The 57,671-nt window shown below is 50.5% G+C and carries 45 protein-coding genes and 1 pseudogene (2 of these 46 running past the window's edge); 24 read left to right on the top strand and 22 right to left on the bottom strand.

Annotated features, from left to right (window positions below; all coding sequences use genetic code 11):
* The 3 genes from BTA51_RS16605 to glgA all read right to left on the bottom strand — a co-directional run.
* Positions 1–5,018: the 5' portion of an FG-GAP-like repeat-containing protein gene (locus tag BTA51_RS16605; RefSeq protein ID WP_094709215.1), read on the bottom strand. It extends 2,029 nt beyond the left edge of the window; only the first 5,018 of its 7,047 coding nucleotides appear in the window; it begins with the start codon at positions 5,016–5,018; the stop codon falls past the left edge of the window.
* An 87-nt stretch (positions 5,019–5,105) separates the two neighbouring features.
* Positions 5,106–5,543 carry a hypothetical protein gene (locus BTA51_RS16600; protein WP_094709213.1) on the bottom strand — a complete coding sequence of 146 codons (438 nt, stop codon included), beginning with the start codon at positions 5,541–5,543 and terminating at the stop codon, positions 5,106–5,108.
* A gap of 231 nt (positions 5,544–5,774) precedes the next feature.
* On the bottom strand, positions 5,775–7,211 hold the full coding sequence (glgA, locus tag BTA51_RS16595) for a glycogen synthase GlgA (protein ID WP_094709211.1): 1,437 nt from the start codon (positions 7,209–7,211) through the stop codon (positions 5,775–5,777).
* Between the two features lie 312 nt (positions 7,212–7,523).
* On the opposite strand from glgA, the gene glgC reads away from it, so the two are divergent.
* Positions 7,524–8,798 carry a glucose-1-phosphate adenylyltransferase gene (glgC, locus tag BTA51_RS16590; RefSeq protein WP_094709209.1) on the top strand — a complete coding sequence of 425 codons (1,275 nt, stop codon included), beginning with the start codon at positions 7,524–7,526 and terminating at the stop codon, positions 8,796–8,798.
* A gap of 135 nt (positions 8,799–8,933) precedes the next feature.
* Here glgC and BTA51_RS16585 read toward each other — a convergent pair whose 3' ends face one another.
* From BTA51_RS16585 to narL, 5 genes are all read right to left on the bottom strand, one after another.
* A complete protein-coding gene (locus BTA51_RS16585) occupies positions 8,934–10,592 on the bottom strand; it encodes an alpha-D-glucose phosphate-specific phosphoglucomutase (protein WP_094709207.1) in 1,659 nt (552 codons plus the stop codon).
* 104 nt (positions 10,593–10,696) lie between these two features.
* On the bottom strand, positions 10,697–12,904 hold the full coding sequence (gene glgX, locus BTA51_RS16580) for a glycogen debranching protein GlgX (protein ID WP_094709205.1): 2,208 nt from the start codon (positions 12,902–12,904) through the stop codon (positions 10,697–10,699).
* A 37-nt stretch (positions 12,905–12,941) separates the two neighbouring features.
* Positions 12,942–15,155, bottom strand: coding sequence for a 1,4-alpha-glucan branching protein GlgB (gene glgB / locus BTA51_RS16575; protein WP_094709203.1), 2,214 nt, complete (start codon positions 15,153–15,155; stop codon positions 12,942–12,944).
* A gap of 79 nt (positions 15,156–15,234) precedes the next feature.
* The gene (locus tag BTA51_RS16570; protein ID WP_094709201.1) at positions 15,235–18,396 is read right to left on the bottom strand and encodes a glycoside hydrolase family 15 protein; all 3,162 of its coding nucleotides are present in this window, start codon (positions 18,394–18,396) and stop codon (positions 15,235–15,237) included.
* A gap of 116 nt (positions 18,397–18,512) precedes the next feature.
* A complete protein-coding gene (gene narL, locus BTA51_RS16565; protein WP_094709305.1) occupies positions 18,513–19,157 on the bottom strand; it encodes a two-component system response regulator NarL in 645 nt (214 codons plus the stop codon).
* 650 nt (positions 19,158–19,807) lie between these two features.
* On the opposite strand from narL, the gene BTA51_RS16555 reads away from it, so the two are divergent.
* On the top strand, positions 19,808–21,424 hold the full coding sequence (locus tag BTA51_RS16555) for an MFS transporter (protein ID WP_094709197.1): 1,617 nt from the start codon (positions 19,808–19,810) through the stop codon (positions 21,422–21,424).
* Between the two features lie 104 nt (positions 21,425–21,528).
* Here BTA51_RS16555 and BTA51_RS16550 read toward each other — a convergent pair whose 3' ends face one another.
* Positions 21,529–21,762 (bottom strand): hypothetical protein, encoded by a 234-nt coding sequence (locus BTA51_RS16550; protein WP_094709195.1) that lies wholly within the window; start codon positions 21,760–21,762, stop codon positions 21,529–21,531.
* A complete protein-coding gene (locus BTA51_RS16545; protein WP_094709193.1) occupies positions 21,759–22,136 on the bottom strand; it encodes a hypothetical protein in 378 nt (125 codons plus the stop codon). The genes BTA51_RS16550 and BTA51_RS16545 overlap by 4 nt, the downstream gene beginning before the upstream one ends.
* Positions 22,137–22,334: 198 nt before the next feature.
* On the opposite strand from BTA51_RS16545, the pseudogene BTA51_RS30905 reads away from it, so the two are divergent.
* Positions 22,335–22,499: pseudogene (locus tag BTA51_RS30905) on the top strand (SRPBCC domain-containing protein); the annotation flags it as partial.
* 20 nt (positions 22,500–22,519) lie between these two features.
* The gene (locus BTA51_RS30670) at positions 22,520–22,804 is read left to right on the top strand and encodes an SRPBCC domain-containing protein (RefSeq protein ID WP_246841068.1); all 285 of its coding nucleotides are present in this window, start codon (positions 22,520–22,522) and stop codon (positions 22,802–22,804) included.
* A gap of 34 nt (positions 22,805–22,838) precedes the next feature.
* Here the strand turns inward: BTA51_RS30670 and BTA51_RS16535 are convergent, their stop codons facing one another.
* From BTA51_RS16535 to BTA51_RS16525, 3 genes are all read right to left on the bottom strand, one after another.
* Positions 22,839–23,921, bottom strand: a complete 1,083-nt coding sequence (locus BTA51_RS16535) for an AraC family transcriptional regulator (RefSeq protein ID WP_094709191.1) — start codon at positions 23,919–23,921, stop codon at positions 22,839–22,841.
* 319 nt (positions 23,922–24,240) lie between these two features.
* Complete coding sequence (locus BTA51_RS16530) at positions 24,241–25,524, bottom strand: hypothetical protein (RefSeq protein ID WP_094709189.1); 1,284 nt, start codon at positions 25,522–25,524, stop codon at positions 24,241–24,243.
* 139 nt (positions 25,525–25,663) lie between these two features.
* Positions 25,664–26,884, bottom strand: coding sequence for an ETX/MTX2 family pore-forming toxin (locus BTA51_RS16525; RefSeq protein ID WP_094709188.1), 1,221 nt, complete (start codon positions 26,882–26,884; stop codon positions 25,664–25,666).
* 357 nt (positions 26,885–27,241) lie between these two features.
* On the opposite strand from BTA51_RS16525, the gene BTA51_RS16520 reads away from it, so the two are divergent.
* The gene (locus BTA51_RS16520; protein WP_094709303.1) at positions 27,242–27,769 is read left to right on the top strand and encodes a GNAT family N-acetyltransferase; all 528 of its coding nucleotides are present in this window, start codon (positions 27,242–27,244) and stop codon (positions 27,767–27,769) included.
* Here the strand turns inward: BTA51_RS16520 and BTA51_RS16515 are convergent.
* Together BTA51_RS16515 and pyrB are read right to left on the bottom strand one after the other, a co-directional pair.
* Complete coding sequence (locus BTA51_RS16515) at positions 27,745–28,275, bottom strand: VOC family protein (protein ID WP_094709186.1); 531 nt, start codon at positions 28,273–28,275, stop codon at positions 27,745–27,747. The two genes, BTA51_RS16520 and BTA51_RS16515, sit on opposite strands and share 25 nt — an antisense overlap.
* 58 nt (positions 28,276–28,333) lie before the next feature.
* Complete coding sequence (gene pyrB / locus BTA51_RS16510; protein WP_210404851.1) at positions 28,334–29,380, bottom strand: aspartate carbamoyltransferase; 1,047 nt, start codon at positions 29,378–29,380, stop codon at positions 28,334–28,336.
* Between the two features lie 188 nt (positions 29,381–29,568).
* On the opposite strand from pyrB, the gene BTA51_RS16505 reads away from it, so the two are divergent.
* On the top strand, positions 29,569–29,832 hold the full coding sequence (locus BTA51_RS16505; protein ID WP_210404850.1) for a TfoX/Sxy family DNA transformation protein: 264 nt from the start codon (positions 29,569–29,571) through the stop codon (positions 29,830–29,832).
* A gap of 46 nt (positions 29,833–29,878) precedes the next feature.
* On the top strand, positions 29,879–30,274 hold the full coding sequence (locus BTA51_RS16500) for a tautomerase family protein (protein ID WP_094709182.1): 396 nt from the start codon (positions 29,879–29,881) through the stop codon (positions 30,272–30,274).
* A 6-nt stretch (positions 30,275–30,280) separates the two neighbouring features.
* Here BTA51_RS16500 and BTA51_RS16495 read toward each other — a convergent pair whose 3' ends face one another.
* The gene (locus tag BTA51_RS16495; protein ID WP_246841067.1) at positions 30,281–32,185 is read right to left on the bottom strand and encodes an ATP-binding protein; all 1,905 of its coding nucleotides are present in this window, start codon (positions 32,183–32,185) and stop codon (positions 30,281–30,283) included.
* Positions 32,186–32,488: 303 nt separating this feature from the next.
* Between BTA51_RS16495 and BTA51_RS16490 the strand changes: the two genes are divergently transcribed.
* The 5 genes from BTA51_RS16490 (at position 32,489) to BTA51_RS16470 (ending at position 40,060) form a co-directional block, all read left to right on the top strand.
* Positions 32,489–36,238, top strand: coding sequence for a nitrate reductase subunit alpha (locus BTA51_RS16490; protein WP_094709178.1), 3,750 nt, complete (start codon positions 32,489–32,491; stop codon positions 36,236–36,238).
* Positions 36,239–36,251: 13 nt separating this feature from the next.
* Entirely contained in the window at positions 36,252–37,793 is a 1,542-nt protein-coding gene (narH, locus tag BTA51_RS16485; protein ID WP_094709176.1) for a nitrate reductase subunit beta, read from the top strand.
* Positions 37,793–38,524 (top strand): nitrate reductase molybdenum cofactor assembly chaperone, encoded by a 732-nt coding sequence (gene narJ / locus BTA51_RS16480; protein ID WP_094709174.1) that lies wholly within the window; start codon positions 37,793–37,795, stop codon positions 38,522–38,524. Before narH ends, narJ begins: the two co-directional genes overlap by 1 nt.
* Before the next feature lie 9 nt (positions 38,525–38,533).
* Positions 38,534–39,223, top strand: a complete 690-nt coding sequence (narI, locus tag BTA51_RS16475; RefSeq protein WP_094709172.1) for a respiratory nitrate reductase subunit gamma — start codon at positions 38,534–38,536, stop codon at positions 39,221–39,223.
* A gap of 84 nt (positions 39,224–39,307) precedes the next feature.
* On the top strand, positions 39,308–40,060 hold the full coding sequence (locus BTA51_RS16470; RefSeq protein ID WP_094709170.1) for a peptidylprolyl isomerase: 753 nt from the start codon (positions 39,308–39,310) through the stop codon (positions 40,058–40,060).
* A 43-nt stretch (positions 40,061–40,103) separates the two neighbouring features.
* Here BTA51_RS16470 and BTA51_RS16465 read toward each other — a convergent pair whose 3' ends face one another.
* A complete protein-coding gene (locus BTA51_RS16465; protein ID WP_210404849.1) occupies positions 40,104–40,712 on the bottom strand; it encodes an SCP2 domain-containing protein in 609 nt (202 codons plus the stop codon).
* 158 nt (positions 40,713–40,870) lie between these two features.
* On the opposite strand from BTA51_RS16465, the gene BTA51_RS16460 reads away from it, so the two are divergent.
* The 9 genes from BTA51_RS16460 to BTA51_RS16420 all read left to right on the top strand — a co-directional run bounded on the left by BTA51_RS16460 (position 40,871) and on the right by BTA51_RS16420 (position 49,311).
* Positions 40,871–41,866 carry a peptidase U32 family protein gene (locus BTA51_RS16460; protein WP_094709168.1) on the top strand — a complete coding sequence of 332 codons (996 nt, stop codon included), beginning with the start codon at positions 40,871–40,873 and terminating at the stop codon, positions 41,864–41,866.
* Between the two features lie 89 nt (positions 41,867–41,955).
* The gene (locus tag BTA51_RS16455) at positions 41,956–42,834 is read left to right on the top strand and encodes a U32 family peptidase (protein ID WP_094709166.1); all 879 of its coding nucleotides are present in this window, start codon (positions 41,956–41,958) and stop codon (positions 42,832–42,834) included.
* Between the two features lie 150 nt (positions 42,835–42,984).
* Entirely contained in the window at positions 42,985–43,746 is a 762-nt protein-coding gene (locus BTA51_RS16450; protein WP_094709164.1) for an ABC transporter substrate-binding protein, read from the top strand.
* 197 nt (positions 43,747–43,943) lie between these two features.
* Positions 43,944–44,297, top strand: a complete 354-nt coding sequence (locus tag BTA51_RS16445; protein ID WP_094709161.1) for a YciI family protein — start codon at positions 43,944–43,946, stop codon at positions 44,295–44,297.
* 85 nt (positions 44,298–44,382) lie between these two features.
* Positions 44,383–45,630, top strand: a complete 1,248-nt coding sequence (locus BTA51_RS16440; protein ID WP_094709159.1) for an RNA polymerase sigma factor — start codon at positions 44,383–44,385, stop codon at positions 45,628–45,630.
* Between the two features lie 87 nt (positions 45,631–45,717).
* Complete coding sequence (locus BTA51_RS16435) at positions 45,718–46,371, top strand: glutathione S-transferase family protein (protein WP_094709157.1); 654 nt, start codon at positions 45,718–45,720, stop codon at positions 46,369–46,371.
* Positions 46,372–46,519: 148 nt separating this feature from the next.
* On the top strand, positions 46,520–46,738 hold the full coding sequence (locus tag BTA51_RS16430; protein ID WP_141215620.1) for a hypothetical protein: 219 nt from the start codon (positions 46,520–46,522) through the stop codon (positions 46,736–46,738).
* A gap of 152 nt (positions 46,739–46,890) precedes the next feature.
* The gene (locus BTA51_RS16425) at positions 46,891–48,096 is read left to right on the top strand and encodes a hypothetical protein (RefSeq protein WP_094709153.1); all 1,206 of its coding nucleotides are present in this window, start codon (positions 46,891–46,893) and stop codon (positions 48,094–48,096) included.
* Between the two features lie 123 nt (positions 48,097–48,219).
* Complete coding sequence (locus BTA51_RS16420) at positions 48,220–49,311, top strand: hypothetical protein (RefSeq protein ID WP_094709297.1); 1,092 nt, start codon at positions 48,220–48,222, stop codon at positions 49,309–49,311.
* Between the two features lie 29 nt (positions 49,312–49,340).
* Here the strand turns inward: BTA51_RS16420 and BTA51_RS16415 are convergent, their stop codons facing one another.
* From BTA51_RS16415 to BTA51_RS16400, 4 genes are all read right to left on the bottom strand, one after another.
* The gene (locus BTA51_RS16415) at positions 49,341–49,763 is read right to left on the bottom strand and encodes a putative zinc-binding protein (RefSeq protein WP_094709151.1); all 423 of its coding nucleotides are present in this window, start codon (positions 49,761–49,763) and stop codon (positions 49,341–49,343) included.
* Positions 49,764–49,814: 51 nt separating this feature from the next.
* On the bottom strand, positions 49,815–50,984 hold the full coding sequence (locus BTA51_RS16410; RefSeq protein ID WP_094709149.1) for an NnrS family protein: 1,170 nt from the start codon (positions 50,982–50,984) through the stop codon (positions 49,815–49,817).
* The gene (locus BTA51_RS16405) at positions 50,981–52,726 is read right to left on the bottom strand and encodes a bifunctional protein-serine/threonine kinase/phosphatase (RefSeq protein ID WP_094709147.1); all 1,746 of its coding nucleotides are present in this window, start codon (positions 52,724–52,726) and stop codon (positions 50,981–50,983) included. The genes BTA51_RS16410 and BTA51_RS16405 overlap by 4 nt, the downstream gene beginning before the upstream one ends.
* 75 nt (positions 52,727–52,801) lie before the next feature.
* Positions 52,802–54,274 carry a NarK family nitrate/nitrite MFS transporter gene (locus BTA51_RS16400; RefSeq protein WP_094709145.1) on the bottom strand — a complete coding sequence of 491 codons (1,473 nt, stop codon included), beginning with the start codon at positions 54,272–54,274 and terminating at the stop codon, positions 52,802–52,804.
* Between the two features lie 299 nt (positions 54,275–54,573).
* On the opposite strand from BTA51_RS16400, the gene BTA51_RS16395 reads away from it, so the two are divergent.
* The gene (locus tag BTA51_RS16395) at positions 54,574–55,872 is read left to right on the top strand and encodes a nitrate/nitrite transporter (RefSeq protein ID WP_094709143.1); all 1,299 of its coding nucleotides are present in this window, start codon (positions 54,574–54,576) and stop codon (positions 55,870–55,872) included.
* 13 nt (positions 55,873–55,885) lie between these two features.
* On the opposite strand, the gene BTA51_RS16390 is transcribed toward BTA51_RS16395, so the two are convergent.
* Complete coding sequence (locus BTA51_RS16390) at positions 55,886–56,779, bottom strand: LysR family transcriptional regulator (protein WP_094709141.1); 894 nt, start codon at positions 56,777–56,779, stop codon at positions 55,886–55,888.
* A gap of 111 nt (positions 56,780–56,890) precedes the next feature.
* On the opposite strand from BTA51_RS16390, the gene BTA51_RS16385 reads away from it, so the two are divergent.
* Positions 56,891–57,568, top strand: coding sequence for a pirin family protein (locus BTA51_RS16385; protein WP_094709139.1), 678 nt, complete (start codon positions 56,891–56,893; stop codon positions 57,566–57,568).
* A gap of 18 nt (positions 57,569–57,586) precedes the next feature.
* Positions 57,587–57,671: the beginning of an isochorismatase family protein gene (locus BTA51_RS16380; protein ID WP_094709137.1), read on the top strand. Its footprint extends 545 nt past the window's final position; the window shows 85 of its 630 coding nt (coding positions 1–85); its start codon is at positions 57,587–57,589; its stop codon lies off the right edge, out of view.

Raw genomic sequence — 57,671 nt, 5'->3', positions numbered from 1 at the left:
ACTTCTGCGCGAATGCGTCCGGAGGCATCGACGTCCACCGCCCGCCAATAGGTAATAAACTCATTGTCTGCCACCATATCGCTGTAGGCATCAGCCACATTGTTCAGGGTACTGGATACCCGGAAACTGTGATCTGCTGCTGCCAGCGTTTGTTCTGCTAACACTGTCAGCTGTGCAGCGGTGCTGGAATAGCTTTCCGCCTGACGATTGATCAGGCTCTGGACGGTTTCCAGTTCCGCCATAGTATTATTCAGGTGATTCAGAAACTCCGGCGACAAGGACTCACCGTTAGACACCGTTTCGGCTAACAGGCTTTGATGCGACTGTAAGTTTGAGAGATATTCCACATGTTCCACTGATTCACAGGCGCAAGTGATAGTGTTGCTGTTGAGCACATAGATCTGGTCTTCGCTGTCGATCAGAGACGGCTCGACTGACTCAAACTCGCTGACTGAGATTTGGGATATTGTTTGGGTATTTCCAGAGTACGTAACGCGGTAATGGTACTCAGCAGGTACAACAATCGGAATAAATACATCGCTGGCAATTGGAATAACCTTGTCGTGAACCCGAATATAGAATGTCACCCCATCGCCGGCACTCAAAAAATCATATGGAACATTCTGTTCCAGACCATCAGTAGTTCCCTGTTCGAACTGGATAGTCTGCTTCGCCAGAAGTTCTGCATAGTTATCGATACGGGATTGATAGTATTGACCAATCTCTTTTAGTTGATTCGCCTTGCTAAGATAGTCTTCAGCCAACGTTACTGCTTCTTGAATCAACGGTTGCAAACGCGACAGGTCATGCTCCTCCGCATCCACCCGCAGTCCGCGTACCGACTCAAGATAGCCGTTACTGTCGTAGATATTTTCTGTATAGAAGCCGTTACTGCCAGGATAGATTGTCTTTGCGATCCGTCCCAACGCATCATAGCGGGTGCCGGCAGTAAAGGAACCATGGCCATCTACTTCCGTGGTTGTATTGTAGGCACGCCCCAGACTGTCATAGGTATAGAGCTTTGTGAGGCCATTGCCGGTTTCCGAGAGCAATTTTCCGATGCTGCCCTGCGGAGCTGTGGCATCTCCATAGACCCAGGTGCTGATACCCTCAGGCTCAGTCCGTTTGACCATCCGCCCCAGCAAATCATACTCCATAGAGACGGTCTGATTTTTAGCATCAGTTTGAGACGTTAGCTGTCCGAAGGCGTTATAGGAATATTCCCAATGCCCCATGTCCGGGTCATCCATGGCGATCTTACGACCGAATTCGTCATATTGCAGCGCGATCGTGGTTGAAGGATCATCAGAGACCGTTGTGGTCAGCAGATTACCTACACCATCGTAGGTATAACGAATGAATGAACCTTCTTCTTCCTCGATGTAGACCTGCTGACCCAAGGCGTTGGCCTTGACTGTCTTCGAGCGGTATTCATTACCGGAAACCGTAGTGGAAGTTAACCCATTATATTGAGTTGTCACTTGACGGACACTACCATGGGGACCTGGCTCAGTGGCTCTTATAATTCGGTCAAGAGCATCATATTCTGAGGTCGCCCAATAAATATGGTCTCCTGCGTAGTAGTTCCGGCTAACTTTCTCCACCAGACCAAACGGGTTATAGACCGTATCGCTGTATACCAGTTTTCCATCAAAGCCCTGGGTGATTTTACGAACCTCTCGGCCTAGGGAGTCTTGTTGCACACGCACGGACGGAGCCCCTGTGCTTTGGGTCAGGACACAAGTCGTTGCATAATCTGCCGAATCTCCACAATTTGAGTTGGAAGCAAAATAACGGCTAATCGTGGTGGCTGTACCGTCCGGTCGATCTTCACGGACTTTGCGTCCAAACCCGTCATAAGTCCATGAAGTTGTCAGACCATTCGGTCCGGTAGTACTTTTCAACCAGCGTTCAGGGGTGTAGGTATAGGTTTCACAAAGGTTATAGACATTACAGGTTTGAGTTGCTTTGCCCAAACTATCGTATGCGGAAGTGGTAACCCGATCTTGTTCTCCATCTGCAGACACCACCACTTGAGTTTTCTGGCCGTAGTCATCATAAGTATTTTTAGTTGTAGTGAGCGGCAATCCAGTGTCAGTGCTGACTACCTGCTCAGTGGCCAGCAATCCTTTACTATTGTATGAAAAAGCAGATTTTCGAGTTTGGGTGCCGGAAGGGCCTGAATGTGTCACCAGACTGTCGCTCAATCGGCCCAAAAACCAGTTAGAAGTATCGTTGTAGTAATGCGAGGTTGTGGTTTTGGTAAATGTCTCACCACCGCCTGAAGTGGTGACTTTTATTGTGCCGATATTTCCATATTCGTCGCTGTTGCTGTGCTCTGTGGTTACAGTTGAAACAAGCGATCCATCCAACTCATAACTTTGCTGTACTGCCTGCGCTAAATTTACGCTATATACTCCTCCAAGATACTTGCCTAAGGAGTATGAATTCGTTGCCTTATTCAGCAACGAGCCGTTATAAAGCTCAGTCACCGAAATAACATTTCCAGTCCGGGGAAACCCTGATTGGTCAAATGTGGTGACTTTTGATTTGCCGGTTTCCGGATAACTCTCCGTTATCTGGGCATAGCCATAAGACCCCCTCCCCCGAAGATTCGCCTTATAACCTGCATAGTGATAATTGACAGTATTGGTTCCACCCACTCCATTGCTGGTTTCAAGTTTCGACACTACCTGGCTTGCCCCCTGAACATCCACCACCGGGTATGAGGCACCGCTCCCCTTGGTATAGATAGACTCGTCCGTCAAGGGTCGATAGGTCAAATTAGATTCGTTGCCATAGGCATCCACAACAGAGGCTAATTTTCTTGGCGACACACTGTTCGAATAGATGGTGTCCTTGAATGTCCCACCCCATCCATTAATATAATAAATATCTATCGCTCCATCGCCGGTAAACTCACCAAACTGAATTCGCGAAATATCAATCTGGCCTGTTTCAAAAGAGCTGCCGTTAATCGAAGTGTTCAGACCATCCGTGACACTAAACGTACCATCGCCTTTGGATAAATGAATCTTATCTATAGAAGCATTATCCCAGCCTCTGATTTGGTAAATATCGGTCTTTCCGTCTCCATTGAAGTCAATAAACTTCAGTCTTGAGATATCAATCTGAGCCCCAGCATGCTCGTCATTTACAAAGCTCCCAATACCATTAACTACCTGGTAATTACCATCGCCTTTTGAGAAGTAAATTGTATCGACAGCAGATTCGCCGTAACCGTTGACATGATATACGTCCAGATTGCCATCGCCGTTAAAGTCACCAAAGTTGACCCGGGCAATATCCACCCCCGCACCGCCATCCAAGGAATCCGCCACGCTGCTATTAATGCCATTAATAACCTGGTAGCTTCCATCACCATTCGATAAGTGCACCTTATCCAGAGCATTTCCGCCCCAACCGTTCACTAAGTAAATATCGGTCTTTCCATCGCCATTAAAGTCAATGAACTTCAACCGGGCAATGTCAATGCGTGCTCCTTCCAGAATATCGTTAATAGAGGTATTCAGACCGTCAACTCGGGAGAATGTGCCATCTCCATTGGATAAAAATACATCATCTCGTGAAGATCCACCCCAGCCATTAATATAATAAATATCCGTCCTGCCATCGCCATTAAAGTCGCCCATATTTATCCGGGAAATATCTACTGGCGCCCCTTCCATGCTGTCCTTTACATAGGTATTCAATCCGTTCACTGTGGTGTAGGAGCCATCGCCATGGGACAGGTAAATCTTATCTCTCGAGGCCCCCCCCCAACCGTTCACATAATAGATATCGGTCTTACCATCTCCATTGAAATCGCCATATTTAATGCGGGCCAAGTCAATATGCGCCCCTTCAATAGTGTCTGGAACGGAGGAGTTGATCCCGTTAATGACATTGTAAGTTCCGTTGCCATTCGACAAATAAATCTTATCTACCGAGGAGCTATCCCAACCTTCGACAACGTATACATCCGACCGACCGTCGCCGTTAAAATCACCATAGCGGATTCGGAAAATATCCACTGGAGCAGCCTCAATTTTTCCATTGACGTAAGTATTTACTCCCGTCAAGGTAGAGAAACTTATTGACTGGTTCCCGGACCAGGAAAAATTGAGAGGCGTCATACAGTTGCCGGCAGCATCACAAGCCGTAATCTTTTCAAGCTCGACATAACGCGATGTCGTGTCACCTGAATAATCCAAATTATAAGTCCGAATCAATGTCGAGTCGGAAGATACCTTGATTGAAGATATCACGTCATTGGATTGAGTGTCGGTACCTTTAAAGTAACCAGTGATCGGAGAAAAACCACTAATGTAGTTCGATAAGGAGCTATAAATAACGTCAACTCGTCCCCCAGCATAGCTGATGTTGCTTAGATACTGAGTATTGTTCTTTGTGATATAGCTATAGGTAATTGGATTATTGCCGGTAGTGTCATTGATCTGACTCAAAGACCAGTTAAGGGTTCCCTGAGACACACCATGGGATGCACTACCACCACCAAAAGTCATCACCTGGCCGGCCTTGGTCTTGACCACAAAATGATCCGGGTGATTGCTAGTACCACCCACCGAGAGGATCTGAGAATAGCTGTCAATTTCTGTACGGTACTCGGTGCCGACACCACCATTCGTACCGTCCACCGGGACCAATCTCTGACCATCCAGACAATAACGATCATTGCCGTCAAAGCTGATACCCCGGCTAAATCCATCCTGATCTAACGTGGGAGAGCACCGGTAAATAGCCGACAGCCCACTCAGGCTCCACCCAAGTCCAAGATGGCCGGCTCCTCCGTTACTCGAGTAGTTTATCCCAAGCTCAGGCTGCATACCGCCCCGACCGGGCACGACCTGGATTGGAAGTGAAAACTGCGCCGCGCCGTTCGTGACCGAGAGGCTACCGGAAAGATTTCCGGCTACCGTCTGAGCGTAGGCGGATGAACCCGCCAGTAACAGCGCCACCATGGGCACTAGCTTATTCCAGAAGAAATTGTCAAACATGGAGAGTCCTTGTCGGTATCCTAATTGGCTATTCTTTTTAAATTCCGGGAGTGCTCTGATGCTGTTAGTCGACGAGAGCAGGCAACCTTATTGAGTTTTCGGTCGTAAATGTTCTTTGATGGCCAACAATCTTGACTCAAGTTCTAGTGAGTCTTTCTGTTCATACTGGTCGTTGGACATGCTGCTTGAAGGAGTAGCAGATAGCTGCTCATCAATCGCTTCGAGCTCTTGATTCATATGCTCAATTTTGGCATTTAGAGAGCTTTCTGCTTCAGGGGAGTCATTTTGATTATTAATAACTTGGTGCAGTTTTTTTGCTGGGACAGGAAAACTTTCGGGCACAGCCTCAGAAGAGACATCCTCAGTTTTAGACATAGGATCCGGTATTTTAGCCACGTCTTCAGTTTGGACATCCAAACTTTGTGAAACAGCTTTGGATGGCTGGTTAATATAAAAATACCATCCGGAGACAGCTGCCAATAAAAATGCAGCGAGGCCTGATTTGTACTTCTTTGCTATATCCATTGCGATCCCTGGTACAAATTTTGACTAGACAGATACTGTGTTTCAGCCTAACTGTCATGACTACCGGCCAGAAAGCCGACAAATCTGAAGGAAGCAAGATGGACATGGCGTGCGGAACCCAGTCCATAGGTAATTCTTCCTTTTTAAGGGAATAAAGTCTAAAGATGATAAAAAATCATTTCAAGAAAATTATTAAAAAATGTTTAGAGTCCAAGCATTAAGGCTTATTTATTAACCCATCAACCGCCCATACAACCCCAAATACTCCCCAGCCGACCTATCCCAACTAAAGTCTTGCGCCATGGCATTCTGCCGCACCTGCCTTAGCAGTTTGGGGTTGGAATACAGCGTCAATGCCCGGTCCATGGCGTAGCTTAGGTCGTCGACGTGAGAGTGATAAAACACGAAGCCGGTTTGTTCCCGGTCAGGGCCGCCTTCCCATACGGAGTCGGCGAGGCCGCCGGTGGCGCGGACGATGGGGAGTGTGCCGTAACGGAGAGCGTAGAGTTGGGTGAGACCGCAGGGCTCAAAGCGTGAGGGAACCAGCAAGAAATCGCAGGCGGCTTGTATGAGGTGGGAATAAGGTTCGTCATAGCCGACGGTGACGGAGACCTGATCGGGGTATTGGGCTGCGAGGGCTTTGAACTCCCCTTCGAAGTAGGGATCTCCAGACCCCAACAGAACGAATTGCGCACCTTTTTCGACGAAGGACGGAATGAGTCGATGAACCAGATCCAGCCCTTTTTGCTCACTCAGTCTGCTAACGATGCCAAAGAGTGGCTTTTGAGCAGAGACTTCCAGCCCACATTGTTTTTGCAGAGCTGTTTTGTTTTTGGTTTTACCCGAGAAGGATTTGGCAGAGTATCGAGCTTTGATCAGCGAGTCCTCCTCCGGCGACCATAAGCTGTAGTCAACACCATTCAGGATACCGGTCAGACGGTCAGACTTTTCCCTTAACAATCCATCCAGGCCACAACCGAATCCCGGGGTCTGAATTTCCTGGGCATATGTTGGGCTGACTGTCGTGATGGCATCACTGTATTGGATCGCGGCTTTCAACATGGAAAAGTGCCCATAGTATTCCATGCCTTCCAGTCGGTACTCTGATTCCGGCAACCCCAGCTCCAAAAACTGCTGATAGCTGAACATCCCCGTGAACTGCAGGTTGTGGATGGTGAAAACCACGGGAGGGTGCTTTTGTTTCCAGGTTCTCAGGTAGGCAGGAATCAGCCCGGCCTGCCAATCATTGGCGTGCACGATATCCGGTTGCCATCCAAGCAGTTTGCCATGCTGGGCAACCATGGCGGCAGCCCAGGAAAGCGTGGCGAATCGACGATGATTATCATGATGATCACGGCCCTGATCGTTCAAGTATGGCCCCCCAGGCCGGTTAAACAAAGGTGGACTATCCACCAGCCAGTAGGGTGTGCTATGTTCAGGGGACTTACCGGTGAGCAGACGTACCTCGCCAAAGCCGTAAGGGTCACCTAAGTTTGGGCCCTGTTTGACATCGACCAACTTATCTACGATGCCTGGATAGGCAGGCAACATGATCCTTGCGTCACAGCCCTTCGCAATGAGGGCTTTTGGCAGTGTGCCCGCCACATCGGCAAGCCCCCCTGTCTTGACGAGAGGAAACACTTCTGACGCAACGATGAGAACTTTCATAGATGTCTTTTCCCGGACGGTTAATCCAATTCGTTTTCTGCTAAGACCTGAGTTTCTTAGACAAGTCCGTCTTAGTCAGAACATGAACTCTAACCGAACCCACCGGCAAACTGAACAGGACATTCGAAGAGTACTCTTTCTAAGAGCTCTCTCCACCCGTACCCGTTCGCGAATACTTCTCAACGCTGACATCGGGCAAGCGGCTCCTTCATCCAAGATATTCTATGGTCTACTCTTTTATGAGGAACCCTATTCTTCAAACACAGCAAGCCAGACATCAACGCAGGCTGTGAGTCCCTATGGAGAGCGACAATGAATAAGAAAGCCGAAACAAGCACCGACCTCAACAATGCCCTAAGTAAAACGCTGGCTCTGATACTGGCCGGCGGACGGGGCTCAAGGCTTATGCAACTCACCGATCATCGATCGAAACCCGCCGTCCCGATTGCGGGAAAATTTAAAATCATTGATTTCCCTCTCTCCAACTGCGTTAACAGCGGTGTCCGCCGGATTGCCGTCCTGACCCAATACCGATCACATACCCTGAACCAGCATGTACAACGGGGATGGAACTTCCTGCGCCCCGACTTTAACGAATTCATCGAGCTCTGGCCTGCCCAGCAACAGACTGACGAGCATGCCTGGTACCAGGGAACGGCTGATGCCGTGTATCAGAACCTGGCCCTGATCAAACCTCTGGGTCTGGAATACATACTGATTCTGGCAGGGGATCATGTCTATAAACAGGACTACAGCCTGATGCTGAAAGATCATATTGATTCGGAAGCAGATCTTACTGTCGCCTGCATAGAGGTTGATAAAGAAGAGGCCAAAGGCTTTGGTATTATGGGGGTTGATGGTGACAATAATATCGTCAGCTTCGTGGAGAAACCCAAAGACCCGCCGGAAATTCCAGGCAAACCGGGACGCTGTCTGGCCAGCATGGGCATTTACATTTTCAACGCTCAGCAGATTACTGAAAAGCTAAAAAATGATGCAGCCTCCCCCGACTCCAGCCACGATTTTGGCAAGGATATTATTCCATCAATGATCGGCCATGGAATCTGTAAGGCCCACCACTTTGAGAACAGTTGTATTCCCAACACAGAATACCCCACTGAACCTTACTGGCGCGATGTGGGAACCCTTACCGCTTACTGGGAAGCCAACATGGACCTGACCCGTCTGGTTCCGCGCCTGGACCTCTATGATGATTCCTGGCCCATACGAACCATGCACTATCAACGTCCGGCCGCCAAGTTCAACCATAACAAAGATGACCGTGTGGGCAGTGCGCTGAACTCGGTGGTTTCAGCCGGATGCGTGGTATCCGGTGGCACCGTTACCCAGAGTATTCTCTTCAATAATGTTCGGGTGAACTCTTACGCCAGCATCAATGAATCCGTGATTCTGCCTAATTGCGATATCGGTCGTCATTGCCGTCTGAACCGGGTGGTGTTGGATGCCCATTGCCAGGTGCCTCAAGGCACCATTATTGGTGAGAATGCGGAAGAGGATGCGAAACGGTTTTACCGCAATGAAGACGGGATTGTTTTGGTCACCCCGGATATGTTGGAAAAGTTGTAGGGGGATCGGGACAAGAGCGAGGGCGCACACGCAGGTGCGCCCCTACATGTGGGGTTGGCGACGCACACATGCCCGAGATAAGGCTCTATGTAGGGGCGGACCTATGTGTCCGCCCTTTCCCATGCACCTCAAAGATCAGGTAATAACCGAGGGTTCAGTACGGCCACTAATTTCCTCAATACGAGCGAATTTCCGTGAAAGAGCAATCAGCTCAGCCAAGGTTTCCTGGGTATCAGCCTGTTGCCGACCAGCTTCCTTAACCGGCTTTTCAATATAGACCCTTAAAGTGGCTCCGACGGTGCCGGTACCTGATAATCGATAGATGATTCGTGAGCCATCAGAAAATTGCAGCCGGATTCCCTGGTTTTCACTGATCGATTCATCCACGGGGTCCGTGTAGGCAAAATCGTCGCAGGAGGCGAGCCCTGTCTCAGCCCCCTCATTTTCCAACCAATCGCTTACCTGTTTAGGACTGGCCACCAGAGTCCGAAGATGTTCCATAATAGCGGCTCCGTCTTCGCTTGAAATACCTTCGAAATCGTGCCGGGTATAGAAGTTTCGTCCGTAAGTCAGCCAATGCTCGTGAACGATGTCTTCCACTGGCTGTTGCCTTTCTGCCAGCATGTTCAGCCAGCAGAGAACTGCCCAGATGCCATCCTTTTCCCTCACATGATCTGAGCCGGTACCAAAGCTTTCCTCACCACATAGGGTAATTCGTCCCGCATCCAGCAGATTGCCAAAGAACTTCCAGCCGGTCGGAGTTTCAAAACAGGGGATTCCCAATTTGGAGGCCACCGCATCCAGAGCTGCAGAAGTCGGCATGGACCGGGCAACACCACGTAGTCCGTCCCGATACCCCGGAATCAGCCTGGCATTGGCGGCAATGATGGCCACACTATCACTGGGGGTGACATAAAACTGGCGACCGAGAATCATGTTGCGATCACCATCGCCGTCAGAAGCCGCCCCAAAGTCCGGTCCGTCATCGGAAAACAGTTTCGCGACCAATTCCTTGGCATGCACTAAATTGGGATCGGGATGATGGCCGCCAAAATCCGTCAATGGCTCGCCGTTAATGACCGTTCCTCTCGGAGCCCCCAACTCTTCCTCAAAAATGGCCTTGGCGTAAATACCGGTGATAGCCCACATGGCATCAAAGCAAAACCCGAAATCTCCCGATTTCAGCATTGCGCCAATTTTCCCGAAGTCAAAAATGCTTCGCATTAACTCGGCATAATCTGCCACCGGGTCAATCACCCGAACCCGGGCGTTACCGATGTGGACATCCCCTAACGTATCCAGATCAATGTCCTCACTTTCAGAGATCCGGTAGCTTTCAATTTCCTTCGAGGCCACATAAATGGCATTGGTCAACTGCTCAGGAGCAGGCCCCCCATTAGCCGCATTGAACTTCAAGCCGAAGTCCTCATCCGGCCCACCGGGATTGTGCGACGCAGAGAGTACAATTCCTCCCAGCGTTTGATACTTCCGAATCACACAAGAAGCCGCTGGTGTGGAAAGAAAACCGTGCTGGCCAACAATAATCTCACCCAAACCGTTGGCAACTGCCATTCGTATGATGGTCTGAATAGCTTCTCGATTGAAATAACGGCCATCGCCTCCCACAACCAGTTTTGCTCCGGCTTTACCTGGCAGGGTATTGAAAATGGCCTGCACGAAGTTTTCCAGGTATCCCGGTTGCTGAAATTGACGGGTCTTTTTTCGCAGTCCGGATGTTCCGGGTTTCTGGTCATTGAACGGTGTGGTAGCCACCTCGCGTATATTGACAGACATGCTTCCCCCTGTGAGATGTAGTTCTTGCTTCATTTTTTCTTACGACACTCCGACATCCCTGTTCACATATCATTATTGATCTTCCTTGTACGGCACTTTATTACTCAGCGCTTGTTAACAGGATTCGGTAGCCCCTCCTGGCGCCATAGCGAAACGCTAAAAGACTCTACGAAAATCCGCGAGCGGATGTCGGCGGAGCCATCTATGCCGTCACTTTTCTTTTCATCGTTCTCGTCATCACTTTTTTCAGGTTTCTCGTCATATTCTTCACCATAATCCTCGCCATGAGACGAAGAGGCGATAACCTGCTCCCAGCGAATTCCCTGACAATCGTGAGGCGCAAATTCCACGCTGTCTTCACTGCCGTTGACAGCCAACAGCCAGGCATCCCTCTGTCCATCAGCAGTTCTTTGAATCAACAGTGCGATGAATCGCTGGTCAGGATTATGCCACTGAGCGTCTTCCATGGGCTTGCCATACTGATCTAACCAACATAGCTGGTCATTGATCTCTAACGTATCCGAATCTCGTCCATCGGAAAAAAAGACTTCGTGGAATGCTTCGTCGGGCAACTGCAGGTCATTGAGGGTGAACAGGGACTGGCGGATTCTGATCAGTTGACTGACAAAGTGCACCAATGAGGTCCTGGATTCCAGTAGCCCCCAATCCAGCCAGGACGTCGGATTATCCTGGCAATAGGCATTGTTATTTCCCTGCTGACTGTTGCCGAATTCGTCCCCCGCCAATAGATGGGGAGTGCCTCTGGAAATCAGCAGCGTCATCAACAGGTTTCTTCGATGGCGTTCACGTTGCTTCAGGATTTCCGGGTCGTCGGTGTCACCTTCCACGCCATGATTACAACTCAGATTGTGGCTATGCCCGTCACTCCCCTGCTCTCCGTTGGCAGCGTTATGTCGCCGACGATAGGACACAAGATCCTGCAATGTGAATCCGTCATGGTAGGTTACATGATTCACACTACAAGCATGAGAGCGATTCATCTTGTTAAATATATCCCGTGATCCCATTAAGCGGGTACTAAGCCCGGCTACTCCTACCGGATCCGCCTTCCAGAATCCCCTGACAAAATCCCGGTAGTGATCGTTTACTTCCAGCCATTCACGGGGAAACGTTCCCAACTGATAACCATTGGGCCCAAGATCCCAGGGTTCAGCAATCAACACCCGGTCACGCAGTGCAGGATCCTGGGCAATCGCCTGCAGCAACGGCGTGTTCTTTGAAATCGATTCCCCTTGCCGCATCAAACTTGCCGCGAGATCAAACCGGAAACCATCGATGCCAAATGCTGTCACCCAATGGCGGAGTGAATCCATGACCAGCTGCAGCACCATCGGATGTTCCGTCTGCAAGCTGTTACCGCATCCGGAAAAATTCTGATACTTTGCCTGGGGTGATTGAGGATTCTGACCAGACTGTTCAATGTCGGTTTGATGCGAAGTATCAGCCTCCATACGGTAGTATGAGCTGTCGATCCCTTTGAAGCTGAGCATCCCTTCGTTCAATCCGCCTTCGGCTGTGTGGTTGTATACCACATCAAGAATCACCTCGAATCCTGCCTGATGGAGCTGTTGCACCATCCACTGGAACTCTGCCACCGGGTCTTTCAGCGCATATCGCCAGTCCGGCGTGAAGAAATTAATCGGGTTATAGCCCCAGTAATTGACCAGTCCCAGGGAGATCAGCCGGGCTTCGTCCATAAAGCTGAAGCATGGCATGAGCTGTATACTGGTCACCCCTAATGACTGCAGATAACGAATCACTTGCGGGTGGCCAAGCCCTAGATATTTTCCACGGTGCTCCAGGGGGATTTCCGGATGTTGTTGGGTGAATCCTTTGACATGCAGTTCGTAGATAATGCGGTCCTGCGGCGGTAAAGAAACCGGACCGGTATCAAGCGCAGGTATGGATTTGACGATCGCTTTGGGTAGATATCGAGCACTGTCCACCTGTTCCCAATCATGCTGCCAAAGAAATTCTTCATACCAGGTGACCGGCCCAGTCAATGCTTTGGCATAGGGATCAAGCAACAGCTTATTAGCATTCCCAACTTTTCCCGCCGGTTGATCAACGCGATAGCCATAGGCCTGCCCTTCTACAATCCCCTCGACATGGGTATACCACAATCCTCCATGGCGGTATTTCATGGGCACAGGCTGTTCCCTGCCGTCAGAATCAAACAGGCAGAGCTGAATAGCCGTTGCGGACTCGCTATATATCGCGAAATGACACCCGCTATCAGACAACGTCGCCCCTAAAGGAGGCGGCTTTGGCGTTCGCAGTCGATTATTCAAGACTGTCGCTGCTCTGGTTGCTCATCTGGTGGCCCATCTATTTGCCCGTCTGGTTGTCCGGTTGTGGCTTCAATATGACGGCGGACAGTGGAGGAATATTCAGTGCGATGGAATAAGGTTGTTGATGCAAAGCCTTTTCCGCCGGGCGAAAATCATCGCCCACTGGATAGTTACTCCCTCCGTAATAAACCGAATCTGTATTAAGCACCACCTTGTAATGGCAGTTCCGGGGAACACCAATCGCATAATGTTCACGAGGCATTGGCGTCATGTTAATCAGAATAATCAGATGATCATCACGGTTTGTCGCGAATCGAATCATCGATAACACACTATTGCCACTGTCATCCGGAGCCAGCCAACGAAAACCGTCGGGATGAAAGTCCTGTTCATACAGGCAGGGCTCATTTCGATAAAGGTGATTTAGATCCCGGATGACCTTTTGTTGCCCCTGGTGCAGTTCATACTCAAGTAACTCCCAGGATAACGGGCGATTAAAATCCCATTCGTTGGACTGGGCGATCTCACTCCCCATGAAGTTCAACATCTTGCCAGGGTGCGCATAAAGGTAGGCGCTAAAGGCCCGCAGATTGGCAAACTTCTGCCATTCATCCCCCGGCATCTTGTATAACAGAGAACGTTTTCCATGCACCACTTCATCGTGGGAAAGCGGCAAAACAAAATGCTCTGAAAAGGCATACATCATGCCGAATGTCAGTTCATTGTGATGATACTTGCGATATATATGGTCACGGGACATATAGCGCAGGCTGTCGTTCATCCACCCCATGTTCCATTTAAATCCGAAACCCAGCCCACCCTCAAAGGTCGGCTTGGACACACCGGGAAACGCTGTCGACTCTTCTGCGATGGTCATAGCCTTGGGGTAATTGAGGTAGATAGTTTCGTTGAGCCGCTTAATAAAGGCGATAGCTTCAAGATTATGATTCCCACCAAACTGGTTAGCCACCCACTCGCCGTCTTTGCGGGAATAATCCAGATACAGCATGGAAGCCACCGCGTCCACCCGTATCCCATCAATGTGAAAACAATCGAACCAGTACAAAGCGTTGCTGATCAGGAACTGGCAGACATGCTCACGTCCATAGTCATAGATCAGCGAATTCCACTCCTGATGCCACCCTTTACGTGGGTCCGGGTACTCGTACAAAGGCGTACCGTCAAAGTTGGACAAGCCGTGACTGTCGGTGGGGAAATGCGCCGGCACCCAGTCCAGAATCACTCCGATGCCAGCTTGATGGCAGGCATCGACAAAGGCCTTGAAGTCATCAGGTGAACCATAGCGGCTGGTCGGGGCAAACAGTCCGACAGGCTGATATCCCCAGGAGGCTCCATAGGGATATTCGGAGATCGGCAACAATTCAATATGGGTATAACCCATCTCCTGGACATAGGGAATCAATTCACGGGTCAATTCCTGATAGGACATTGGCCGCCCATCCTGAAACCGCCAGGATCCCATATGCACTTCATAAATATTGATAGGCGCACTGAGGTGGGACGTTACCTCCTTTTCCTGCCAGGCCAGATCCTGCCATTGGTAACGCTGATGGTCGTATACCACGCAGGCGAATGAAGGATGCTGATCGATGGAGAAAGCCATCGGATCGACCTTATGGGGCAACAGGTCACCCTGCTGGCTCTTGATTTCAAATTTATAGCGGTCCCCTAATCTGGAATCCGGTATAAACAGTCGCCAGATGCCATCACCACTGGCGCCCATAGGATGTATCCGACCGTCCCAATGATTAAAGTCTCCCACCACACTCACTGATCTGGCATGGGGCGCATACACGGCAAAACGCACGCCTTCGACCATTTGGCCCTGAATTTCCCTTGAACTCAGATGAGCCCCCTGATTTCGATAAAGCGTGGCAGCGTCATAGTGAAAGTCATGGAAAGTGATATCGCTGAACTGATACGGATCGAGCTTATCGTAGACCTTGTCTCCGTACTCAACCCGGAAACGGCAGTGAGAGGATTCCGCGACCAGTGCGTCAGAAGTTTTGAGTTTCAACTGAAACAGGCCGTCTTCATGCAGGGGTTCCATGACCCGGCTGACCCGTTCTTCAGGTTCGTAAATCGGCAGCCAACTTACGGCTTCGACCCTGGTGGCACCGGGGAACCAGCAGGTGATAGTCACTCCGCTGGAGGTCTTGCGCATTCCCAGCAGATCAAACGGGAGCGCGCATTGGGCGTTCAACAATTCATTCAGGCGGTGATCAGTCATGTATTATCCCATCAGTTTCCAGAGTCAATTCACGCTCAATCGACCCTGGGAGGCGAATCACCATGCGGGTTGCAGGCTGCTATCCGGCCTCCGTTGTTTCCATTTCCACCTGGCCGAGTCCGGCCAAAGCCTTTTTAAAATATATATGTGTCAAATGTGGCGGCAATTGCATCAACAGATCGAGGTTCCTCTCCTCCGACTGCTCCATGGCCTCTTCCACGACATAGAGTTCTGCCGCACTCTCAATTAACAGGCTGAGGTTAATGGGCTCCTCAAACCGTCTGGTTGGATGGTCTGTACAATATTCGGCAAACGCATAAAGTGCTTCTATCACAGTACTTTTATAGTAGGCGGGATGCAAAGGCTGCAATAATTGATCAATCAGTCTGGCAAAACTCTCTTCTCCGGGTGTCATCGACCCCCTGACGATATCGCATTCCAATATGGAATCCGGGCTTGCCTGCTCGCCGAAAATCAGGCTCTTGGCATGGGCAAGGCTTTTCCAGATGGATTTAAGAAAGGTGCTGTCAAACCCGGTCAGCATGCCCCTGGCAATGCGCCATTCCAACCAGTCCGTGCCCACCGCAGAAATGGGCAGCATCACTCCCTCATAAATATCTGCATGCCCGCCGGCGTCCACTTTAAAGCTGTGCCGGACACCATAGGAGAAGTGTTCTTTCTGGGCGGAAAGGATATTTCGAACCCGGTGATACAACGCGGAGGGAGACAGTCCTGCCAGCTCAACCAGTGCCTTTTTGATTTCCAGCGTACTGTCGTCCTTCAATTCCGCACATACCAGCACCAGATTACGTAATTGCAGAGTACGCAGACCTTCAAACAGCTCCGATTCGGTTCTGAGCAACGACCCCAGCGTCACCAGCAACTCCTGGTATAACACTCTTTCCAATGGATCCTTCACATGCCTGGCAATTTCCTGACTGACCGCTTCATCGGCCAGTGGACTCACGGCAGAAAGATTGACCGGGGCCTTCTGGCCAATGGTGACAGACATGTGCCGGGAATTCAGGTTGGTAAGGGAATCTGCCAGCCCGACATGGGAATAATTCAACATACCAAAGCAGAACCGGGCCACAGACCAGTGCTGCCGGTACTGAGCATTGAGATAAAGTTTGCTGAGCAATTCTTTTTGCAGGTGATCAGGCTCTGATTCAACTGTTTTTTCGACTGCCTCTGCTTTTTCCTCAAGCGAATGCTTGGCCCCTGACTTGTCCGTGCCGACATCGAAAAACGCCTTGATGGCCTTCAGGTTTTCCCGCTCATTATGGCTGTTAATCAGTCGATGAATCAGGATCTCCGCCTCACCAGTGAACACTTTCGCATCGAGTTTGCAGGTGTCAATCAAGTGAGGATGGCTTCGCGGTACCAATGGTGCAATACAGACCTCGGGGATGGTCAGGCTATTGACCCGGGAAGCCCGGAAGGCAAGGCTGGCAGAGGCATACCCCACCTGTTCATGCTCACTGCGTAACTGCATATCACGGAGCGCCAGAAAGAGTTTGCCGGCATCCGGTACCATGCAGGTCATCTGATCGATCATCAGAGTAAACACCGCCACTTCGTTGTGGTACCAGTGCTGACGAATATGACGGATTTCACGCTTTACTTTCTCTATGACCAGCCTGGCATCAAATTTACGGTAGTCACCATATTCACTCTGCAGCCAGGACAGACACAACACCATCTGCTCATTGATTCGATAGGTCTGCGAGGTGGCCAGGCTTTGCAGACGCCTGCGGGGCCTTCCCGTTAATCCCAACGCGTCATTGGCCCCGACCCTGGTATAGGCTTCCACCAAGTGCGTCGCCGATACGACAGCAATCGGGCGGATATCTTCCAGTGTCTCCGCAATCACACCATGATCGGACAGCTGGCGCTTCACCTCATCATTCTCTGCCAGAACCACCAATGCGACTTCTGCATTGATATAGCGGGTGGCACGACGGCGCATTCTCAGCGGATCCAGATCATCTTCACTGATCAGTCCTTCGTCCAGCATCAGTCCTGTCAGATACAGACTCTGCGCCCAAACCAATGGGATGTTCTCATTCGGCAGACGCTCCTGGGAGTGTGGATGACGTTTCTCAGCAGCAATCTTGTCCTTTGGCACGAGATAGAGTTCTGGAAGCAGTTTCTGTCCATCCACTTCCACGGTCAGCGCCTCTAACCGCGCCCGATAGTGGGCGGCCGTTTCAGTATCCCCATCAAACAACGCTGAGAGATAGAGATATGTGAAAAACAGCGGCCACTCAGACTCAACATGCTCGAAATTGGCCAGCTCAGAGTGCTCATAGTGTATGCGGCTGCTGTCCTCCAATTCGGTCTGATGACCGTCCCAGAGAAAGCGTTTGCAACCATAGCGACCTTCAAGCTTCGTGAGTATTTCCTGTCGGGTTTTCCTTATCACCTCCTGGTCTCCCACCGCGAATGCTGGATAGCCGATAATGCTCAACAGAGCGCTATCCACTTCCTTTGACAGGGATTCACGGGGTAACAATGCCGCCAATGTGGAGCGGGCTCTGGAGACAGCATCCGGAATGGTGTGTATAACGGCCTTTGGATCGGCACCTTTCCCAAACAGGTTCAAACCATCCAGTGCCTGCAGCGCTGCTTTTGCCATTCCCACGGAGCTTGCATTGATTTCCGTCTTACCGTTATTGATCTTGTTTCCCCGCTCCCAGATACCATAGTCAGCGACCCGGTAAGCTGTGGAAACGTAGTAGACGAGGTTCTGAACAAAATCGACTTCACTCAAGGTACAAACGATTCTGAGCCCTGATGCGGTCATCTGCGCCAGCATTAACATAAACACGGATGTCGCATCGATCTGCAGGTGTCCCCAGGCATCATCCGCCACCACTTCCAGGCCAGTGGATGTATCATATTTCGCATGCAGTGAATCCAGGCGATCCTGGGTTATTTTGAAGTATTCGACTTTGGCAGACTGCCTCATCATGGCCTGCAGCAAACCGCGCATTAATTTGATGCAGGCCTGCTCCAGTTGGTCACTGCGAATATGATCGCCCTCATGACGGTAGGCCAGCGAGAGTCCCCAAACACAGATAATTGAATAGACATTGTCGCGCACCCATGCGTCGGTATAGTCACCATGGGTATTCACGCTGGTGCTGGCAGGCAGCAATCCCGTTACCGGGTGCTGGCGGGAGAGGATCACCGTGTTGACTTCGCTATACAGCTGATCCAGAAAGGCGGTTTGTTTCATCAAGCAGCGGGCCTAATCAACTCTGATGTCAGAACATTATCAGGCAATCACGCTGCAAAATATACACCACTAAAGTCCTTGATTTTAAAGACGACCGAAGTAAAAAAAGTCCCTCGTCAGCCCCCGGTTCTGCGGTTGACCAGCCACACCGCCGCTTCCACCCGGGATTTCATCCCCATTTTCTTAAGGATGTGTTTCACATGCACCTTAACAGTGCCGTCTGAGATATTCAGATCCCGGGCAATCACCTTGTTGCTGTGCCCCTCCGCAATGCGGGTCAGAATTTCATATTCGCGGCTGGTAAGGGAGGCGGATGGATCGACGTCACGGTCCCCCGGCTTGCGCAATGCAACGGCCAGGATTTCTGTCAGCCTCTCGCTAATCGCCATTTTGCCCAAAGTTGCCTGTTTGATCTTTTCCAGAATATCTTCAGGCTCCATGTCCTTTAGCAGATACCCGTCGGCACCGGCCCGAAAGCAATTCACTACATCAGCCTCATTGTCAGAGACCGTCAGCATAATCACCCTCGAATCCACACCGCTGGCACGGAGCATTCTCAGTGTATCCAGGCCGTCCATACCTTGCATATTCAGGTCCATCAGGATCAGGTCCGGCTCTATGTCACGGGCCGCCTCCAATGCTTCTTCACCATTTTTGGCCTCGGCCACAATGCTCAGCTCGTCTTCGAGCTCAATCAACTGGCGGATTCCTTTACGAAATAAAGGGTGGTCATCCACCAGCATCACCGTTGCTTTGTTCATGCTTTCAATTTCCCCAGGGTCTACTTCAGTATCTGACCTTTCATTCAATACCAGGCTCTTAATTCAATACCAGGCCTTTATTCGATGTCAGGCTTCCTATTCACTAGCCGGCATCCTGTTCAATACCTGGTTCCTGTTCGGTACCTAGCAAAAAACAGGATAGTAACTTTTCCGGAAGGAATTCATTTTAATACTTTTTTTACCTGCCTTTCGGATTTGATCCAGATCAGGTTTTACAGGAATACCTGATGAGTGACGATAGCCAAAGGATACGCAAAAGAGAGCAAATGTGGATACCCCTTTGGAGATACAGGCAGAAGCCTTCCAGCAGTCAAAAGACTGCAAATCCGATAGTGACGATCCATAAATAAGGACCTCCTCTTTGCACTTTCGGCACAAAGTATCCTGTTGATAGTTACGTGATTCCATAGCGTTTTTTGATTCAGACCGCCCCCCGGAACAGCCTCAGGGGCCGTACAACCCAGCTTACCGTGGATCACCAAAGCCTGGAGAAAAATACCGCATCGGTCACTCCCCCCCAATTCCTCCTCCGGGTTTCCCTACCCCTTAGTGAGCATTGTGACTGGACAGCCCACTTCTTACCTTGGCATTGAACGACCAACGCTTTCAACTGCCAAGAGGTAACGCTTATGGCTGACATCACCACCGGCTGGAACCCTGAAGACAACACCTTCTGGGACAGCTCAGGCAAAAAGATTGCCAACCGGAATCTTTGGATTTCCATCCCTAGTTTGTTGTGCGGATTCGCCGTCTGGCTGTATTGGGGCATTATCACGGTACAGATGCTCAACCTGGGCTTCCCGTTTTCCGCTTCAGAGCTCTTCACCCTGATGGCCATTGCGGGCCTGACCGGTGCGACTTTGCGTATACCCAGCAGCTTCTTCATTCGCCTTTGCGGTGGTCGCAACACGATATTCTTCACCACCACACTATTAATGATTCCCGCAGTAGGCGCTGGTATTGCCCTGCAAAACAAGGAAACGCCTCTCTGGGTCTTCCAGGTACTGGCTTTATTGTCTGGTCTGGGTGGGGGTAACTTTGCTTCCTCAATGTCCAATATCAGCTTCTTTTTTCCAAAGAAACAGCAAGGTTTGGCTTTGGGATTGAATGCCGGCCTGGGTAACTTCGGCGTTACCACCATGCAGATTCTGGTTCCCTTGTTTATGACCTTCGGAGCTTTTGGTGCCATGGGCGGTGACCCAATGACATTGGTCAACTCTTCAGGAACCCTGATCGGTAAGATTCCTGCAGGTTCGCAAACCTGGATTCAAAATGCCGGTTATCTCTGGTTGCTGTTCCTGGTTCCACTGGCATTTGCCGGATGGTTCGGCATGAATAACATCCGCACCGAAGAGGTTTCTCCGGATATCGGAAGTCCTTTAAGCAGCTTCACCAAAATCACTTTCATGCTCCTGATCGGATTCTTCACTGCCATGGTGGGTCTGTGGTTGATGTTGCCGGAATCGGCCAACGGATCTGGTTTTGGGGTTCCCAAAGAGCTGGTTCTGGTAGGTGTCATCGCTTCTACCGTACTGTTGCTGAAATTGATTCCTGGCCAGATCGGCACCAGCCTCAGCCGCCAATACAGGATCTTCGGTAACCGTCATACCTGGGTTATGAGTCTGATCTATACCATGACTTTCGGCAGCTTCATCGGGTTCTCCGCGGCATTTGCCCTGGCGATTAAAGTTATCTTCGGCTACAGCCACCTTGAAGTAGGCGGCGTCGTGACTCACGACACCATTAACCCGAACGGCCCCAGCGCCTTGATGTATGCCTGGATGGGCCCATTCATTGGTGCGCTGATCCGTCCGGTTGGTGGTTGGGTATCAGATAAAATCGGTGGAGCCCTGGTGACCCAGGTTTGCTCACTGGTGATGGTGGTATGTGCAGCCGCAGTGGCCTACTACCTGAAGGCAGCTTATGCCTCTGCCACACCGGAAGAATACTTCATCCCATTCTTTGTTCTGTTCCTGCTGCTCTTTGCCGCCAGCGGTATCGGTAACGGCTCTACTTTCCGCACCATCGCCATGGTGTTCCCAAAAGAGCAAGCCGGCCCTGTATTGGGGTGGACTTCAGCAGTGGCTGCCTACGGAGCGTTCTATATCCCCAAAGTCATCGGGGAACAGATCAAAGCGGCCACCCCGGAATATGCCTTCGTCGGATTTGCCATCTTCTACGCCCTGTGCATGGTCATTAACTGGGTGTTCTACCTGCGCAAAAACGGTGAGTATTACAACCCATAGTTCGACAGGCTACCTACCCTGAGTTTGGAATGGAAAATAGGTGTTCTCCCTCCAATCTCACACTTGATGCGCCCTTCGGGGCGCTTTTTTTACATATAGGGAAATCACATTGATTCGCGCGAAAAGTTTACTATCCCTTCGCCAAACTGCTTTATAGCTCTCTCTCTCAGCGGCTTTAGGAGTAAGCGAACTTCAATCAGGTCATTACCAATGTCAGCAATCTCGTCTTCATCATCTGATTCAGCACAGATAGTAGACATATGATGTTCCAACTTTGTCAGAGCTTCTAAGACTATTTTTAGCTCTGACTCAGCCAAGTCAATTTGAAATCGCTTCATACCACCTTACCTTCTTTCTTGTAGACTCTGGTTGCCTTTAAAGCCATCTCTTCCAACAGACCTTTGTACTTATCTAAAGGCATATTGTGAATGGGCGCAATACAATAATGATGAGGTTTGTCTTGCACCAAACGGAGGCCATGGGGTGGCCGGGTATTTGGAGGAAAACGCCAAACCCAACCGTTCATGGGAGACTCTTCAATGCCCTTCCTGTCAAAAACGCTAATGCCTTTCCCATTGGCAACTATCACTGTGATACCGTTTAACTCAATGGAATCGACATCCCGGGACCTGACATTAGCCAACTTAGGACTATTAGAATTACCAAGACGAAATATCTCTTCAGGAACAATATAAAACTCTTTAGGGAACATAGCTCATCCTTGAAACCATAAGAACTTGAGAGCAAAAATTATAGCCATGATGGTTTGAAGGTCCAACCGGGCCTTTGGACTATCCAATTTCAATAAATAGTGTGAAATGACTTTCAACAAAATATTTCAAACTACCTGTCGAAACTCCATCTTCTCGTTCGACTAACCAATAACCATTCAGGCAAGACCTGAAATCCCATGTCGAACAAAGGAGATAGCAGCATGAGCAACACTGTCCGGTTACACCGCGTACTTCGTGCAAAACCTGAAAAAGTCTACCGGGCGTTTCTAGAGCCTGATGCCATGGCAAGATGGCTACCGCCGAATGGATTCACCGCTAAAGTGCATCACATGGAAGCCAAGGTGGGTGGCACCTATTCAAGATGTCCTTCACTAACTTCACAACCGGTAGCAGTCACGTTTTTGGAGGCTCTTACCTTGAACTCACACCCAATGAGTGCATCCGTTACACGGATAAATTCGACGATCCGAATCTACCCGGGGATATGCAGACAACCGTCACCTTGCGTGAGCTGGCCTGTGGAACAGAGATCAATATCGTCCAGGAAGGTATTCCCGAGGTCATTCCTGCTGAGATGTGTTATCTGGGCTGGCAAGAGTCAATAACTCACCTGGCTCAGTTGGTTGAACCAGAGATCCCTGATTAAGTCAGGAACTCACTTCCGCACTATTCCGCCGGAATCAATCATCATCAGCAAGACTCTCGTCGTTCTCCGCTGTAACCCAGTGGGTGAGCGACAGAGTTGTTCCATACCACCCCTGGAAAGCATGCCTGAAAGTAGTCACGCTGCTGTACCCGAGATCTGAGGCGACTTTGGCCACAGGCTTCCCGGAATTCAGATTTACCAGTGCCAGTTCTTTGCGGCACTCTTCCAAAATTCCCGAGTAAGTAAACCCTCTCAGCTTCAGTTTACGCTGCAGGGTTCGGGGAGAAACATGAAGCATGTCAGCCACCACATCAATAGAGACATTGCGTTGAGGTAATTGCTTTTCAATCTGCCCTCTAACTCTCAGCGGCCAGTCGTGGGCCAATTCCGGTGAACCGTTACTCACCTCCTCCGGTTCAAACCCGCGTAACAGGTTTTTGATTTTGTGTTGGAGATCAATATCTGCAATAGGGTTACTCTTCCTGAAATCATATTGAGAAAACGTCAATGAATACTCATTACAGTCAAACTCGATATGACATTGATGACCAAAGAATTCCTGGTATAGCGATAAGGGATTGTCCTGGGGAAAGCCCAGTCTTAGGGTGGCCGGATATTCAAATTCACCGACAACACGTTCACAAAACTTCCAGAACAAGCCCATCATGAGCACTGTTAACATCATCGGCTTGTCCGGATTTTGACTGCGATGATGAATCATCAGTTTGTCGTCATTCCCGGACTTCGTCAGAGTGATATAGGTAGGAAATCTCGACGACTTCAGGCGCTCCTCAAAAAAGCATAAGGAAGAAAACAAACTTTCCGTCGTCAGGAATAAATGAACAAACTTGGTGAACAGCGTGGAACAATGAACTTCCGCCATCCTCAAGCCGTACACAGGCCCTCCCATCTCCCATTGCGCATCCACGAGTAATGCCTGGAGCCGTCGAAATTCCAGCTGTCGGTATTTATCTTCGCTGATGCCGACAGGTAAACCGTGTTTGAGCTGAAGACGCTCAATATCTACCCCATCTTTTTTCAGTACATTAAAAATACTGATGATGATTCGTGTGGGTATCAGAAATTCATCCGCAACTGTAAAGCCGCCATCCAACATCCGTGCTTACCTCGCCACTGTAATGCCGCTTTCAGAGATTGCTCTCTGCAGCAGATTTATTTTTATTAGTCGTATGTTTTCAACGTCAGAGCATCTGCCACTGAGCAAAAAACAGACTAATTTTAGTGTTTCCAGCGAGGGTGACTTTAAGGAATTTCACTATTGGTAATACTTCTTACACCCTATAGCGAATCAGAATAAGAAAATCTTAAGAAGCAAGAAAATAAGGTACCACGATATTTCATCTGTGGCAGAAACCACAAAAAACGGAGCCATCGATAGATGGCTCCGTTCAGGTAAAAAGTGCGAAGCGAGTATATTAGTTACCGGAATCAGTTACCCATTGCCCGTTGGTATTTTGGTAGTCGATCCAAACGTCCTGATCCCCGAGGCTGACGCTTTCTCTGGTATCAATCACTAGATTTAGTTCGAGCTTCGAATGGGGGGAGGAAAAATCAAACTCATTACCGTAGTCCAGCAAACATTGATTGGCCGCATCACCAAAACTTACTGGTTGCGAGGTCATTTTCCAGGTTCCAATACCAGTACCGTCTTTATGACATGCGGCATAAAACAACTCTGTGCAAGAATGGTCCCTGATACGATCACTCTCTGCAGAAATCACTGCACAACTCCCACTGCCGTTTGGCTCAAATCCAGTGGAGTCCCATGACCACACCATATCTCTATGGCTTACCGGATACTCGCCGTCGACTTTCCATCCACTGCCTTCTGCAGCGAATCCATAAAGCTCAAAAACATTTAATCCCGCATCAAGATAGCTACCCACGGTACTGGGTTTGAGCTTGGCACCATCGCCACCTTTGATCACCCCATCTTTCACCCGGCTCATCTTGGTGAACTGATAGGTTTCATCCAACGCTTCGATGTCACTGACAGAGTTGTAGTCCTTCATAGTCTTATCGGCATTAAATACCCGGCCATTGAAGCCTGTATTGTCAGTACAACCATAAGTCACGAATAGCACATTCTTCCCGGCACTGAGAATCTGGGCCTTACTCAGATTCTCAGTATTCAGGAGCGTACAATTGTCGCTGCCGCCATTGCCCTGATAGGTCTGTTCATCCGGTCGGAACACCATGGAAATGAGACCACTTTCATCAATGGCTTTATAGACTTTGTTCAGGCTGTCCTTTGCGGAACCGGCCAACTCCAGCTTGATCATCACAACCTGGTTACTGTTCCCGGCATTAACCCAGTCCCGGATATCCTTGAGCCCAGCGGTAAAACGGCGCCAGCCAGTGAAATTCTTTATACAGCCGCCAAATCCAGTATTGTTATGACACATACGGATTTCACTGCTGGCCTTGTGCAGATCCAGGACAAGCTCCCTAACGCCCTCGTCAAGTTGCTTTCGCAGAGACATTCCCTGATTAACACCGAAGGAAAAGTTGTCATCGTCTGCGTTGGCAAAGGAGTTATGTGTGCCCACCCAAGTGGTGCGTGCCAAAGGTACTTGATGATCAATGTTATTTTGAATCCTCAGCGCACGCAGTGCCCATTCATCTGATGTTTCAGCAATTGCCAGCTGGGAAAGTAAGAGTGGTGTGCACAACAAAATGTTTTTTATTAATGATTGCATATCGATTATGTCTCATATTTCATTGTTTTTATTAAGAATAAGACTACGTAAGTCTACAGCATCCTTTTGATTACAGATGACAGACTGAGCTCTTCAAGTGCAGCTCAATCTGTCTATTTCATTTTCCTGTAAGTAGCGGTCAGAGTGGCGAATCAACCACCATCATAGGATCCATCCATGCGGGATCGTCAATTAGTGATGCGTTTTCCAGATGGTAGTAATCAATCACCCAGGCGTAGCTTCTGTATATCTCATATCGATCACCATACACATTCCCGACTTCATCCCATCTTTTTCGGGCATTGCTGTAGTCTGAACCCTTTATAATCCCTTTAAACTTGAACTCTTTGCCATCATGGGGGTTATAGACCGTAGAGGTATATGGCACATCTACCTGATTAAAGTTCACACTTATCCTGGCAATCATCACCGTATGAGCCGGCACATCTGCGCCCATCGTTTCTCTTATCGTGGTCTGGTTATTCACCTCCTCTGTATAGCCGACAGTGGTGGATGCGCTGAAGGTTTCAGAAAAACTGTAGGTAATTGATCCACTGTTCTCCAGAGTGGCAGGCACACCTACCTTGAACCCTTCAGTCAGGCTGACCCCCGCCGTTACCGAAACACCTAGGGTATCTGTCCAGGTATCAGACTCTCTGGAACCATTGACGTACCAGACTTCAGTGCCATCAGACTGCTCCAGAGTCGAGTTGTTTTCCAAAATTCTTTCACCAAAAAAGACCTTTTGTTCATCCCGGTTTTCCGCAATCTGATCCCAGTGAATTTGTACACCGGTCTCGACCAGGTCCAGGCGATTACCGGCACAGGGATAGATGCTCCAGATTTTGTCTGAACTGGCGGTTCCTGCAAATCCAACTAACGAGCGGAAGGAGTAGCCAATGGTATTTTCGTACCATTTATACCATCCGTTACCATCTCCGAAATAGATCTGACGGGTAGAGTTGTCTGACATGTCTTTCAGAGTCAGCAATATGCGCGATATATTGCCTGCACGTTTTTTGTAGAAGCGGAACTTTTGAATATACTCGGTATTTCCCAATACCTTTCGATAACCGTTGCCGCCAGTAGAGCCCACTGTTTCTGCGGGCGCATATAAATACTCTATTTTTATTCCCTTGATACGTTCATCCCCGTTATAGGTAGTGATGGCGGTAATCTTATCTCCTGGCTTTCGAGTATTTTTATAACTGTCGCACATATCGAAATCACTGCCGTTGTCCGTTTTTCCGTAGACAATGTCGGATCGGTAGTTTATATCGAAGTAGTAATCCAACAGGTTGGAAGCAAATGCCTGCTGTGTTCCAAGGACCAGGAACAGAATGATCGCTAGTCTTTTCATATTTTTATCCTTTTTTGATTCGTCTCATAGAGTGATGCCTTTGCCAGGCTCTCCTGGTCGTTCCTTCTGACCCGGACCTGTCGGTCGTTCTCAGCTATCCCTGTTTATTGTTGTTTCGTTGAGATTTGCTCACATACTGAGCAAGAATCACTGTATGGGATAAGGCATTTTTTTGGACGACAAACTGCGAACAAAAGACGACAAAATAAGGCAGGATCAGCCTCATTACATTTGAGCTGATCCATGGAATAGAGTTAGCAGGCTCTAAACCTAAGGGAAGTTACACATTTTCGTGTCTGATCTATCAGGTGTATGTTGTATCAACTAACTCAGAAATTCGCAGGCCAACACGAAAACATGCACATCAGAGAAGCCACCTCAGAGGATCTATCCACGCTTGCCAGGTTAATCAGTGAATCCAATAAGGATGTCGCTGTCAGATTTGGATTGAATGCAGAGAATTGCCCGAAGCACCCGTCGTTTTGTACGAAGGAATGGGTTAAAGCTGACTTCGTTCGGGGTGAGCGCTATTTCATCCTTGAAGAGGAAAAACAACCCATCGCCTGTGTGGCTTATGAAAATCCCCGGCCGGGGTTGGCTTACCTGAACCGGTTATCAGTGTTGCCGGAGTATCGTCGCCAGGGAGCCGGTGCACACCTAGTCAGGTACATCATGGAAATCGCGCGGCTTACCGCCATCGAAACCATCAGTATCGGCGTCATCGGAGAGCACCTGGAACTGCAAGATTGGTACGCCCGACTTGGCTTCACACTCGGTGAAACCAAGCGCTTTCCTCATCTACCGTTTACCGTGACATATATGACATTCGCGATAAATCACACCGATGACTCAGACAAGGATCATGTATCCATTTTGGAGGTGTGATCCTTCCGCCAGTTGCTGGCAGCACTGAATCCCGGCATGTCCTTAATTTCAGCTTCAGTGTGTGCATAGAGCTCTTCATCAGACAACGATAAATCAACTTTGAATTTACAGGGCTGATGGACATACCAGGGGGTATCGGTGAATATTTCCAGGCGATTGTTCTCCGGATCACGGAAATACAATGACCACGTAGTCCCGTGGGAGACCGCATCAAAGTCGATGCCGGCCTCTGAGAGCGCCCGATAGAACTGACGCAAATCTGAAAGCTCCGCGACACGAAATGATATGTGATCTAACGGGCTAGCCTGAGTTCGGAAGTCTGGACGTGGATTCAATACCAACTGATGATGTTCCTCCGGGCTTCTGCTGAGAAACACCATGCCTTCACTGCCTGCACCGCGATCTGTCACGACGAATCCGAGAACATCACGGTAGAAGCTTTCCATTTGAGTTATATTCTGAACATATAACTCAAAATGGCTAAGCAGCATATTGGGGAACTTCATCTTTATTGGTCTCTTCTTACTTCACCTTTGTTATTGCAACATTGCTACTTTGACTTTGTTACTTCAACTTTGTGAATTTCGCATCCTGCTTGCCAATATATTGCGGCCTGAACCAGTTACTATCCCTCAGGGAGCTTTCGATCTGGTTCTCTACCCCCAGCACCAGAGCAAACAGTGCCATTCTTATCTGAACGCCATTATCCGTTTGCCGGAAAATAGCCAGGCGTTCGTCCGCGTTCAGGTCATCACTCAAATCAAAAGCGCCTTCCCTGGAATCACGGGGGAGCGGATGCAATATCACCGTGTTCTTATCAAACAGAGAGTTCACCAGGGCGGCATTGATCCTAAAGTTTTCAGAATAGCCTTCCGTCAGTTCACCATCCAACATGCGCTCCCGCTGAATACGAGTCGCATATACAACGTCAATGTTTTTAATATGGGGACCCAGACTATTGTGGACTTCGTAGTGGTGGCCCCGGCTGGCTATATGCTCAAGCAGGCTCTCCGGCAGACTGAGCCCCATGGGAGAGACAAACACGAATCGGATGTTTTGATACAACGCCAAAATCTTGACCAGAGAGTGCACGGTTCTTCCGTTCTTAAGGTCGCCGAAGACCAGGATAGAAGAGCCATTGATCGATTTTGAAAGCCTTTTGAATTCACCGTTAATGGTATAAAGATCCAACAGCGCCTGCGTGGGGTGTTCTCCAATGCCGTCGCCGGCGTTGATAACAGGGATATTGGTCGCCTCAGAGAACTCCCTAACAGAGCCTTCCTCAGGATGTCGAATCACGATGGTATCCACATAGCCACTGATAACGCGGCTGGTGTCATACAGAGATTCCCCTTTGCTAATGGAGGAAAAGGTGAACCCGGTGGTATCGGAAACGCTTCCTCCAAGTCTTTCGAAAGCCGAAGCAAAGCTCAATCTGGTCCGCGTACTGGCTTCAAAGAAAAGATTACCCAACACGGCTCCCTCAAGCACACGAGTCACTTTCCTGCGCCTGGCCACAGGCTCCAAGAGGTCGGCGACTTGGAAAATGGTATCTATGGCATCCAGACTGAATTGATCGACGGATAAAATGGAAGAGCCAGCAAAGTTCATCTTGATTATGATCCCGAGGTTAACGTGAGAAGATTTCGGCAACGCATTATACACAGCTGTCATAATTAAGGGCGAGGCTGGAAGGCTTGACATTGAAGCGGAAGCATTCAAATATCCTGATCAGCTCTATTGCTTACTTCAGGATTGCTTACTTCAGGAAAGTTCCCAAGTTGACAAAAGGATATGAAATGATGCGCTTCCGAGATTTGAAAGGCTTCGGCCAAAGAAGTGAAGAAATGCTTCCTCTCGCGGGTATTACCACTGTGGAAGAGTTTCTTTCTGCAGACCCCTACGAAATTTTTCGGGAACTTAAAGGCAAAGTTCCAGACTTAAGCCTGAATGCTCTTTATGCCATGATCGGTGCGCAGGAAGACGTTCACTGGCAACAGGTCGCCCGTGAGAGAAAAACCGAAATACTCTTACGCCTTGATGATATGGGAATTGCTCCCTGAAATATTGGTACTGTCTTCACCACTGAAATATAAAAGGATTTAATGCATGCCTAGCGTCTTGATTGAAACCCGGCAGGAATATTCATCTGATATCGAGGAAGGAATGATGGAAGCGGTGCACTCCGCTTTGAGAGAAAATTTCAAGATCCTTCCCCACGACCGAAACGTCAGATTGATTTCCCACAAACCACACAGATTCCAATATCCATCAGGAAAAGAAAAACCTGAATGTTATACCCACATCAGCATCGACTGTTTCGCCGGGCGGTCGCTGGAGGCCAAGAGAAATCTCTACAAGGCTATAGTTAAAAACCTGGAACCTTTTGGCATTCCCAATGACCACGTCAAAATCATGCTAAGGGAAATTACCGCCGAGAACTGGGGAATTCGCGGCGGTCAGGCGGCTTGTGACGTCGAACTCGGATATCAAATCGAGGTATGACCAGAATCAAACCTGACTCATAATCGTCCGGTTCCGTTCCGCATAATAATCCGGCTGAAAGCGGAACTGGACGCGTGTTCCCCCTTCGGGGCGCCGGTGAATACTCAAGTCCCCCTTCAGATTACGGCTGCGTTCACGCATGATCGCCAGTCCATAGTGGTTAAGTTTATCCGGATCATTGGGGATTCCTACGCCGTTATCATCAATCTGTACGAGAACCGTTCCCTGTTGATCGCTTTTCAGGATGACCTGTACCTCTGAACCTTTGGAATGACGCATGGCATTCTGTAGCGCCTCACGGACAAGTTGAAGCATGTGAATTTCTTCATTCGGGGTAAAGGGCACATCCGTTACTGAGTATTTCAACGTCAGCTTCATGGATGGATGCTGCTCCTGCATGGATTCCACCGTATGTTCGACCGCTGCCCGCAACCCTTTTTCTGAAATCGTCAGCCGGAAAGTGGTCAGCAACTCCCGCAACTGGCGATAGGCGGACGTAATCCCTTCTTTGATTTCCTCAGTGATTTCCTCCAACACCTCCGGATCCATATCCTCCCGTCCCAGCACACGGGTCAGCCGGGTAACCTGGATCTTGAGATAAGACAAAGACTGGGCCAGAGAATCATGAAGTTCACGGGCGATCACATTACGCTCGTTCATCAACGCTTCGCGACGCTCCTGCTCACTCTGGTTTTTCAGACTCAGTGCCACAGTCACCTGATCTGCAAAGGATTGCAGCAGCTGTTGCTGCCAGGATTCCAGATTCTGGCCAGGAGCCAGGGTACAGACAATCACGCCGTACTGGATGCCCTCTTTCAGCAGTCCGAAACGCACTTCCTTTAATTGATCGCCATCAGGTGAACAATCGTCTGAGCCCACGCTCATGCATTTTTCACAGTCTTCACGATCACAAATGGGTGGGAGGGCTGCCATGTAGTCAGCTCGAACATGCTCGTAGGGAATAACCGCTTCCGGAGTTTTCAGGCACAACTCAATACGGGTGATACCAGTGATTTTAGATAGCTCGATCAGCCAGTCCTGGAAATCAATCTTCTCATGGGTGGATTCGTTGATTTCACGAGCCATTTGATAAAGAAAGTTGAGAGAATTGGCACTTAACTCCAACGCCCGGGTCTTTTCCCTGACTTTGGTTTCCAGAGTGTCATACATGCGATTCAGCTGCTGTGACATGCGATTGATGGTGTCGGCGAGAATCCCCAGCTCATCCTGGTTCTTTAAATCGACCTCACCACTGAAATCCCCTTCTCCGATCTTTTCCGCACGATAGGTGAGAATGCGTAACGGCAGTTCAACATGCTCATGCAGGATTAACAGGGACAGTGCCACCAGTCCGAGTGTCAGGAAGAGCGCCACCAGCTGAACAATACGAAGGTTGGCCACCCGGCTTTCCGCACTTTCCTGATAGGCCTGGACGAGCATGTCGACTTCATCCACAAAACCGTCAATCATCGCCTGCAACTCCCTGGCAGAGATGCTTTCTTCCTCCGCCAGGTACCGTTCCAGTCTGGGCCTGATCTGATCCCGCCAGCGTTCGCTCACGGCATAATACAGAGTATTGAGTTCCTTCCCTTCCTGTTTATCCGCTTCCGTCACCAGAATGGCGTTGTCCAGACGGGATTCCAGCTTGTCGATCTGATCCTGGGCTTTCACCCGGTAGGCCGGATCCACCTCCGTGGCCAACAGCGTGGACAATACCCGGTAGCTCTGCATGCGCAGAGAGCCGGACAGATTGACCGATTCCGCATCCCGATCAGCCTCATCTGCAATAAGGTAAGAACTTAACATCGCCGCGATCGCCACGGTCACCATAGCCACCATCAGTACGCCTATCCTGAAGACGATGGATTTTTGCATCCTTTCCAGCATGGGTAATCTCCGGAGAATTTTCATACATCGGTTCCTGAGGTAACTTCAGCAGACCCAGGGAAGGAGTACCTCTAAAGACTCACCGTACCCCTCCACCTTTGAAACTTTAGGCCCTGCAACACCAAGTCATTGTATCACTTATATTTTCTCATAATTCCTACTACCTCTTTGGGGGTAGCATGTGCCTACCCCACCACATTACCGCCTGAGACTCTTTGACTCAGATCAATCTTACCTGCCACACCCCTCCTAGAATGAACGTGACAGAGGTTCAACACGGCCGCCCCTGAAAAGTACAGGAGGCGCTCATACCACGAGGAGTCGAGCATGAGTCATTTTCTGGATCGCCTGCAGTTCTTCAAACGCAAGGGCGAACCCTTTTCGGAGGGGCATGGCATCACCACCACAGACGATCGCAGCTGGGAGGAGGGTTACAGACGTCGCTGGCAACACGACAAAATTGTCCGTTCCACCCATGGTGTGAACTGCACAGGCTCCTGTAGCTGGAAAATCTATGTAAAAGACGGTCTGGTCACCTGGGAAACCCAGCAGACCGACTACCCCCGCACCCGCCCGGATCTTCCCAATCATGAGCCGCGCGGTTGTCCCCGTGGGGCCAGCTACTCCTGGTATATCTATAGCGCCAATCGCCTGAAATATCCAAAAGTACGCAAGCATCTGATCAAGCTGTGGAGAGAAGCCCGCCAACAGCATGATGATCCGGTCGACGCCTGGTCCAGTATTGTCGAAAATCCGGCCAAGGCGAAGTCCTATAAACAGCGTCGTGGGATGGGTGGCTTTGTACGTGGCGACTGGGATGAAATCAATGAAATCATCGCCGCAGCCAACGTATATACCGCCAAGAAGTACGGTCCTGACCGTGTTACCGGTTTCTCACCGATTCCGGCCATGTCCATGGTGTCCTATGCCGCAGGCGCACGCTACCTGTCACTGATCGGCGGTAACTGCCTGAGCTTTTACGACTGGTACTGCGACCTGCCGCCAGCTTCACCACAAATCTGGGGTGAGCAGACCGATGTTCCCGAATCTGCCGACTGGTACAACTCCAACTATATTATTGTCTGGGGCTCCAACGTTCCCCAGACCCGTACGCCCGATGCACACTTCCTGACTGAAGTGCGTTACAAAGGCACCAAGACCTGTGTCATCACCTCCGACTATTCCGAAGCATCCAAATTTGGTGATACCTGGCTGGCACCTAAACAAGGTACCGACGCAGCGTTGGCCATGGCGTTTGGCCATGTGATTCTGAAAGAATTCCATGTGGACCAGCCCAGCGCGTACTTCACTGATTACGTACGCCGCACGACTGACATGCCCATGCTGGTCATGCTCAAAGAACACGACGGCAAACTGATTCAGGACCGCTTCCTTCGGGCTTCTGACCTGGCCGACAACCTGAACCAGGAAAACAATCCTGAGTGGAAAACCATTGCGATCAATGAACAGGATAGCGAACTGGTATCACCACTCGGCTCTGTGGGCTATCGCTGGGGCGAGAAAGGTAAATGGAATATCCAGCCACGTGAAGGAAAAGACGGCAAAGACGTCACCTTGCGCCTGAGCCAGAAAGAGCATCATGATGCTATCGCCGATGTTGCTTTCCCTTACTTCGGAAGCCTGGAACACGAGTTGGATTACTTCCAGCATACGGATCACGACAATCTGATTTACCGCAAAGTTCCGGTTAAAACCCTGACGCTGGCAGACGGCAGCCAGGTCCAGGTGGCCACAGTGTTTGACCTGACCCTGGCCAACTATGGCGTGGATAACGGCTATAACGATCCTAACTGCGCCAGCAGCTTTGATGATAATCAGCCTTACTCCCCCGCATGGCAGGAAGCCATTACCGGTGTGCCCCGTGAAGCCGTTATTCGTGTCGCCAGAGAATTCGCCCGCAACGCGGACAAGACTCAGGGACGTTCCATGGTCATTGTAGGTGCCGCACTCAACCACTGGTATCACATGGACATGAACTACCGCGGCCTGATCAACATGCTGATGATGTGCGGTTGTATCGGTCAAAGCGGCGGCGGTTGGGCACACTACGTCGGGCAGGAAAAGCTGCGTCCACAAACCGGCTGGCAACCTCTGGCGTTTGCTCTCGACTGGCAGCGTCCGCCACGCCATATGAACGGCACCTCATTCTTCTATAACCATTCCGATCAGTGGCGCTATGAGAAGTTGGAAATGGCCGAAGTGGTCTCCCCTCTTGCGGACAAATCCAAGTGGACCGGCTCCATCATCGATTACAACACCCGCGCAGAGCGCATGGGATGGCTGCCTTCAGCACCACAGTTGGGCATGAACCCGCTGGAGCTGACCAAGGCTGCTGAAAAAGCCGGTAAGGATCCCAAAGAGTTTGCCATCGAGCACCTGAAAGACGGCTCGCTCAAGTTTGCCTGTGAAGATCCCGACAACCCACAGAACTATCCGCGCAATATGTTTATCTGGCGCTCCAACCTACTGGGTTCATCCGGTAAGGGCCATGAATACATGCTGCGCCATCTGTTGGGAACCAAGCACGGACTGCTTGGGAAAGACCTTGGCGAAATGGGCGGCAAAAAACCGGAAGACGTGACCTGGCGGGATGAAGCCCCTGAAGGCAAAGTGGATCTCCTGGTAACGCTGGATTTCCGGATGTCTACCACCTGTCTGTATTCAGATATCGTGTTGCCGACTGCGACCTGGTACGAAAAGGACGACCTGAATACCTCTGACATGCACCCGTTCATCCACCCGCTCAGTAAAGCTGTGGATCCGGTTTGGGAAGCGCGCAGTGACTGGGATATCTTCAAGGGAATCGCCAAAGCGTTTTCACAAACCGTGAAAGGCCATCTTGGCGTTGAAAAAGACCTGGTGACGCTGCCCATATTGCACGACACCCCAGCCGAAATTGCCCAGCCATTCGGTGTTAAAAGCTGGTGGAAAGGTGAATGTGAACTGATTCCCGGTAAAACTGCACCTAGCATGGTCGTGGTGGAACGGGATTATCCCAACACCTATCACCGCTTCACCTCGCTGGGTCCATTGCTTGAAAATCTGGGCAACGGCGGCAAAGGCATTACCTGGGATACCAAAGCAGAAGTGGAATTCCTGGGCAAACTCAACCTGACGCACCAGGAAGATAATGCCCGCGGCGGCAGGCCAAAAATCGAAACGGCCATCGATGCGGCTGAAGTCATCCTGTCCCTGGCACCAGAAACCAACGGTCAGGTAGCCGTGAAAGCCTGGGCGGCACTCAGCGAAATTACCGGCCTGGATCACACTCATCTGGCACGTCCGAAGGAAGAGGAAAAAATCCGCTTCCGGGACATCGTGGCGCAACCGCGCAAGATCATTTCTTCTCCCACCTGGTCTGGGCTGGAAGACGAGCATGTAAGCTACAACGCCGGTTATACCAACGTACATGAGCAGATCCCTTGGCGTACTGTCACCGGCCGCCAGCAGTTCTATCAGGACCACGAATGGATGCGCGACTTCGGTGAGACCATGTGTCTTTACAAGCCGCCCATCAACCTGAAAACCACCGATCCGGTGCTGAATAAGCATGGTAACGGCAACAAAGAGATCCTATTGAACTGGATCACTCCGCACCAGAAATGGGGGATTCACAGCACCTACTCCGACAACCTGTTGATGCTGACCCTGTCCCGGGGCGGACCCATTGTGTGGATGAGCGAACAGGATGCCAAGGCAGCCGGCATTGTGGATAACGACTGGATTGAGGTGTTCAACGTGAACGGAGCCATCGCCTGCCGGGCGGTTGTTTCCCAACGTGTTCCACAGGGTATGGCAATGATGTACCACGCCCAGGAAAGGATCATCAATACTCCGGGAGCCGAGACCACTAAAACACGCGGTGGTATCCACAACTCAGTAACCCGGGCGGTAATGAAGCCGACGCACATGATTGGAGGCTATGTTCAACAGTCCTACGGCTTTAACTACTACGGCACTGTCGGTTGTAACCGGGACGAATTCGTTATCGTCCGCAAGATGAACCAAGTTGAATGGCTGGACGGGCCTGCTGACACCCTGTCTGCGACCGAGTGAGGAGATACGCGAGATGAAAGTACGTGCACAAATCGGCATGGTCCTGAACCTGGACAAATGTATCGGATGCCACACCTGCTCGATCACCTGTAAAAACGTGTGGACCTCACGTGAAGGGGTGGAGTATGCCTGGTTCAACAACGTCGAAACCAAACCTGGAATCGGCTATCCAAAAGAATGGGAGAACCAGGATAAGTGGAAAGGTGGCTGGACCCTGAAAGGCAACGGCACCAAGAAACTGCAACCACGCATTGGTGGTCGTCACCGGGTTCTGGCCAATATCTTTGCCAATCCGGACCTTCCGACCATCGACGAGTACTACGAACCGTTCGACTACGACTATCAGCACCTGCATAACGCACCGGACATGAAGCACCAGCCCACCGCACGGCCACGGTCGCTGATTTCCGGCCAGCGCATGGAGAAAATCGAATGGGGTCCCAACTGGGAAGAGATTCTGGGTACCGAGTTCGCCAAGCGTCGCAAGGACAAAAACTTTGATCAGGTCCAGGCGGACATCTATGGCGAGTTTGAGAAAACCTTCATGATGTACCTGCCCCGTCTGTGTGAGCACTGTCTCAACCCGGCTTGTGTGGCTTCCTGCCCCAGCGGGGCCATCTACAAGCGGGAAGAGGACGGCATCGTCCTGATCGACCAGGATAAATGCCGGGGCTGGAGAATGTGTGTTTCTGCCTGTCCGTACAAAAAAATCTACTACAACTGGAAGAGCGGCAAGTCCGAAAAATGTATTTTCTGCTATCCAAGGATTGAGTCCGGACAACCCACCGTCTGTTCCGAAACCTGTGTCGGCCGTATCCGCTACCTGGGAGTGCTGCTGTACGATGCGGATCGCATTGAACAGGCAGCCTCTACCACCAACGACAAGGATCTGTATCAGGCCCAATGCGACATTTTCCTGGATCCGAACGATCCAAAGGTTCGCGCCGCTGCCCGCAAAGAAGGGATTCCTGAAGCCTGGCTGGAAGCTGCACAGAACTCACCGGTCTATAAAATGGCCATCGACTGGAAAGTCGCTCTTCCGCTGCACCCGGAATATCGCACGCTGCCGATGGTCTGGTACGTTCCGCCATTGAGTCCGATCCAGAACGCCGTGGAGCAAGGCCACGTTGGTATGAACGGGGAAATCCCGGATCTCAAGAGCCTTCGTATCCCTCTGCGTTATCTGGCGAACCTGCTGACGGCTGGCGACGAAGCCCCGATTATCCGGGCGCTGGAACGCATGATTGCCATGCGGGCTTACATGCGCAGCAAACATGTTGATCAGGTGGAAGATCTGGAAGTTCTGGCCCAGGTAGGACTGAGCAAGGCCCTGGTGGAAGACATGTATCGGATCATGGCCCTGGCCAACTATGAAGATCGTTTCGTGATCCCGACGACCCACCGGGCATACGCAGAAAACGCTTACGACATGAAGAGCAGCTGTGGTTTCAGCTTCGGCAACGGATGCTCTACCGGTGACAATTCGGTGAATCTGTTCGGAGGCAAGGACGCTGCGGTCCGTCAGGTCATACCGGCCATTCAGGAGGATGTGTAATGAAAGCTCTGAGATTGATTGCCACCCTGCTGGACTACCCGACTCAGGAGGTTCATGGAAATCTCGACCTGATTGAGAACCTGGTCAGAGAGGATTCCAGTATCCCCCTTCTGGCGCGGGAATCGCTGACGCTGTTTATCCATCAGGCCAGAGAAAAAGATCTTCTGGACTGGCAAAGCGAGTACGACGGGCTGTTCGAGCGCGGCCGGTCGGTATCCTTGCATCTGTTTGAGCACGTTCATGGAGAGTCCCGTGATCGTGGTCAGGCGATGGTGGAATTGTTACGACAATATCGCGATGCCGGTCTTGAACTCTCTGTACGCGAGTTGCCCGACTACCTGCCGGTCTATCTTGAATTTGCAGCTACCCAGGGCAATCAGGCTCTGGGATGGGTCATGGATGTCGCCCATGTACTCACCTTATTGCAGGCACGCCTGGAAGAACGTGAGAGTGATTACACCCTGGTGATGGGTGCTCTGCTCCGGATAGCCGATGTGGAAGTTGATCTGGCAGAACTGCGCAAGCAGGTGGCCGGTGAGGAACGTGATGATACTCCCGAAGCTCTGGACAAAATCTGGGAGGAAGAAGCTGTGTCCTTTACCGCACCGGACAACAACAGTTGCCCGAGCAGCCGTTACCGGCCTTCCCCCGCCCAACGGTGTGACGATGTCAGCACCGTACAGTGGGTGGAAGCCCCGATTTCCCAACCATTGAACATGACCCGGTCTTAGGAGATTCCTATGAGCTACCTCAATACCTTATTCCTGGCCGTCTATCCCTACGTGGCACTGGCGGTCTTCCTGGTCGGAAGCCTGATCCGCTATGATCGGGACCAATATACCTGGAAGACGGCTTCCAGCCAGATATTGGAAAGCAAACAACTCCGTATTGGCAGCATCCTGTTCCACATCGGGGTCATCGCCATTCTTCTGGGACACTTCGTCGGTCTTCTGACACCCGTTGCGGTTTGGCATGCCTTTGGCATTTCAGCCAGCTTCAAACAGGGTGTCGCCATGGGCGTTGGCGGCCTGTTCGGTATCATCTGTTTCTTTGGACTGGTCATTCTTATCAAGCGTCGTCTGACCAATCCCAGAGTCAGAGCCTCTTCCACTAACATGGATATCGCGATTCTGTTGCTGCTGTTTGCGCAACTCTGCCTCGGCCTGCTCAGCATATTTGTCTCCGCAGGTCATATGGATGGTGCAGAAATGCTGAAGATGATGAATTGGGCGCAATCCATCGTGACATTCAATGCTGCCCAGGCAGCGGGCGTGATGGAAGATGTGCATATCATCTACAAGCTTCATATCGTCCTCGGCATGACCCTGTTCCTGCTGTTCCCGTTCAGCCGTCTGGTACATGTCTGGAGCATTCCAGTACGTTACTTTACGCGCAACTACCAAGTGGTACGCGGCATCGCCAGATCCTGAGGAGATACATGCGGGCCCCCTCGGGCCCGCTGATCCTTTCAGCCAGACACCGAGTCACAACCCACCGAATACCGGGACATCAACATGAATTCCATCCTCGTCAACGGTACCGAAATTACGCCGGACCAGATCTATAGCGAAATGCAGTTCTTCCCATCGACGACAGTAGACGATGCTCAACAGGCTGCCACCCGCTCTCTGGTGATCAAGGAGTTATTGTGTCAAAGGGCCGATTCACTCGGTCTGAAAGCAGATAACACGGACGATTTACTGGAAATGCTTATTGAAAAGGAAGTGGAAATACCTCATCCCACTGAAGAGGAGTGTGTCCGCTTTTATGATAGCCACCCCGTGGAATTCAGCAGTTCTCCTTTGGTTGAGGCAAGGCATATTCTGCTCGGGGCCGCCCCCGATGACGCCAAAAAACGGAGTGATAGTGTCGCTCAGGCTGAAGCGCTGATAAAACGATTAGAGGAATCGCCGGACGAATTTGCAAAGCTGGCAGAGAAGTTTTCGGAGTGTCCCTCCAAAGCCACCGGGGGATCTCTGGGCCAGGTGTCACAGGGACAAACCGTGGCCGAATTTGAAAAGGTATTATTCCGTGCCGAAACCGGACTTATGCGTCACCCTGTTGAAAGTCGTTACGGTGTGCATGTGGTGTATATCGATCGTAGCATTCCCGGGCAACAGCTTCCCTACGAGATGGTCGTTGAAACGATTCGTCATTATCTTGAGGAACGAGCTGAACGACAGGCTGTTGCCGATTACCTGAGGCGTTTGGCAGACAGTGCCGAAATTGAAGGCTACGAGATTGCTGAATCGCCTCTTATTCAATAATCGTTTTTGCCAAGAACAGATGAAGAGGCGCTAAAGCGTCTCTTCATTGATGTGATTCTGCCTGCTGCAAAGGCACACGATACTGTAATGCAGCCCCCAGCTGTTCTCCCCATTGATGTGCTTTGATCACTCTGAGGCACCAGCGGTTAATCAGATTCTGCAACGGCCGGGGGATCTGCTCAATATCAACGCTGTCCATTAGGTTCTTCACTTCATGTCCAAGCTCCGTATCGCCCAAAATCAACAACCGGCGTTGGAAGAAAAGCGTATCCGGATCAACGCTATGAGTGGCAATCTGCATAAATGCCAGGGCATCCCCCCGAATTTCGGTATCCGCGTCCTGTCCTTTGGTAACCACCACATTTCGCTGCGGCGACAAACCGAATTCCAAATCCAGGTTCATATCGACCACCGATATTCGAACCCGTCTGCTGACCAGACTATCAAAATCCCCCTCAGCAATACGGTCCCCCAATATCCGTTCAATAATTTGCCTCATCACCAGACACTGTACCTGCGAGGGCAATGTTCTGAAGGGTGTCGCGGCATAAAACATAGGGCGCTTGAATACTTCCAGGGGATCGGGCGCAAAGCCCAAAGGAGAAGAAGGGAAACGTTGTTTGATTGAGCGAAGGAAAGACACAGTGGACATCTCTCTATGAACCATAGGAGGCACTATTAAAACGACTTTAACCGTTAGCGGCATTGATATCAGTCAACTAGCGACTGACCTATTCACAATAGGCTGGTCACACACATTTGTTTATCGAATTTTCAATTATCAATCATTGCAGTTATTCAGAGGTGAACATGGAACTGGTATGTCCCGCCGGGAGTCTTCCGGCCTTCAAGGCAGCCGTGGAAGCAGGTGCCGATGCAATCTATATCGGGTTTAAAGACAACACCAACGCACGCCACTTTGCCGGTTTGAATTTTGACGACCGTAAGGCCAGGCAGGCATTGGATCTGGCCCGGGACAAAGGCGTCAAATTATTTGTAGCCATCAACACCTATGCCCAACAGAGAGAATGGCATCGCTGGAAAGCCGCAGTGGACCAGGCAGTATCCATTGGCGCTAATGCATTGATCGCGGCGGATATGAGCGTGATGGAATATGCCCATACTCAGCATCCCGATCTGCATCTCCATCTCTCCGTCCAGGGATCCGCCACCAACTTTGGGGCGTTACAGTTCTATGTGAATCAATTCAATATCAAACGCGCGGTTCTGCCCAGGGTGTTGTCATTGAAACAGGTTAAGCAGGTGGCTGCCGCCAATGTTGTAGATGTCGAAGTGTTCGGGTTTGGAAGCCTCTGTATCATGGCAGAGGGGCGCTGCTATTTATCGTCGTACATTACCGGCGAATCACCCAATACACAGGGAGTATGCTCCCCTGCCCGATTTGTGGAATGGCGGGAGACGGGACAACATTTGGAATCCAGGCTGAATAATGTGGTCATTGACCGCTACCAGCCGGAAGAAAAGGCCGGATATCCAACGCTCTGCAAGGGCCGCTTCGATGTGGACGGACATCGCTATCACGCACTGGAAGAACCCACCAGCCTGAATACCTTAACCATACTGCCCGAGTTGCAGGCCGCAGGTGTCAAGGCCGTCAAAATAGAAGGACGTCAGCGCAGCCCGGCCTACGTGGGACAAGTGGTATCGGTCTGGCGCAAGGCATTGGACAAGCTCAAGCAAAGCCCGGAGAACTTTAGGGCTGATAACCAGTGGATGGAAGTGCTCCAGTCATTGTCTGAGGGCAGCCAGACGACTCTCGGCGCTTATTCACGCCCCTGGCAGTAAATCAATCGAGATCAACGTACTTTTAAAATCACAGCACTCTCAAGACAAAAGTACTTTCAAGATAAAAGCATCTAGCACGGGATAACTTGATGAAAATCACCCTTGGTCCTCTTCCCTACTTCTGGGAAAAAAACACCGTTCTCAACTTTTACCAGGCTGCTGCCGAGTCCCCGGCGGACGTTATCTATCTGGGAGAATCAGTCTGCTCTAAAAGGCGTCAGCTTAGTCAGGAAGATTGGGTGGCTCTGGCCAAAGAACTGAATCAGGCAGGTAAGCAAACAGTACTATCCACACTGGCGCTGATTGAGGCGGAATCAGAACTGCATTCCCTGAGGCGGCTGTGTGAGCTGGCCGCAGACGAAAACCTGCTGGTGGAAGCCAATGATATGGCGGCCGTGCAATTTCTGAGTGAATTAAAGCAACCATTTGTGGCCGGGCCGGCTTTGAACATCTATAACGGATCCAGTCTTGACCTGCTGGCCCGCGCCGGTTGCATACGCTGGGTCCCCCCACTGGAACTTGGCAAAGATGCGATTGCCGACATTTGCGAGGCAAGCACGCAGAAACCCGAAACCGAGCTGTTTGCCTACGGGCACATGACGCTGGCGTATTCCGCCCGCTGCTACACGGCCAGAGCCCACAATATTCCCAAGGACCAGTGCCGGTTTATCTGTCTGCAACACCCAACGGGCATGAAAGCGACCAGCCAGGATGGACAGGAACTATTTACCTTGAACGGCATTCAGACCCAGTCCGGCAAATGCCTGAATCTGCTCAACCAATGGCAGGAAATACGCTCGCAGGGAATAGAGTTGATCAGACTGGCGCCGGAAAGCCCAGCGGTATTGAATCTGGTGAGCAGCCTGAAAGATTCCATGGAGAACGACCTTACCACGGTTACCCCCTATACCGAACAACATTGCAATGGTTATTGGAATCGGCTGGCCGGGATGGAATTACAGGTCTGAACAACCAGGTTGTATTGACGGTAGCGTGTATGGCGCTGCCGTTAAAACCCCGGACAATGAGCAGCTTTCGGCCTATACATTTTTAACATATTGTCACCTCAACAGCTCTGGTGGCCTATACTTAGGCTGAGACAAGCCAGTGGCGGCGATATGAGAAACGATTTGTTCGCAATAGCAGTAGGGATATTCCTTTCCATTTCCGTACATGCCAAAGAGACGATTACGGTGGGTAGCGGAGAATGGCCGCCTTATACCGGCGTGGAACTCAAGGAAGGAGGGTTCTGCACGCACATTCTGAGAGAAGCCTTAAGCGACTACGATCTGGAAATCGTCTACCTCCCCTGGAAGAGAGCCTCCCAAAGTGTCATGGACGGAGAACTGGACATCACACTGTGCTGGATACCAAATGAGGAAAGGTTGAAGAACTTTATCTTCACAGATCCGTTGATGGTCAATAAGAAGGTGTTCTTCCATCGTAAGGATTTCAAATTTGACTGGAACACCATTGACGACCTGAAGAACTACAGAATCGGAACCGCGTTGGGTTACTCCTACGGAGACGAATTTGACAAGGCCGCCAAAGAAAAGCGAATCACCATTGAACCGGTCACAGACGACGCGACTAACCTGAAAAAACTGTTACTGGGCAGAATTGATCTTTTCCCTGTGGAAATGGTGGTCGGCTACACCACGCTCTATGAGATTTTTCCTTCTTCTCAAGCCCGCCTCATCACCAATCATGAAAAGGCTCTATTGAGATCCTCCTACCATGTCATGATATCCAGAAACATCCCTCAGGAACGGGCACTGAAAATTCTCTCCAGCTTCAACGAAGGTATCAAACGGCTAAAAGAATCAGGAGAATACGAGAAGCTCGAAACCCTTCTGATTGAGGGTTATTACAATCCATAACCACCCTATGCCATCTGATCTCTCCTCACCAGTTCTCCACCCGCGCTGCCTTTGTCGTCACTGCATTTATAGTATCCAAATTGCCCATCAAAAATTTCATATTTTTTTAGGTGCGGGTGTAGGATTTGCAAAACCTCATTCGTCTATGGTCTGAGATTAACTATATGGTCTGAGATTAACTAAAAAGGTACATCCCAATGCAATATATGTTACTGATTCATCATGACAAATCCTGGCCGGACAGCTCAGTGGACATGGAGGCTATTTTCGATCAGCACAGAAAGCTTCAGCAATTGAGTAAGTCCCGCGGACACTTTGTTGCAGGAGATCGACTCCAGGGCATTGAAACGGCCACCACTGTGCGTAAGCAAAATACTGAACTGGTGGTAACAGACGGCCCCTTTGCCGAATCCAAAGAAGTGTTTGTGGGTTATTACCTCATGGACTGTGAAAATCTAGATGAAGCTCTTGAATACGCCAGAATGATTCCGGTGCCGGAGAACGGAGGTGTGGAAGTTCGACCAGTCCATTATTCGGTTCCACGAGGCTAACACCCTCCCACACAAGGGGCTGTTCATGAATGATCATTCCATGAAGGTTCAGTTTCTCAATAAAGAGTTCATGTAAGAGACGTACATGCAAGAAGCCATCATGCAAGATGCCATCAAGAAAGCCTATGGTCCGGCCCTGGCCACGTTGATCAGGTTGACGGGCGAATTCGACCTGTCGGAAGACTGTCTTCAGGATGCCTGTCTGAAAGCGGTTGAGACCTGGAAGCAGCAGGTCCCCGACAACCCTGTCGCCTGGCTGGTAACGACGGCCCGTAACCGGGCCACGGATATCTTCCGACGTCGCCAGTATCATCAAAAATCCGTAGCGCCTTTTCTGGAGCTGGTGGATAACAGCACGGACACAGATCACCAGCAGGATCAGGACATCCTGCGCCAGCATATTCAGAATGACTATTTATGTTTGATCTTCACATGCTGCCACCCCGCCCTGGCCCTTGAGACACAGATCGCCCTGACGCTGAAAACCGTCGCTGGGTTGTCCCTGCCGGATGTCGCACGCTCTCTGGTTGTGGGTGAAAAAACCATGGAACAACGCCTGCTCAGGGCCAAACAAAAAATTACCCAGGCCCGAATTGCCTATCAGATTCCGGCCCCACGTCATTTGGAAGCGCGCCTGGGGGCAGTGTTGAAAGTCATTTATCTGATATTCAATGAAGGCTATAGCTGCAGCCCCGGAGAGAATGCCATCCGGGAATCCCTGTGTCAGGAGGCGATCTCCCTGGCAGAAACCCTTTTAAAACTCTACCCGGAAAACAGCGAAGTTCTGGGCCTGACAGCGCTTCTCCATTTCCAGAATTGCCGACACGATGCCCGTATATCACCTGAAGGCGAGCTTATCCCTCTGGCGGAACAGAACCGAGACTTGTGGCATCAATCTCAGATCTCACTTGGCCGGCATTTACTGGATAAAGCTTTGAGTCTGCATCATCCTGGCCCTTATCAGGTTCAGGCAGCCATCGCCGCATTACATTGCACTGCCACGTCCAGCGAAGAAACCGATTGGGCACAGATTCTGATGCTGTATGACTCGCTGATACGGTTTGAAAACTCCGCGATCATTCAATTGAATCGGTCCGTGGCCCTTGCACACGTTTATGGCCCACAGGAAGCGATATCTCTTCTGGAAGGATATTCCCAGGACAAAACCCTGCAGACATACAGCCATTACCATGTAGTCCTGGGACACCTGTACGAGCAGGCCGGACAAGTATCCGAATCCCTGCGGCACCTACAAAAGGCGCATGAGCTCTCAAATACCGGCGAAGAACAAAGGTATCTGGCGCGGATGATCGCCAGGCTTTCCCAGAATTAACCTTAAATAATTTTCTGCTTCGTGTAGGTTTTTCAAATCCTCGTTCGTCTACTCCAGGAACTAACCCAAAACGAATGAGGTGACAAAATGAAAGTATATCTGGTTTACGGCTCCCCTAACTGCCGCAAGGTACTGGCAACCATCAAACATCTGGCGCTGGACGTGGAGATCGAATATCTCCAGTTCGACAAAGGAGACCTGATGACACCCGAATACGCCGCCATCAACCCGAATCAAAAGGTACCGGCATTGGTTGACGGAGACTTCACCCTTTGGGAATCCAATGCCATATGCCAGTACCTGGCATGCCAATACGGCTCCGGAAAACTGTTTTCCGGGACGCCACAGGAAAGAGCCAATATTTCCCGCTGGCTGTTCTGGGAAACCGCTCACTTTAACCAGGCCTCCGGTACTATTCTGCTGGAAACCTTCTTTAAGCCGTTGTTCATGGGTGCTCCCGGGGATCCAGCAAAGATTGCAGAAGGTAAGGAGAATTTTCAGAAATTCGCCAGCATTCTGGATGACCACTTGGCTCAATATCCGTATGTGGCAGGCGACAAGCTGACAATCGCGGACTTCGCCCTTGCCTGCCAATCCGACCACTGGGACGCCGGCGGAGTACCCTTCCAACCATTCAAAAACATCATTCAATGGCTGGAGAGACTGAACCAATATGACAGCTGGACCTCCAGCCAACAGATCAACGAGAAAATGCTGGAAGCCGTGGAAGAAGCCGGTTGATGCACTCGAAAATCAGCTGGCTGAAGCGGTCTGCAACCTCGTAGGAGATCTCTCACATCCCTTTAGGATATGTAGCCTTTCGCCTAATCGGGCGAGTCACTAATATAGACATCGTAGGGATGCAATTAGCGACGTAGGGACACGATGCATGGAAGCGGCAAGGATGATTAACGAGCCTCAGGATTTGGCAAAGGAAGCGCTTATTGCAGCGGGGCACAACTCAGGTTGTGTCCCGCATTCCTATTTCCTCAATTTATTACTCTCCACTCCCCCACAGCAAGACCGTCACTTGAATCACAAAGTACCTTCGACGGTATCCGCTGACATGAAACAGTTTGTTCTGAATACTCTCGCCCGAATTCGCTAGTTCAGATCCCCCATTTGGGTGGGGAAATTCACTAATCTAATTTTTTATAGTGTGGCGTATACGAGCTACACCGTTTTGCATTTGTATATGTGAGACGGTGACAGCCAACCAATAAGTCTTATAAAAACAATAAAGACACAGGTTTCGCCGCTATGAATTCAATTACAAGCTTTCTGAGGGTTCTCAGAAAACACAAAGGCTACAGCATTGTCGCCGGTTTAGTATTATGCGCCGGTCTATTGGGGATGTTTCTGCATCAGGGAGCATCAGCCCCGTCTCCAGATTCTATAGGGCAAATTCCGTCCGCTGCCACTGACAAGCCGCGCCTTGCAGCCACTACAGAAAAGCAAACATCTGCCTCCTCCGACAACGATGTCACTCCAGAAAAAGATTCGACCGTTGAAGCAGAAAATCCCTACTTTGAGCGTGAAGTAAAAGCCCGCCTTGCTCAGGTTGCCGATCTTTATGCGGAACAGATTCGTTACCCGACGTTCTCCATGCCGATCCCTGGTCGGGATGCCCTGCCAAAGTATCTTCCCAACCAAAGTTTCGCCGCCACCATGCCACTGGACTTTAAGGATAAGAACAGCCCGACTATTTCTCTGAAGACTGATAAACGCCAGTATTTTAAAGGCGAAGAAATAACCGCCATTGTATCTGTCGATGGATTGAAAGAAGGCACCTGGCTAAAAGTAACAGGCAGACTGGTGGAAAATGGAAACACACTGCAACAGGCTGCTGGCTCTCAGGTCGAAAGCTCCTCGGTCGAAGGTTCCCAGATCAATGCTTCCACGCCAACCTACCAATTGCAATTCGCCCCCGGGCAAAATGCCACACAACCTTCCGGCACAGAGTTGCGGGCTGTTGCCAGCCTAGAGCTCGATGGACGCACATACGAAATAGGCACTCCGATTACCTATGTAGAAAGCGTCGCCAACATTACGCATGTCGATGTGTCCCAGGTTAATGGAGAATATCTCGAGATTCCCGTTCACATCGATACCTCCAATCCCGGATACCACGAACTCGGTGCCAATCTGTACTCAGCAGATACGGATCAGCCGCTGATCCATTTGACCGCACAACAGGAGATCCGCAGCAGCCGCGGAATTATCCCGTTACGCGCTCATATCAGTGCACTGAAGCAGCAGGGGAACAGCGGGCCTTATATCCTCAAGGACCTCATGCTCGCGCGCATGCCATCACCACCAACCTATACCACTGAATATGGCCATACGTCACAGGAGTCATATGCCGTTACCGGGCATGACTTTGATGAATATGACGATGTGCCCTATGTGGACGAAGAAGCGCAGAAACGCCTGGAGTTTCTTCGTCAGCTGGGTAGTGTCCAATAACAACAAAAGCAGGCCTATCCAGAGTGCGATCTGAGCTGCCGAATGTCACGGCAGTCAGTCAATATCCATGAGCAATTCCGACTGTTTGCTCTCCGTAACAATGATAAAAACTGGAGAATTAAGGTGAAAAAACTCAAACTGATACTGGCCGCTGTGCTGATGCTGGTGGCCACCGGTTCCTACGCTCAACTTGCCGGAAAGAATGTGATCCTGATTCAAGGGTTTCTTCCCTGGCACATCCCCCTCCCGCCAAGTGATAACGGTCAGGCCGATGGTATCGCCTATTGGGATTCCTTCGACCCGGCTCTGAAAGATCCCGCCACAACAAAGATTCTGTATTGGCCTTCCAGTAAACGGCTGCCCGGAGCTGGCGGTATTGCCGAATTGATTGCCACCCAATTACAGCCTATTTTGTCTTCCGGCCACTGTGACAATGATTGCATCATCATCACCCATTCCACCGGTGATCTGGTCATGCGTTACGTATTGGCCAATAAAACTTCCCTACTCGGTTCAGCCCTCGCAGATCGCTTCAAAGTAGCAGCGGTCATTGACATGGCCGGTGCAGGTGGCGGAACAGAGTTGGCCAATTTTGGCGTGGATGTCGTCAACGGTATTAACCATGGTGCGGATATCCTGGAAGCTCTGCTGGAGTTCCTCGGTTACAATCTGGAAATCGGCATGGACCCAGGCGTCGCGATTGATCTTCAGCCCACCGTCGCAAGAGGCACCGCAGTCAACACTTTCCCGTCGATTCCTCGTCTGCGTATTGCCGGATCTGGGGATGAACTCTATGGTTTTGCCACTCACCCGCTCATCAAAGGGACCGATGATAGTGTGGTTCCCCTGCATAGCGCCTGTGGGGCTGCTCTTGATCAGGGATACGATTCCTGCGTCCAGGATCTACGCATGGACGGCAGGGTCACCACCGTCAGCAACGCACCGTCTTTGAACCAGCTCTATAACTTTCACTTCCCTGTGATCATGAGTGAAAAGATGGCGCATAACGAAATGCAGGCAGACAAGGACGGCAGGGACATGACGTTTGCCCTGAGCGGCGCCAACCTGTACAACAGCAGCAGTGCCAAAACGATAGACGTAGATGTGGAGTACCACACGGTTTATGCCTGGTGGGATTGGTTCCGCGAATATCGTTACATTACAGATGCGGATGACAAAACCATGGGAAGAGTCATCCTGGATTCATTTGAGTAATTCAACCACCTATAGCCTGCCCGGTCAGGCTATAGGTTATCTATTTCAATCAGCGCCGGTATAACAGCTTCATCCCAAACTCTTTTAATTTCCTCTTCTGTGGCATCTGTGTGATGCCTTTTTTTGATTCCGTGATCAGCCAGTTCCAAATGGTATGAAGGCTCGATATCGTATCGTTTCAGGCAGTTCCGGACACAGTGCAGCAGACAACCGTCAAGGGCGAGAATCTTACGTCCACGTTGAGCAGCACGAACCAGCGGTTGTACATCTCCCCCAATGCCGGCGATACAGGACATTTCCGCCAAATGTTCCCGGTCCAAGCGCACGGCCAGAGCGTTGGCCATCTGGGCCGCACTGGAACAACCGGAACAGGCATATACCAAGGGTAGCTCCGCATAGGAACGCTGCTGCTGGGCAGCAATAAACTCCAGATGTTTAATCTTCTCAAACATAACAACCTCCGCCAGTTACTTACAGCAGATTAATTCAATAAAACTAAGCCTCTATCCGTGGCGACCGTCGACTCTGGGGCTCGTCAGAATTCCTGCGTACCCGGTCAGAAAAATAGTAAATCCGGCGATCCACAAGGCTGCGGATAGTTTCAGCCAGACCAGATACCAATCGGGGAACATCAATGGCAGCAACACCCGGCACACCACACCCGCCAGCAGAAACATGAGAGAGAGAACATACTGTGGCGGGGGTTGTGACAGATCACGGCCAGTGTGTCCGATCGAAACTCTTCCCATCATTGACACTGTAATCAGGCCGATTCCACCCAATGCCAGGGCATGCACTGCGAGCAAACGGGAAAATGCAAGAATGTCCGCCAGGGCAAACATCAGAAACCCCAATGCAATACACCAGAATGCGATATACAGACTCCATAGCATTGGACGTCCCCAGACGGGAGCCTTATGCCAGAGAATCAGGCGAGAGGCATTGGCCAGAAACACGATCAGCGCTGCCACCTGTCCAATGACATTGGCCGGAGAGACGAGTTCGGAAATAAAAAACACCAATAGGCCTGCCAGGCTGGCAGCATCCAACCACCGGGAATTAGCAAGCTCCACCCCCAGAGCACTGCGGACAAAGAAGGGGATTACCCGACGACCAATCGTCAGAATTAATGCCACAACCAGATAAAGGGCGCCGTATAGACTGATTGGAATCCAGTCTGGATGCTTCAGCAAAACGCCCAGGTAAAACAGAAGATTCCCTGCAAACAGCAGCCCCAGTTTGATCATGATACCCAGCTGTCGCCATTGTTTGACCTGGATGATCGGCCGACAAACAGCGGCCACCAACGCCAGGTTAAACAACAGATCCATGACGGCAGAGAACTCCACCAGGGAATCCCCCAACCATAATGACACCCTGGCCAGTAACCATAATCCGACCAGCATACCCAGAGGCCATCCGCGTAGTGTTTCTTTTCCAGTCCAGTTACGTACAGCCGTAAGTAGAAAGCCGGCGATTACCGCCATCGCATAGCCGTAAAGCATTTCATGAGCATGCCATTGGGGGCCGGCCAGCCGGTCAAACTCAAGGGTGAGATAGCCGGTAAATACCAATATCCACAAGCTCATGGAGACAGTGGCGACGATGGCCGCTCCGAGAAAGAAGGGACGAAATCCCAGATTCAGCACTGTTGGATAATGAGTTTCTTTCATGCAGCAGGTCCCTGACAGGAAAACAGAGTAATGACCAGTACCAGAATCAGGACCCAGAATCCCGACAGAAACTGCCAGAACAATACCGGGCTGCGATCATCTCCCAAACGCGGATCATTGCGTAGAAATTCCGGGTTTGGGTGCAACAGGTCCTTCAAGAATTGATCGATCGTCAGATAGCGTTGATCCGGATCTATGGCGACACCTTTCTCCAGCGCCCGATCAAACCACAATGGTATCACCGGGTTGAACTGTGAGGCCGTACGGTAGCGTAAGCGGTCATAGTCAAAAGCAGACCGGCATTCATTGATCTGCTCCCCATAGGGCAGCTCACCGGTGAATATTTCATAGGTGATCGTCGCCAGCGAGTACAGATCACCCTGTCGGGCACTGTTATGTCCCAGCAGGTATTGCGGATCGGAGTAACTTGCGGTCCCCAACGCTCCCTCCTGTTCCAGTGGTCGAAAAACTTCAGCCACTCCTGCCACATAGACGGAACCAAAATCCACCAGTTTGATATCACCTGACGGCATCACCATGATATTGGCAGGCTTCAGATCCTGATGGACCGTGTCATGATCGTGCAATGTACGCAGCCCCTGCGCAATCTGTTTAACCAGTTGTATCGCCCGTTTGGGCTTGGGAAACCGGTTATGGGTCATCCAGCGATCCAGCGACTCCCCTTCCACATACTCCATTAAATAGTACAGAGCCGTCCGTTTACTGGTCTGGGGAATCACCCTCACCACCCTTGGGCTGTTAATGCGCTTACCGATCCATTCTTCCTGAATAAAACGGTCAATGTAATTCATGTCCTCTTCAAAATTACGCGAGGGTGTTTTCATCACCATCTGCTCAGCGGTTGACTGGTCTCTCACCAGATACAGCTGGCTGCGAGCTGAGGCGAACAGCTCCCGCACCACTTCATAACCGTCCAGCACCATTCCAGGCTCAAGGTCCGGTGGAAAAGGCAATCGGTTCAGTTCACCGCTGTAATCTTCCAGCGTAGAATCAGGTAATTGCAGAACCCGGACAATAATCACACTGATATTGTCATCGCTTCCGGCCTGTAAAGCATGATCAACAATGCGGTCCGCCAGTTTCTGGGCACTTGCGGTATGACCGTCTTCCGACTGGATCAAGAGAGAGACAATCTGCTCCCTACTCAGGAAGTCATGGACCCCATCCGAGGTCAACAGATAAATATCCTCCAGCATCACCGGCGACTGGCCGTAGTCAATCTGGATAATGCTGTCCATGCCTAGCGCCCTGGCCAGCATACGACGGCCACCACCCAGCGTTGCCACATGGTCGCGGCTCAATTGCTGTAGCTCTCCTTCCCTGAGCCGGTACAAACGGCTATCTCCCAGGTGAAAAAAGTGCGCCGTGCGGGATTTCAAAATCAATCCGGTAAAGGTACAGAGATACCCTTTTTCCTGCTGTGTGAACTCATGGCTGCGTTTGTAGAGTTTAAGATTGAGAGAGGTTAGGGCTTTGCGTCCGGCATGCTCCACTGACCAGGTATCCGGTGTAATCAGGTAATCCTGCTGGAAATCGGCCACCGCCTGCCGACTTGCTTCTTGCCCAGCTTCGCAGGAGCTTACCCCGTCAGCCAAAAGAAATACGGCGCCTTTCGACGCCGTTTGTGAGTTGCCTTCCAGGAAAGTATGGCCCACAGCATCTTCATTCAGTGGCTTCACGCCTGCTGTGGTCAGTTGTCCAATGTCCAACTGCATTTCCATACTTCCTCCCGTTGTTGTTAGCCTAGGCTTTGATTTGCCAAGACGGTATTTTTGGTCACTCTTTCAACCGACCGCTTAGCCGACATCAATCATATGAACAGTGCCGTCCTCCATCACTTCCGCAATCTGCCCTCTGGGCTCATCCAGGAAAATACAAGCCAGGAAGATCAAAGCCGCAGATCCCGCAATCACCAGGAAGAATGTGCTGTAATCAACAAAGGATAGTACAGTCAGGTAGCACACCGCACCCACGTTGCCATAAGCCCCTGCCATGCCTGCAATCTGACCGGTCATGCGTCTTTTCACCAGAGGAACAATGGCAAATACCGCGCCTTCACCGGCCTGGACGAAGAAGGAACAGGCCATGGTGGCGATGACTGCCAGAGGCACCCACCAGTCGCCGTCTATCTGGCTGAGTACCAGATAACCAAGCGCCAGTCCGCCAATCAGAATCATCATACTTTTACGACGACCGAACTTGTCACTGAAGTGGCCTCCTGTGGGTCTGGCCACCAGATTCATGAATGCGAATCCAGATGCCAGCAAGCCGGCTTTCACAGGGTCCATTCCATCAAAGGTTTCCAGGAAGAACAGAGGCAGCATGGAAACAACCGCCAGTTCAGATCCGAAGGTAACGAAATATGCCAGGTCCAGAATGGCAACCTGCTTGAATTTGTAGTGCTCGTACTCTGGAACGCCGTCACGAAGATGTTCATAGTTCACTTTCCAGATCTGGTGTGCCTGGAACACGTACAGCAGTACCAAAGCGCCCCAAAGGATATAGGTCGTGGTATCACTCAGCAGACCCAATCCCGCAGGAGAAAGTTTCCACGCCAATACCGCCAGCGCCAGATACATGGGAACATTCATCACCAGATAGAAGATCAGGTCCTTCATGCTGGTGACTTCCAGCCCGCCGGTCTTTTTCGGTTTGAAGTAGGTAGAACCTTTAGGGGTGTTGTGGGCATTCTTGTAGTAAACCAAGCCATACAGGCCAGCAATAATACCGGTCAGGCCAAGCGCATAGCGCCAGCCGTCGTCACCACCGAACATTAATGCCAGAGTCGGTAGTGTCATGGCGCCGGCTGCAGATCCGAAGTTCCCCCAGCCACCATAGATGCCTTCTGCGATACCGACCTGTTTAGCAGGGAACCACTCGCCCACCATACGGATACCGATCACGAATCCGGCACCGACAAAGCCCAGTAAAAAGCGAAACAGCGCTAGAGACTCATAGGTCGTTGCCGTGGCAAACCCGAGACAGATAAAGGAAGAAATGACCAACAGACCGGAATAGACGATTTTCGGACCGAATTTATCCACCAGCATCCCTATCAGGATTCGGGAAGGAATCGTCAATGCCACGTTGAGTATCAGCAGTGCTTTTACCTGCTGATCCGTAAGGCTGAATGCTTCCCGGATAAATGCGAGAAGAGGTGCATGACTGAACCAGACAACAAAAGTCAGGAAGAAAGCAAACCAAGTGATATGCAAGGTTTTAATTTTGGGGTCGCTGAACCTGAACAGATTCAAACTGCCGTCGTTCATATGTGTCTCCTGAATACAGGCCCATGAAATTCACCTGCAATATCCCACCTCTATTACGGAGGAAAATTGATACGCATCAACTCGTCACATGTTCAATTTTTAACCTCTTTCGGGGACCTACCCCTTATGGGAAATAAGAAATTTCCCATAACCTCGCGATATTACTGACGGACTACCTCCAAGGTGGTATTTCCGCCCTGCAAAAGGGGAAACCTAGAGGCAATGGAGGCATGGGGGTTTGGAACACAAAAATACTGGTTATGCTGAACACATCGAAAGGCTCAGGCTAATATGAACTAATGACGCAAAGAGCAAACTCCAGCGAAATTCTCTATACAGAAAGGCTCGGCCAGCGGGCACTGGCGGCTGCGACTCTTGCATTCGCCGCCAACTTTTCAGTATGGACACTGTATGCCGTCCTGGGACTTAACCTGCGTGAAGAGCTACAGCTGAGCGCCACAGAGTTTGGCCTGCTGCTGGCCTCCCCGATGTTTACGGGAGCGCTATTGAGGTTCCCCGCCGGCATTCTCAGCGAACGCTATTCCTGCCGCCGCCTGTTCCTCTGGCAAATGCTCATTGTTGTCCCAGTACTTTTTGCCCTGCCCTGGATGGAGAGTTACCTCGAATACATCTCTGCGGGCATGTTGCTGGGAGTATCCGGAGTATCTTTCACGATTGGCATTCGTTATGTCACACCATGGTTTGAGAGACGTCAGCAGGGGTTTGCCCTCGGGGTTTTCGGTGCCGGCAACGCTGGTGCCGCCATTACGCTGGTATTGGCTCCGCTGATTATCCAGTACTGGGGAGAAAGCCATGTTGGTCCTCTTTACGGGATCGGCATGCTGGTGATGATTGTCGTATTCATGCTGATCGCTCCAGAAGAAACCCGCTATATGCAGTCACAGAAAACCGTTGTCCTGCAGGATCAGCTGGCACCTCTGAAGCATTTGCAGATATGGCGTTTCAGCCTCTATTACTATTTTGTCTTCGGCAGCTTCCTGGCTTTGCTGATGTGGCTTCCTCACTACTATGTTGAGGCTTATCAACTGAGTCAGCCCCAGGCCATGCTGTTCACTCTGGTATTCGTTTCAACCTCCAGCATCGTCAGAGCTCTGGGAGGATGGTTTGCTGACCGCTACGGCGGACGGGCGGTAAACTGGAGCGTTTTCTGGATTTGCCTGGTGTGCCTGTTTTTCCTCAGCTACCCCCGCACCAGCATGACCATTCATGGCATCACCCATGATGTGCAGCTCAGCCTGGGAATCAACCTGACCCTGTTTACCGTGCTGATTAATATTATCGGTATCGCCCAGGGCTTCGGACGCGCGTCGGTCTATAAAATCATCCATGACTATTATCCAAATCACATGGGAAGCGCTGGAGGCACCGTTGCTACACTAGGCGCGGTTGGCGGCTTTACCCTGCCCGTGATATTCGGTATCGCCGTCGACTTCATGAACATTTTCTCCGCCTGCTTTATGGTGCTGTACGGCGTGCTTGCCGGCTGTATGATTGTGATGCATTTTGCCAATGAAGCTGAACGGCAAAGGCGCAGGGTTCAGCAGGCGATTGAGCATAACTTTTTGGAAGAAGATTGAGGCTCAGTACGGATTACCCCAACCGGGTTTTGATTCTCTCGTAGAAATACTCCAGAAATACCCTGAGCTTTGGCGTGGCTCCACGATGGCTCGGATATACAGCATAAAACCTTTTGGATTCCATCTCCCAACCCGGCAATACCGGTTTGAGGAGTCCTTTGGTCACCAAAGAATCTCCAATGTAGTGCGGTAACAATGCCACTCCCAGGCCACCTAATGCGGCATCGGCAATAGCATCGAAATCCTCAACCGATAATATCGGTTCTATTTCAATAATTTCCTGTTGAGAGCCAGAATTCAAACGCCAAATAGCTTTTGAACCGACAGCACTCATATGCAGACATGAATGGTCCAGCAGGTTTCCGGGAGTTTCCACAGCCGCATGGCCAGCCAGGTATTCAGGACTGGCATAGAGCAGAAGCCGTGCAGTGCCCAGATATTTAGCCACAAGAGACGAATCTTTAAGCTCCCCCACCCTGATCGCTAAATCAATCCCTTCACTCACAATATCAACTCGCCGATTTGAAAGCTCCAGATCTATCCGAATATCGGGATATTTGCGCATGAAACCCGAAAGTTCGGGCTTGATAATTTGCTGCCCCACTGTGACGGATGCCGCCACCCTAATCAGGCCTCTGGGGGTTCCTTTCATTTGGCTGATTGAGGCCTCAGCATAATCCAGCTCATCCTTAATTCGAACGGCATGATCAAAGTACATTCTCCCGGCCTCCGTCAAATGAAGTGTTCGGGTCGTTCTCTCGATCAGCCTTATTCCAAGCTCATTCTCAAGCCGGGAAACCTTTCGGCTGATATTCGACTTTGGTAAGCCCAAGCGTTCAGCAGCTGCGCTGAACGACCCCGCCTCAATCACATTTACAAAAACCAGAATATCGTTCAGATCCCGCATTATTGTTACCCCATACGGAACAGTGAATTATCAAACCGCATATATATCTCAATATTTGCAACAAATAACATGTTCCTCATACCAAGTCATCAAACATTTCAGGTGTGAAATATGAAGATTCTGCACAGAGATTCACTCCCCAAAGGGGGCTTCCAAGGCGTTCGGGAGCATCAACTCGTCAAAGGCTCCAAGGCTTTTGGAGTTCATCAGGGCCCACATGCCTGGGACGGGATTGGCAACTTTGTTTATCTGGCTGACGCACGCTTTGTCCCATTCGGCGAAACCAGCATGCATGGCCATCGTGAGGTTGACGTCATTTCAGTGATGGTCGAAGGGAAATTATCTCACGAAGGATCGTTACAAAACGGGCAAGCACTTGAAGCCGGAGATATACAAGTCCAGCGCGCTGGAAGCGAAGGGTTCACCCACAACGAAATCAACCCTGAAGCCAATGAAAACAGGATGATCCAGCTGTGGGTACTCCCAGACAAATCTGGTGGACGCGCGGGCTATAAAACCTACCGTCCGGAGGACTCTACAGTGACAACCATCTATGGAGGAGACTCACCCCAAGTAAACACTTTTGATAGCAAAACACACATCGATATCGCTCGCCTGGGAGAGAAGGAAGAGTTGGCCATCGAGCATGAAGCGATGATCTATGTCACAGGCGGATCTTTAACCATCAATGGCAAGGAAGTAAACGACGGCGACCTGATTCGAGGCAATGAGCTGAATATCAGCGCGCAGTCCGATAGCCAGTTAATTGTGATCTACGAAGCAAACTGAATTCACCGGAGAAAAAAAATGACTACTTCAAAATATGCAGAGCGATTGACAAAAGACAACGCAGTCCTCGCAATGATTGACCACCAAACCGGCCTGCTGGTGA

This window comes from Hahella sp. CCB-MM4 (assembly GCF_002260525.1).
Lineage (GTDB): Bacteria > Pseudomonadota > Gammaproteobacteria > Pseudomonadales > Oleiphilaceae > Hahella.
This window is presented reverse-complemented; position numbering and strand designations above follow the sequence as displayed.

What these genes read in the sequence shown, in the direction of transcription:
- BTA51_RS16460 (WP_094709168.1), top strand. Translation starts at nt 40,871, where the DNA reads ATGGAACTGGTATGTCCCGCCGGGAGTCTTCCGGCCTTCAAGGCAGCC.
- BTA51_RS16530 (WP_094709189.1), bottom strand. Translation starts at nt 25,524, where the DNA reads ATGCAATCATTAATAAAAAACATTTTGTTGTGCACACCACTCTTACTT.
- BTA51_RS16585 (WP_094709207.1), bottom strand. Translation starts at nt 10,592, where the DNA reads ATGTCTGTCAATATACGCGAGGTGGCTACCACACCGTTCAATGACCAG.
- narJ (WP_094709174.1), top strand. Translation starts at nt 37,793, where the DNA reads ATGAAAGCTCTGAGATTGATTGCCACCCTGCTGGACTACCCGACTCAG.
- BTA51_RS16545 (WP_094709193.1), bottom strand. Translation starts at nt 22,136, where the DNA reads ATGTTCCCTAAAGAGTTTTATATTGTTCCTGAAGAGATATTTCGTCTT.
- BTA51_RS16425 (WP_094709153.1), top strand. Translation starts at nt 46,891, where the DNA reads ATGAATTCAATTACAAGCTTTCTGAGGGTTCTCAGAAAACACAAAGGC.
- glgA (WP_094709211.1), bottom strand. Translation starts at nt 7,211, where the DNA reads ATGAAAGTTCTCATCGTTGCGTCAGAAGTGTTTCCTCTCGTCAAGACA.
- narL (WP_094709305.1), bottom strand. Translation starts at nt 19,157, where the DNA reads ATGAACAAAGCAACGGTGATGCTGGTGGATGACCACCCTTTATTTCGT.
- BTA51_RS16495 (WP_246841067.1), bottom strand. Translation starts at nt 32,185, where the DNA reads ATGAAAATTCTCCGGAGATTACCCATGCTGGAAAGGATGCAAAAATCC.
- BTA51_RS16400 (WP_094709145.1), bottom strand. Translation starts at nt 54,274, where the DNA reads ATGAACGACGGCAGTTTGAATCTGTTCAGGTTCAGCGACCCCAAAATT.
- BTA51_RS16600 (WP_094709213.1), bottom strand. Translation starts at nt 5,543, where the DNA reads ATGGATATAGCAAAGAAGTACAAATCAGGCCTCGCTGCATTTTTATTG.
- BTA51_RS16465 (WP_210404849.1), bottom strand. Translation starts at nt 40,712, where the DNA reads ATGTCCACTGTGTCTTTCCTTCGCTCAATCAAACAACGTTTCCCTTCT.
- BTA51_RS16440 (WP_094709159.1), top strand. Translation starts at nt 44,383, where the DNA reads ATGCAAGAAGCCATCATGCAAGATGCCATCAAGAAAGCCTATGGTCCG.
- glgB (WP_094709203.1), bottom strand. Translation starts at nt 15,155, where the DNA reads ATGACTGATCACCGCCTGAATGAATTGTTGAACGCCCAATGCGCGCTC.
- BTA51_RS16390 (WP_094709141.1), bottom strand. Translation starts at nt 56,779, where the DNA reads ATGCGGGATCTGAACGATATTCTGGTTTTTGTAAATGTGATTGAGGCG.
- BTA51_RS16385 (WP_094709139.1), top strand. Translation starts at nt 56,891, where the DNA reads ATGAAGATTCTGCACAGAGATTCACTCCCCAAAGGGGGCTTCCAAGGC.
- BTA51_RS16505 (WP_210404850.1), top strand. Translation starts at nt 29,569, where the DNA reads ATGATGCGCTTCCGAGATTTGAAAGGCTTCGGCCAAAGAAGTGAAGAA.
- BTA51_RS16535 (WP_094709191.1), bottom strand. Translation starts at nt 23,921, where the DNA reads ATGTTGGATGGCGGCTTTACAGTTGCGGATGAATTTCTGATACCCACA.
- BTA51_RS16395 (WP_094709143.1), top strand. Translation starts at nt 54,574, where the DNA reads ATGACGCAAAGAGCAAACTCCAGCGAAATTCTCTATACAGAAAGGCTC.
- BTA51_RS16515 (WP_094709186.1), bottom strand. Translation starts at nt 28,275, where the DNA reads ATGAAGTTCCCCAATATGCTGCTTAGCCATTTTGAGTTATATGTTCAG.
- BTA51_RS16445 (WP_094709161.1), top strand. Translation starts at nt 43,944, where the DNA reads ATGCAATATATGTTACTGATTCATCATGACAAATCCTGGCCGGACAGC.
- BTA51_RS16405 (WP_094709147.1), bottom strand. Translation starts at nt 52,726, where the DNA reads ATGGAAATGCAGTTGGACATTGGACAACTGACCACAGCAGGCGTGAAG.
- BTA51_RS16430 (WP_141215620.1), top strand. Translation starts at nt 46,520, where the DNA reads ATGGAAGCGGCAAGGATGATTAACGAGCCTCAGGATTTGGCAAAGGAA.
- BTA51_RS16550 (WP_094709195.1), bottom strand. Translation starts at nt 21,762, where the DNA reads ATGAAGCGATTTCAAATTGACTTGGCTGAGTCAGAGCTAAAAATAGTC.
- BTA51_RS16490 (WP_094709178.1), top strand. Translation starts at nt 32,489, where the DNA reads ATGAGTCATTTTCTGGATCGCCTGCAGTTCTTCAAACGCAAGGGCGAA.
- BTA51_RS30670 (WP_246841068.1), top strand. Translation starts at nt 22,520, where the DNA reads ATGTCCTTCACTAACTTCACAACCGGTAGCAGTCACGTTTTTGGAGGC.
- BTA51_RS16555 (WP_094709197.1), top strand. Translation starts at nt 19,808, where the DNA reads ATGGCTGACATCACCACCGGCTGGAACCCTGAAGACAACACCTTCTGG.
- narI (WP_094709172.1), top strand. Translation starts at nt 38,534, where the DNA reads ATGAGCTACCTCAATACCTTATTCCTGGCCGTCTATCCCTACGTGGCA.
- BTA51_RS16415 (WP_094709151.1), bottom strand. Translation starts at nt 49,763, where the DNA reads ATGTTTGAGAAGATTAAACATCTGGAGTTTATTGCTGCCCAGCAGCAG.
- BTA51_RS16455 (WP_094709166.1), top strand. Translation starts at nt 41,956, where the DNA reads ATGAAAATCACCCTTGGTCCTCTTCCCTACTTCTGGGAAAAAAACACC.
- glgC (WP_094709209.1), top strand. Translation starts at nt 7,524, where the DNA reads ATGAATAAGAAAGCCGAAACAAGCACCGACCTCAACAATGCCCTAAGT.
- narH (WP_094709176.1), top strand. Translation starts at nt 36,252, where the DNA reads ATGAAAGTACGTGCACAAATCGGCATGGTCCTGAACCTGGACAAATGT.
- BTA51_RS16450 (WP_094709164.1), top strand. Translation starts at nt 42,985, where the DNA reads ATGAGAAACGATTTGTTCGCAATAGCAGTAGGGATATTCCTTTCCATT.
- BTA51_RS16520 (WP_094709303.1), top strand. Translation starts at nt 27,242, where the DNA reads ATGCACATCAGAGAAGCCACCTCAGAGGATCTATCCACGCTTGCCAGG.
- pyrB (WP_210404851.1), bottom strand. Translation starts at nt 29,380, where the DNA reads ATGAACTTTGCTGGCTCTTCCATTTTATCCGTCGATCAATTCAGTCTG.
- BTA51_RS16435 (WP_094709157.1), top strand. Translation starts at nt 45,718, where the DNA reads ATGAAAGTATATCTGGTTTACGGCTCCCCTAACTGCCGCAAGGTACTG.
- BTA51_RS16470 (WP_094709170.1), top strand. Translation starts at nt 39,308, where the DNA reads ATGAATTCCATCCTCGTCAACGGTACCGAAATTACGCCGGACCAGATC.
- BTA51_RS16410 (WP_094709149.1), bottom strand. Translation starts at nt 50,984, where the DNA reads ATGAAAGAAACTCATTATCCAACAGTGCTGAATCTGGGATTTCGTCCC.
- BTA51_RS16500 (WP_094709182.1), top strand. Translation starts at nt 29,879, where the DNA reads ATGCCTAGCGTCTTGATTGAAACCCGGCAGGAATATTCATCTGATATC.
- BTA51_RS16570 (WP_094709201.1), bottom strand. Translation starts at nt 18,396, where the DNA reads ATGAAACAAACCGCCTTTCTGGATCAGCTGTATAGCGAAGTCAACACG.
- BTA51_RS16525 (WP_094709188.1), bottom strand. Translation starts at nt 26,884, where the DNA reads ATGAAAAGACTAGCGATCATTCTGTTCCTGGTCCTTGGAACACAGCAG.